The sequence below is a fragment of the Bythopirellula sp. genome, from assembly GCF_041737835.1.
Taxonomy (GTDB): Bacteria; Planctomycetota; Planctomycetia; order Pirellulales; family Lacipirellulaceae; genus Bythopirellula.
The window spans coordinates 1-57,671 of sequence record NZ_JBGSQY010000054.1 but is presented as its reverse complement, the minus strand read 5'-3'; the positions used below and the strand labels follow the sequence as shown (position 1 = coordinate 57,671).

At 54.2% G+C, this 57,671-nt stretch carries 39 protein-coding genes and 3 tRNA genes (1 of these 42 running past the window's edge); 17 read left to right on the top strand and 25 right to left on the bottom strand.

The genetic code is table 11. The features are described 5' to 3' along the window. Positions 1-1,204 carry the 5' portion of a glycoside hydrolase family 2 TIM barrel-domain containing protein gene (locus tag AC6T8Q_RS17165; RefSeq protein WP_500680276.1) on the bottom strand. It extends 1,181 nt beyond the left edge of the window, so the window shows 1,204 of its 2,385 coding nt (coding positions 1-1,204); the start codon lies at positions 1,202-1,204; its stop codon lies beyond the left edge, outside the window. Positions 1,205-1,355: 151 nt separating this feature from the next. Here AC6T8Q_RS17165 and AC6T8Q_RS17160 point away from each other — a divergent pair, with 151 nt between their 5' ends. From AC6T8Q_RS17160 to AC6T8Q_RS17145, 4 genes are all read left to right on the top strand, one after another. Continuing rightward, entirely contained in the window at positions 1,356-5,798 is a 4,443-nt protein-coding gene (locus AC6T8Q_RS17160; RefSeq protein ID WP_500680252.1) for a glycosyl hydrolase, read from the top strand. Next, positions 5,795-9,112, top strand: a complete 3,318-nt coding sequence (gene lacZ, locus AC6T8Q_RS17155; protein WP_500680251.1) for a beta-galactosidase, LacZ type — start codon at positions 5,795-5,797, stop codon at positions 9,110-9,112. Before AC6T8Q_RS17160 ends, lacZ begins: the two co-directional genes overlap by 4 nt. Positions 9,113-9,176: 64 nt before the next feature. After that, entirely contained in the window at positions 9,177-11,807 is a 2,631-nt protein-coding gene (locus tag AC6T8Q_RS17150) for a hypothetical protein (protein ID WP_500680250.1), read from the top strand. A gap of 16 nt (positions 11,808-11,823) precedes the next feature. Next, complete coding sequence (locus AC6T8Q_RS17145) at positions 11,824-12,714, top strand: sugar phosphate isomerase/epimerase family protein (protein WP_500680249.1); 891 nt, start codon at positions 11,824-11,826, stop codon at positions 12,712-12,714. Positions 12,715-12,747: 33 nt separating this feature from the next. On the opposite strand, the gene AC6T8Q_RS17140 is transcribed toward AC6T8Q_RS17145, so the two are convergent. Beyond that, positions 12,748-14,256, bottom strand: coding sequence for an MGH1-like glycoside hydrolase domain-containing protein (locus tag AC6T8Q_RS17140; protein ID WP_500680248.1), 1,509 nt, complete (start codon positions 14,254-14,256; stop codon positions 12,748-12,750). Positions 14,257-14,402: 146 nt separating this feature from the next. Then, complete coding sequence (locus tag AC6T8Q_RS17135; protein WP_500680247.1) at positions 14,403-16,019, bottom strand: DUF5060 domain-containing protein; 1,617 nt, start codon at positions 16,017-16,019, stop codon at positions 14,403-14,405. A 105-nt stretch (positions 16,020-16,124) separates the two neighbouring features. On the opposite strand from AC6T8Q_RS17135, the gene AC6T8Q_RS17130 reads away from it, so the two are divergent. After that, positions 16,125-18,239: a glycoside hydrolase family 127 protein gene (locus tag AC6T8Q_RS17130; protein WP_500680246.1), complete on the top strand. Its 2,115-nt coding sequence runs from the start codon at positions 16,125-16,127 to the stop codon at positions 18,237-18,239. Between the two features lie 137 nt (positions 18,240-18,376). Here the strand turns inward: AC6T8Q_RS17130 and AC6T8Q_RS17125 are convergent, their stop codons facing one another. The 7 genes from AC6T8Q_RS17125 to AC6T8Q_RS17095 all read right to left on the bottom strand — a co-directional run bounded on the left by AC6T8Q_RS17125 (position 18,377) and on the right by AC6T8Q_RS17095 (position 28,501). Continuing rightward, a complete protein-coding gene (locus tag AC6T8Q_RS17125; protein WP_500680245.1) occupies positions 18,377-21,457 on the bottom strand; it encodes a DUF6298 domain-containing protein in 3,081 nt (1,026 codons plus the stop codon). 5 nt (positions 21,458-21,462) lie between these two features. Continuing rightward, positions 21,463-22,776 (bottom strand): bile acid:sodium symporter family protein, encoded by a 1,314-nt coding sequence (locus AC6T8Q_RS17120; protein WP_500680244.1) that lies wholly within the window; start codon positions 22,774-22,776, stop codon positions 21,463-21,465. A 9-nt stretch (positions 22,777-22,785) separates the two neighbouring features. Next, positions 22,786-23,454 carry an aspartate/glutamate racemase family protein gene (locus AC6T8Q_RS17115; protein WP_500680243.1) on the bottom strand — a complete coding sequence of 223 codons (669 nt, stop codon included), beginning with the start codon at positions 23,452-23,454 and terminating at the stop codon, positions 22,786-22,788. 28 nt (positions 23,455-23,482) lie between these two features. After that, complete coding sequence (locus tag AC6T8Q_RS17110) at positions 23,483-24,853, bottom strand: four-carbon acid sugar kinase family protein (RefSeq protein ID WP_500680242.1); 1,371 nt, start codon at positions 24,851-24,853, stop codon at positions 23,483-23,485. A 13-nt stretch (positions 24,854-24,866) separates the two neighbouring features. Then, positions 24,867-26,111, bottom strand: coding sequence for a ribulose-bisphosphate carboxylase large subunit family protein (locus tag AC6T8Q_RS17105; RefSeq protein WP_500680241.1), 1,245 nt, complete (start codon positions 26,109-26,111; stop codon positions 24,867-24,869). A 63-nt stretch (positions 26,112-26,174) separates the two neighbouring features. Further along, a complete protein-coding gene (locus AC6T8Q_RS17100) occupies positions 26,175-27,794 on the bottom strand; it encodes a pectate lyase family protein (protein ID WP_500680240.1) in 1,620 nt (539 codons plus the stop codon). Between the two features lie 113 nt (positions 27,795-27,907). Then, positions 27,908-28,501 (bottom strand): DUF3826 domain-containing protein, encoded by a 594-nt coding sequence (locus AC6T8Q_RS17095; protein WP_500680239.1) that lies wholly within the window; start codon positions 28,499-28,501, stop codon positions 27,908-27,910. Positions 28,502-28,912: 411 nt separating this feature from the next. On the opposite strand from AC6T8Q_RS17095, the gene AC6T8Q_RS17090 reads away from it, so the two are divergent. From AC6T8Q_RS17090 to AC6T8Q_RS17045, 10 genes are all read left to right on the top strand, one after another. Continuing rightward, a complete protein-coding gene (locus AC6T8Q_RS17090) occupies positions 28,913-30,565 on the top strand; it encodes a fucose isomerase (RefSeq protein ID WP_500680238.1) in 1,653 nt (550 codons plus the stop codon). A gap of 20 nt (positions 30,566-30,585) precedes the next feature. Beyond that, positions 30,586-31,353, top strand: a complete 768-nt coding sequence (locus tag AC6T8Q_RS17085) for a class II aldolase/adducin family protein (protein WP_500680237.1) — start codon at positions 30,586-30,588, stop codon at positions 31,351-31,353. A 17-nt stretch (positions 31,354-31,370) separates the two neighbouring features. Further along, positions 31,371-32,246, top strand: a complete 876-nt coding sequence (locus AC6T8Q_RS17080) for an NAD(P)-dependent oxidoreductase (protein WP_500680236.1) — start codon at positions 31,371-31,373, stop codon at positions 32,244-32,246. After that, positions 32,221-33,204, top strand: a complete 984-nt coding sequence (locus AC6T8Q_RS17075) for a DUF6807 domain-containing protein (RefSeq protein ID WP_500680235.1) — start codon at positions 32,221-32,223, stop codon at positions 33,202-33,204. The genes AC6T8Q_RS17080 and AC6T8Q_RS17075 overlap by 26 nt, the downstream gene beginning before the upstream one ends. 16 nt (positions 33,205-33,220) lie before the next feature. Next, entirely contained in the window at positions 33,221-34,480 is a 1,260-nt protein-coding gene (locus AC6T8Q_RS17070; RefSeq protein WP_500680234.1) for an MFS transporter, read from the top strand. Between the two features lie 153 nt (positions 34,481-34,633). Further along, positions 34,634-35,530 carry a non-homologous end joining protein Ku gene (ku, locus tag AC6T8Q_RS17065; RefSeq protein ID WP_500680233.1) on the top strand — a complete coding sequence of 299 codons (897 nt, stop codon included), beginning with the start codon at positions 34,634-34,636 and terminating at the stop codon, positions 35,528-35,530. A 2-nt stretch (positions 35,531-35,532) separates the two neighbouring features. Next, the gene (ligD, locus tag AC6T8Q_RS17060; RefSeq protein WP_500680232.1) at positions 35,533-38,091 is read left to right on the top strand and encodes a DNA ligase D; all 2,559 of its coding nucleotides are present in this window, start codon (positions 35,533-35,535) and stop codon (positions 38,089-38,091) included. A gap of 48 nt (positions 38,092-38,139) precedes the next feature. Then, positions 38,140-39,489, top strand: coding sequence for a mechanosensitive ion channel domain-containing protein (locus tag AC6T8Q_RS17055; protein WP_500680231.1), 1,350 nt, complete (start codon positions 38,140-38,142; stop codon positions 39,487-39,489). Between the two features lie 943 nt (positions 39,490-40,432). Further along, the gene (locus tag AC6T8Q_RS17050) at positions 40,433-41,218 is read left to right on the top strand and encodes an SDR family oxidoreductase (RefSeq protein ID WP_500680230.1); all 786 of its coding nucleotides are present in this window, start codon (positions 40,433-40,435) and stop codon (positions 41,216-41,218) included. A 30-nt stretch (positions 41,219-41,248) separates the two neighbouring features. Further along, entirely contained in the window at positions 41,249-41,563 is a 315-nt protein-coding gene (locus AC6T8Q_RS17045; protein WP_500680229.1) for a hypothetical protein, read from the top strand. Positions 41,564-41,566: 3 nt separating this feature from the next. On the opposite strand, the gene AC6T8Q_RS17040 is transcribed toward AC6T8Q_RS17045, so the two are convergent. The 13 genes from AC6T8Q_RS17040 to AC6T8Q_RS16980 all read right to left on the bottom strand — a co-directional run bounded on the left by AC6T8Q_RS17040 (position 41,567) and on the right by AC6T8Q_RS16980 (position 54,617). Then, on the bottom strand, positions 41,567-42,607 hold the full coding sequence (locus AC6T8Q_RS17040) for a Gfo/Idh/MocA family protein (protein WP_500680228.1): 1,041 nt from the start codon (positions 42,605-42,607) through the stop codon (positions 41,567-41,569). Positions 42,608-42,663: 56 nt separating this feature from the next. Next, complete coding sequence (locus AC6T8Q_RS17035) at positions 42,664-43,323, bottom strand: 3-keto-disaccharide hydrolase (RefSeq protein ID WP_500680227.1); 660 nt, start codon at positions 43,321-43,323, stop codon at positions 42,664-42,666. 236 nt (positions 43,324-43,559) lie between these two features. Continuing rightward, positions 43,560-43,633: transfer RNA gene (locus AC6T8Q_RS17030), tRNA-Val, on the bottom strand. Positions 43,634-43,670: 37 nt separating this feature from the next. Beyond that, a complete protein-coding gene (locus AC6T8Q_RS17025; protein ID WP_500680226.1) occupies positions 43,671-44,063 on the bottom strand; it encodes a Sec-independent protein translocase subunit TatA/TatB in 393 nt (130 codons plus the stop codon). 53 nt (positions 44,064-44,116) lie between these two features. Beyond that, complete coding sequence (locus tag AC6T8Q_RS17020) at positions 44,117-44,302, bottom strand: twin-arginine translocase TatA/TatE family subunit (RefSeq protein WP_496922432.1); 186 nt, start codon at positions 44,300-44,302, stop codon at positions 44,117-44,119. A gap of 177 nt (positions 44,303-44,479) precedes the next feature. Continuing rightward, a complete protein-coding gene (locus AC6T8Q_RS17015) occupies positions 44,480-46,327 on the bottom strand; it encodes a hypothetical protein (RefSeq protein WP_500680225.1) in 1,848 nt (615 codons plus the stop codon). Between the two features lie 15 nt (positions 46,328-46,342). Continuing rightward, entirely contained in the window at positions 46,343-46,774 is a 432-nt protein-coding gene (locus AC6T8Q_RS17010; RefSeq protein WP_500680224.1) for an ExbD/TolR family protein, read from the bottom strand. Between the two features lie 17 nt (positions 46,775-46,791). After that, on the bottom strand, positions 46,792-47,481 hold the full coding sequence (locus AC6T8Q_RS17005) for a MotA/TolQ/ExbB proton channel family protein (protein ID WP_500680223.1): 690 nt from the start codon (positions 47,479-47,481) through the stop codon (positions 46,792-46,794). Between the two features lie 144 nt (positions 47,482-47,625). Beyond that, a complete protein-coding gene (locus AC6T8Q_RS17000; RefSeq protein WP_500680222.1) occupies positions 47,626-50,064 on the bottom strand; it encodes a tetratricopeptide repeat protein in 2,439 nt (812 codons plus the stop codon). Between the two features lie 105 nt (positions 50,065-50,169). Further along, the gene (locus AC6T8Q_RS16995) at positions 50,170-50,760 is read right to left on the bottom strand and encodes a hypothetical protein (protein ID WP_500680221.1); all 591 of its coding nucleotides are present in this window, start codon (positions 50,758-50,760) and stop codon (positions 50,170-50,172) included. Positions 50,761-51,044: 284 nt separating this feature from the next. After that, the gene (locus AC6T8Q_RS16990) at positions 51,045-51,857 is read right to left on the bottom strand and encodes a BON domain-containing protein (protein ID WP_500680220.1); all 813 of its coding nucleotides are present in this window, start codon (positions 51,855-51,857) and stop codon (positions 51,045-51,047) included. Positions 51,858-52,134: 277 nt separating this feature from the next. Next, positions 52,135-52,416 carry a hypothetical protein gene (locus tag AC6T8Q_RS16985; protein WP_500680219.1) on the bottom strand — a complete coding sequence of 94 codons (282 nt, stop codon included), beginning with the start codon at positions 52,414-52,416 and terminating at the stop codon, positions 52,135-52,137. Between the two features lie 281 nt (positions 52,417-52,697). Then, entirely contained in the window at positions 52,698-54,617 is a 1,920-nt protein-coding gene (locus AC6T8Q_RS16980) for a thioredoxin-like domain-containing protein (protein ID WP_500680218.1), read from the bottom strand. Between the two features lie 263 nt (positions 54,618-54,880). Here AC6T8Q_RS16980 and AC6T8Q_RS16975 point away from each other — a divergent pair. Together AC6T8Q_RS16975 and AC6T8Q_RS16970 are read left to right on the top strand one after the other, a co-directional pair. Further along, a tRNA-Ile gene (locus AC6T8Q_RS16975) sits at positions 54,881-54,954 on the top strand. Positions 54,955-55,043: 89 nt separating this feature from the next. Then, a tRNA-Ala gene (locus tag AC6T8Q_RS16970) sits at positions 55,044-55,116 on the top strand. Positions 55,117-55,621: 505 nt separating this feature from the next. Here the strand turns inward: AC6T8Q_RS16970 and AC6T8Q_RS16965 are convergent. Both AC6T8Q_RS16965 and AC6T8Q_RS16960 read right to left on the bottom strand, forming a co-directional pair. Then, positions 55,622-56,791 carry a hypothetical protein gene (locus AC6T8Q_RS16965; RefSeq protein WP_500680217.1) on the bottom strand — a complete coding sequence of 390 codons (1,170 nt, stop codon included), beginning with the start codon at positions 56,789-56,791 and terminating at the stop codon, positions 55,622-55,624. Between the two features lie 56 nt (positions 56,792-56,847). Next, positions 56,848-57,671: DUF6602 domain-containing protein (locus AC6T8Q_RS16960; protein ID WP_500680216.1), on the bottom strand; the 824-nt coding region annotated here is incomplete at its 5' end.

Genomic DNA, 57,671 nt, shown 5'->3' with positions numbered 1-57,671 from the left:
TGATGACCGACGGGTGATTGCGGTCGCGATCGATCATCGCCCGCAAGTCGTTTTGCCACTCGTCGGCAAAGACCGTGCTGTAGTCATGCTTCTTCTTCGCCGTCGCCCAACCGTCAAACGCTTCGTCGATCACCAACATGCCCAGCCGGTCACACGCATCAAGAAACGCCATCGAGGGAGGATTGTGAGCCGTGCGGATCGCATTAAATCCCGCGGCTTTGAGCTTCTCGACGCGGCGATCTTCCGCACGGTCAAACGCCGCAGCGCCTAATGGACCGTTATCGTGATGCACACAGGCACCACAGAGTTCCACCGGCTGCCCATTCAGCAGCATTCCGTTTTTGGCATCGATCGCAACCGTACGAATACCAAACTTGGTTCGACTCTCATCGAGAGCTTCACCGTCCTCAGAAATTTGGATGTTAGCGCCATATAGATGAGGCTCATCCGGCGACCACAATTCAGGCTTGGAAATCTGCAACTCTCGTTTAACAAGCAGCCTCTCCTTCGGCTGGAGTATTTCACTGCTCTCGTGTGAACTTTGGGAGTTGCCGTTGAGGCTCACAAGTTGGATATCAACATCAGCATTTCGCGCCGTATCCGAATCATTAATTAAGACCAGAGACACATCGACCATAGCTCCCTTATCACTGATCTCGCGAGTTGAGATGCTCAGAGCGTCCTTGTCGATGTGAACAGGATCAGTCACAGTTAGCCGCACATGCCGGTAAATTCCAGAGCCCGTATACCACCGCGAATTCGGCTGTGCGGAATTATCCACCCTCACGGCAAGCACATTCGGCTCGTCGAATCGAAGTTGTTCGGTCACATCAAATCGAAACAGCGTATAAGCATAGTGATGCTCCCCTAGCATCTCACCATTGAGCCAAACCTCAGCTTTTGGCGCAATACCTTCAAACTCCAGAAAAATTTTCTTACCCCGCCATTCAGGCTTGGTGTCGATCGCACGGCGATACCAACCCACACCCGTGGGAAAATATCCCCCATCTCCTCCACTCAGTGCAGCGGGGTCGGTCGTTCCCTCGATGCTCCAATCATGAGGCAGGTTCACAACCCGCCATTTTTGGTCTGCAAAATCCCGCGCGTTGGCTTGCGGTATTTCTCCCAAAGCAAATCGCCAATCAGAGTCCAACAAAAAAGTTTCTTTCGCGCACGCTATCGAGCTTGCTGAGAAAACTAACATCAAAACGCAGAAATAATTCCAATTATTATGAAACATGAAAATCGATTCTCGATCTTTAAACGGGGCGTGCATTGCGTCCTCTGTGCATCTATGGAAAATAAATAGAGACACAGCACTTTGCTTCTCGCCTTATCTCCCTCGTCGCTCTCGTATGATAGCAATTGGTTATCGAACTCGCATCTCGCCGCGCGCATGGATGCTCGCCTGCATACTGGGCCTTGTGATTTGCCACGCACAACCATTCTACGCAGACGAACTCCAATCGGCTTTTGAGCATCCTCCTGCCGACGCGGCACCGTGGACCTTTTGGTATTGGAATAAAGGGGCCATTTCGTCCGAGGGGATTACCGCCGACTTGGAAGCGATGCACAACGCAGGCATCGGCGGTGCATATTTAATGACGATCAAGGGAGGCGATTCCAAACTTTGGGATCCACCCGTCGAGCAACTCACGCCGGCTTGGTGGGAGCTGGTCAAGCATGCGTTTCAAGAAGCCCAGCGCTTAAATCTTAAATTCGCCATGCACGTTTGCGACGGCTTCGCCACGGCGGGTGGGCCTTGGATCACACCCGAACAATCGATGCAGAAGGTCGTCTGGTCAGAGACGTACATAACCGGCGGCAAGCCTTTCCGAGGCACGCTGCCGCAACCAGATACAAACGAAGGTTATTACCGCGATCTGGCCGTCTTTGCGATACCCGTTAACTCCGTGCCATCTCAAGAAACGCCACAAGTCACGACCAGCGTTCCCCATCTCGAAGCCCATTTTCTCACATCGTCAGACAGCAGTGAGCGAGTTCGATTGGAGGAACCCGGCTGGATTCAATACGAATACAAGGAACCTTTCACCTGCCGCACGATCACCATCACTCCCGACGGCAACAGCTTTCAAGCGAATCGTTTGCTTGTGAGCGCGAGTGATGACGGCAAAAACTTTCATGAAGTCGCTCGGCTCGAACCTCCCCGTCATGGTTGGCAGAACGGCTCTGGGGCGGTTTCTCATTCTATTCCCGAAACGACCGCCCGCTTCTTTCGCTTTAGCTACGATCCTGCAGGCACCGAGCCAGGCGCCGAAGACCTCGATTCCGCCAAGTGGAAGCCGACACTCAAAGTTCGTTCCATTGTTTTGGCAAATCAACCACGTCTTCATCAAGTCGAAGGCAAAAACGGTTCCGTCTGGCGAGTGAGTCAACGAACGAACGACAACCAGATTGGCAACACGGATTGCATACCACACAAGAAGATCATAAACATCACCGAGCATCTACAGCAGGATGGATCTCTCAATTGGAATGCACCCGCGGGCGAGTGGCTGATCTTGCGGATGGGTCACACTGCCACTGGGACTCGCAATGAAACGGGCGGTGGTGGCCGTGGTTTGGAATGCGATAAGTTTGACCCGGCAGTGGTCAAACTGCAATTCGACAAGTGGTTCGGCGAAGTGATTCGTCAGATCGGACCCGAGCTGACTGAAAACGTGCTCAGTGGTTTTCACGTCGATAGCTGGGAATGCGGCAGCCAAAATTGGTCACCCGTCTTCGCCGCGGAATTTGAACGTCGTCGCGGCTACGATCTCATGCCCTATCTGCCAGTGCTGGCTGGGATTCCCATCACCAGCGCCGACGTTTCTGAGCGAGTGCTCTACGACGTGCGGCAGACAATCTCAGATTTGATCGTCGATAATTTCTTTGGCACATTGCGTGACTTGGCCCACGAACACAATTGCCAGTTCAGCGCCGAATGCGTCGCTCCCACGATGGTCACCGAAGGCATGCGGCATTTCGGCGCCGTGGATCTTCCCATGGGCGAGTTCTGGCTGCGCAGCCCTACTCACGACAAGCCCAACGACATGCGTGACGCCATCTCGGCCGCGCACGTTTATGGCAAACCCATCGTTCAAGCCGAAGCGTTCACGGAGTTGCGAATGGCTTGGGATGAGCATCCTGGCCTGATAAAATTCCTCGGCGACCGCCAGCTTGCCTTGGGTGCCAATCGCTTCGTTTATCACATTTTCAATCACAATCCCTGGATCGATCGCCAGCCTGGAATGTCGCTCGATCAGATCGGGCTGTTTATCCAACGTGATCAAACCTGGTGGCCTGCCGTTAATGCCTTCATCAACTACCAAAAACGCTGTCAGGCGATGCTGCAAGCAGGCGAACCGGTGGTCGACATTGCCGTCTTAACCGGTGAAGAAATCCCGTCGCGTGCTTTGCTGCCCGAAACACTGGTCACGACCTTACCCGGCATCGTTGGCGAAGAGGCCGTCGCGCGTGAAACCGAGCGGCTCGCCAATGTCGGCACGCCACTGCACGAATTACCCGCAGGCGTCAACCATTCGGCTAACATGACCGATCCCGCCGATTGGATTGATCCACTGCGTGGCTACAGCTACGACTCGGTGAATCCCGATGCGCTGCTTCGCTTGGCAAAAGTCGAAGATGGTCGCCTCAAATTTGCTAACGGTCATGGCTATCAACTTTTGGTCATGCCGATGCCCCGGCCACTCTCGCCGCATCCTGAATTGATTTCGCTACCATTGGCTGAAAAAATTGGTTTGCTCGTTCAAGCGGGAGCCAAAGTGGTCGCCTTTGTGCATGGTCGTCAATCGCCAAGTTTGGAAGACTATCCCACGGCCGACGAAAAACTGCTTGCTCTGTTAAATAAACCTCCCGCCGATGGAGCTTTGACCGTCGAGCGTCCCGGCGCCGTCCGTCAAATCGGTCAGGGTCAACTGATTTACGGCCCCATCACCGCTGATTCGTTTGCTCGTTACGGTATCGAGCCCGACTTCATCGCTTACACAACCGCTGGCAAACGGCTTCACAATCTCGCGTGGAATCATCGCCGTTCGCAAACCGCCGATTGGTATTTCGTGTCGAACCAAGGGGAGGCCGCTCAGGAAGTCATTCTTTCTTTGCGTGAGCAAGGCAAGCAGCCCGAAATTTGGGATCCCGTCACGGGCAAAATTCAGCAGGCCAAAAAATGGACGATCGTCAAAGGTCGCACCGTTCTGCCCGTGCGACTCGAACCCAGCGGTTCACTGTTTGTCGTGTTTCGCGAAGCCACCGACGTCACAGGCCAAGCCGACGGAACCAATTGGTCGGAATTCCAAGAACAACAAGAACTAGCAACACCTTGGCAGGTATCGTTCGACGAATCACTCGGCGGTCCCAATGAAACGATTGAATTCGCGGAGTTAGTCGATTGGTCTCAACATAGTGACACCAGAATTCGCCACTACTCCGGCACGGCCACCTACACAAACAAATTTCAGTGGGAAAAGTCCACAGTAAAAGTATGGCTCGATCTCGGCCAAGTTGCCAACATCGCCGAAGTGCGAGTCAACGACATCGCCTGCGGCACAGCCTGGACTCCCCCTTATCGCGTCGACATCACGCAAGCATTACGCGAGGGAGACAACGAACTTTCGATCGCTGTCACCAACACTTGGGCCAACCGCTTGATTGGCGATGCACAGCTTCCTGCTGACGAGAGCATCACCTGGACAACCGCTCCACCACTCTCCAGCAGCGCGGCATTGCTTCCCGCGGGTTTACTAGGTCCCGTGACTTTGCTTACGGAAGTCCAATCCGATGCAACAGAGGTCTCGCCGGAAGACATGGAGGCCGTCTTTAACGAAGTCAAAACGCCTTACAAATACAGCGTGCTGCTCAAACCCGAGCCAGGACAATTTCTCGATTGCCCGAATGTCTTTCGCCATGGCGATGCTTGGTACATGGTTTACGTCGCCATCACCGACAAAGTTGGTTACGAAACTTGTCTTGCTCGCAGTGATGATCTCTTGAAATGGGAACCACTGGGGAAAATTTTGCCGTTTGTTAATGAAGGCTGGGACAAATGGCAAGCCGACGGCAGCATCGCGCTCGTTGATCCTGAGTGGGGAGGTACTTCAGAACTGCAATCCTTTGACGGCAAGTATTGGATGTCCTACTTCGGTGGGGCCAAGCAAGGTTACGAAACCGATCCGCTGTCCATTGGCATGGCCTGGACCACCGAATCGCAACTCGCCAAACCTTGGCATCGACTCGCAGAGAACCCCGTCCTCACGCCCGATCATCCCGATGCCCGTGATTTTGAAAAGGCGACGCTCTATAAGAGTCATATCTTGTGGGACAAAACGGAATTCCTCGGTGCACCCTTCATCATGTATTACAACGCCAAGCAAACCGGGCCGTGGATCGAACGCATCGGCATGGCCACCTCGCACGATATGGTGCATTGGCAACATTACGGCAAGCAGCCCATCATCGACAACTTCAAAGGAATCTCGGGCGATCCGCAAATTGTTCGTATGGACGATCTATGGGTGATGTTCTATTTCGGCGCGGGTTGGAAAAAAGGGGCGTTCGACACCTTTGCGTGTTCACGCGATTTAGTCCACTGGACCAAATGGTCGGGCGAAGATTTGATCAAACCCTCAGAGCCTTGGGACAAAACCTTCGCTCACAAACCTTGGCTTCTGAAACACAACGGCGTGGTCTACCACTTTTACTGTGCGGTGGCGGGGGACAATCGCACGATTGCCTTGGCCACCTCACGCGACTTGCGCCCAAAGCCGGAGCAGCCGTGATTCGCACGTTTACACTCCTGAGCTTGATTGCCTGCCTGGCGGTTTCCGTGCTGGCCGATCCGCCCGATTGGGAGAACGAGCAGGTCATGGCTCGTAATCGTCTCCCTGCTCGAGCCTCGTTCACGCCGTTCGCCGACGTCGAACAAGCTCGCTTAGGTCAGCAAAATCAATCGCCCTGGTTTCAAACGCTCAACGGCGATTGGAAATTTCATTGGGTACCACGACCAGAAGATCGACCGCAGGATTTTTCCAACGAGAACTTTGACGATTCGGCGTGGAAAACAATTCCGGTCCCCTCGAATTGGGAAATGCAAGGCTACGGCACGCCGATCTATGTCTCGGCGGGCTATCCCTTCAAGATGGATCCGCCGCGCGTGACCTCCGAACCGCCGCAAGATTACACCGCCTTCAAAGAGCGCAACCCCGTCGGTTCGTATCGCCGCACGTTCAAGATTCCTGACGCATGGCGGAAGCGCCGCACGATTCTGCATTTCGCCGGCGTCGACAGCGCGTTCAACGTCTGGGTCAACGGCCAGTTCGTCGGTTACAGCGAAGACAGCCGTACGCCGTCGGAGTTCGATATCACCGACAAACTCGTTGCCGGCAAGAATCTCATCGCGGTGGAAGTCTTCCGCTGGAGCGACGGCAGCTATCTTGAAGATCAGGATATGTGGCGGCTCAGTGGCATCTTTCGCGATGTGTTTTTGCTTTCACGCCCCGAGGTTTCGATTGCGGACTTTGCCGTACAAACGGAACTTGATAACGATTACAAGCATGCGAAATTGCTGATCGAACCAGAACTTGCAATATCAGGCAATCAATCGCTCGATGGCTGGACGCTAGAAGCTCAACTTTTTGACGGCGACAAACCTGTCTTTGCCAAGCCGCTCGAGGCAAATGCCGCGAAGATTGCCAATCCCAATTACAAAGCCAATCTCTTGGTGGAACGCACCCCTCAACGCGGCCAACCGAAATTCGGCTGGCTCACTGCGAAGATCGAATCGCCTAAACTTTGGACCGCCGAGACTCCCCATCTCTATCGCCTCGTGCTGACCCTGCGTGATACCGACGGCAACGTCATCGAAACCACTGGCAGCAACGTCGGCTTTCGTGACGTAAAAATTCGCGACGGCCAACTCCTCGTCAACGGCCAACCCGTGCGACTTCGCGGTGTGAATCGCCACGAACATGATCCCACTGAGGGCCACGCGATTTCTGAAAGCCGGATGATCGAAGACATCCGGTTGATGAAGCAAGCCAACATCAACTCCGTCCGCACGGCCCATTATCCCAACAATCCACGCTGGTACGAGCTGTGCGATGAGTATGGCCTCTACGTGATGGACGAAGCCAACATCGAAACGCACGGCCTCCGCGGCCAACTGGCCAGCGAACCAACTTGGCACGTCGCGTTTCTTGAACGCGCCGTCCGCATGGCCGAGCGAGATAAAAATCATCCGAGCGTGATACTCTGGTCGCTCGGCAACGAGTCGGGTTACGGCCCCAACTTCGCAGCGATCTCGGCTTGGCTACGTGCCTTCGATCCCACCCGGCCGATTCATTATGAGGGGGCACAAGATACTCCCACCGATCCCAACACGGTCGACGTTATCAGCCGTTTTTATCCTCGCGTTCAAGGAGAATATCTGAACCCTTCTGACGCAAAGGGAGATGCTGAATCGGAGCGCGCGGAAAATGCTCGCTGGGAACGGTTACTCGATTTGGCGAAAGACGATCCGAGTGGCCGTCCCATCCTGACGAGCGAATATGCCCACGCGATGGGTAACTCCCTCGGCAATCTGCGTGAGTACTGGGAGGAAATCTATTCTGATCCGCGCCTGCTGGGAGGCTTCGTTTGGGAGTGGTGCGATCAAGGACTGTACAAAACGAATGAGGACGGCCAGAAATTTATCGCCTACGGTGGCGACTTTGGCGATTTTCCCCACCACCGTGTGTTCTGCATCAAAGGGATCGTCACCGCCGAGCGTGAGACGACTCCTAAGTATTGGGAAGTCAAAAAAGTCTATCAGCCCATCTTGATGGAAGCCGACGCAACGCTTGCGGAGAGCAAAACTATTCGCATTACCAATCGCCATTCGCATCTCAACCTCAAGGAATTCAACATTCGCTGGCAACTCATCTGTGATGGCGACATTGCCGAGCAGGGGGCCCTACCACCGATTGACGTTCCCGCAGGGAAACACGGCACTCTTTCACTCGAACAAATCCCCATCGATCCAAATACCGAGGGCGTTTGCTCTCTCAGAATCAGCTTCCAGACACGCAATGGTGCTCCTTGGGTCAAAGCGGGCCATGAAATCGCCTGGGAACAGTTTCCGGTTGCTACAAAGTCATCTCCTAAGCTCGTAAACCAAGCCACGTTGCCGTCGCTCACAGTAAAGGATTCCGACGACTTGGTGGAAATCACCGGCAAGCATTTCGCCGCCCAATTCAGTAGCTCCTTGGGAACCCTCACATCTCTCAAGTACAACGGCACGGAGTTATTGGCAGTCGAGCAAGAATCGGCTGGTCCCGTGGCCCAATTCTTCCGTGCCCCTGCGGATAATGACCGTGGCTTCGGCAATTGGCTAGCTCGTAACTGGCAAGAAGCTGGTCTTTCTGATCCAGAGCGCACCGTTGAATCTTTCGCGGTGAAGCAGCTGAATGAGAATCTTGTTCAAATCCAAGCCACCATCAAAAGCACGGTGAACCAAGGTTCGATCACCCAAAAATCGACATGGCTCATCCGCGGCGATGGTTCGCTCGACCTTAAAACAGAATTTCTACCGGCAGGTGATCTCCCGCCGCTTCCACGGATCGGCATCGTACTAAAACTTGCCGGCAGCTTCGATCGGCTTAACTGGTACGGCCACGGTCCCCATGAAAACTATGCCGACCGCTTGGAAAGTTCGCCGCTGGGCATCTATCACAGCACCGTCGACGATCAGGCATTCCCGTATCCACGCCCCCAAGAAACCAGCAACAAAGAAGGCGTCCGTTGGCTCGCATTAAGCAATGCAACAGGGAGTGGATTGCTCGTCGTGGCGGAAGAAGAACCTTTCGCCGCATCAGCCTTGCGTTTCACCGCTCAAGACTTAGCAGCCGCCACGCATAACCACGAACTCAAACCCCGAGACGAAGTCGTCGTATCACTCGACGCGCGCCACTGCGGCCTCGGCAACGGCAGCTGCGGCCCGGGTGTGCTCACCAAATATGCGGTCCCAGTTCAGCCCTATTCACTGCATGTCGGTTTGCGTCCCCTCGAACCTGATTCGTCTCTCAATATCCAAACAAAAATCAAATACCAAAAGTAATTCTAATCACTCGTCTTACTCTTATCAGCGCTGATTAGCGATAATCAGCGTTCCTAATCTCATCATGAAATCAATAAACAAACACAGCGTTTCGTTGCTCGGCTTCTTATTGCTATTATTTTGCAACTCAGCCTTAGGCGCCGAACCAATCACAATTAAGGTTGCCACCGACGCCGCTCCCCGTGTTCAGTTCGGTGTCGAACGGATCGTCAGCGCGCTAGAAAAAATCGGCCTCGCAGCAACAACGACAAACGATGCGGTCGCGCAAATCCTGATCGGCGATTCACAGGACGCTGCTGAACTCGGCAACGAAGGCTTTCATCTGCAATCCAACAACCAGGGCCAAATCACAATCCACGGCGGCGGGGATTCAGGGGTGCTCTACGGTTGTCTGGAGCTTGCCCGACGAATTGAGGCTGAAAAATTGCTTCACAAAAACTTGGACTTTCAAGACGCGCCTGTCTTCAAGTTGCGTGGACCTTGTTTCGGAATGCAAAAGACGAGCATCCTCCCCGGCCGCAAAGTTTACGAATACCCATACACGCCCGAATTGTTTCCCTTCTTTTACGACAAGGCCTACTGGCAGCAGTATCTCGATTTTCTCGTCGAGAACCGCATGAACACGCTTTATATTTGGAACGGCCATCCATTCGCTTCGCTCGTGCAGCTTCCCGACTATCCCTATGCACTCGAAGTCTCCCCCGAAGTGTTCGAGAAGAACGTCGAAATGTTCCGCTACATCGCCAAGGAGTGCGATAAGCGCGGGATTTGGCTGGTGCAGATGTTTTACAACATCATCGTGTCGCAACCCTTTGCCGAGCATCATGGCCTCCCCACGCAAATGGATCATATTGATCCGATCGCAGCCGACTACACGCGCAAATCCATCGCCGAGTTCGTGCGGCAATATCCCAATGTTGGCTTGATGGTTTGTCTCGGTGAAGCATGTGTCACGCTCGACAATCAAGTGAAGTGGTGTACCGAGGTGATTCTGCCGGGCGTGAAAGATGGCATGCAAGCGGCAGGGCTCGTTGAAGAACCGCCGGTTGTGATTCGCGCCCACGCGACCGATGCCACGGTCGTGATGCCCAAAGCGCTCGAGGTGTACGGCAATCTCTACACCGAGGCCAAGTTCAACGGCGAATCGCTGACCACTTGGGAGCCACGCGGCCTGTGGCAAGAAATTCATCAAAAACTGAGTCAACTTGGGTCGACTCACGTTTCGAATATTCACATCCTCGCCAACTTGGAACCGTTTCGTTACGGAGCACAACGCTTCATCAAAAAATCGGTGCAAGCCTCCCGCGATCGGCTGTGGGCACAAGGCCTGCACGTTTATCCGCTGGCCTATTGGAATTGGCCCGATGCTCCCGACAAGGTCACGCCGCCGCTTCAGCAGATCGAACGCGATTGGATTTGGTTCGAGGCCTGGGCACGCTACGCTTGGAATCCCGACATTGAAGACGACGCTGATCAGGAATATTGGATCGATCGACTGGCTGAAAAATATGGAACACGAGAAGCAGCCGAGCAGATCCTTACTGCTTACAACGAGTCGGGCGAGTGCGCGCCCTTGCTCTTGCGTCGATTCGGCATCACTGAGGGAAATCGCCAGACTTTGGCTTTGGGCATGACGCTCGATCAACTGATTAATCCCGAAAAATATCGGCCGTATCCAGAGCTATGGCTTTCTCAGGCGCCACACGGCGAGCGTCTGGATGAATACGTACAAAAGGAACTCGCCGGCGAACCGCATACCGGCGAAACTCCTGTGTCAGTCTTATCCGATGCACTTGCATGTTCTGAGAATGCCGTGAACGCAATCGAACAGGCGGCACCCGGCGTCTCGACGAATCAAGCTGAATTCAACCGGCTCAAGAATGATGTCTCCTGCATCCGCGCGATGGTGCAAAACTACGCCGCCAAGGTGAATGCGGCCATACTCGTCATGAAGTTTCAACAAACCCATGACACGAGCTTGCTCAACGAGGCCGAACAACAACTGGCGGAAAGTCTCGAGCATTTCCGCAAGTTAACTTTACTCACCAATGGCTCCTATGAATTTGCCAATTCGATGCAAACTGACACCCGCAGAATCCCAGTGACCGGGGCCATCGGCACCGAGCCTGTCAGCTTTCATTGGTCACAAATGCTGCCCGTTTACGAACAAGAACTTGCCGACTTTCAAGCTTCCGTCGCGGCAGTCAACGGCGGTGACACGACGGCCCTGTTCCGTCGCGAGAAGAAACCTCTCCGCAAGGCGGCCGTCAAAGTTCTCACTCCGCAAGCAGAAGCCTACACCGTCCAAACCGGCACGCGGGCGTACAACGATCAGCAATGGCGGATTCAAGCCCTGGTTCCTGAACTCGATCAACTCACAGGAATTCGCTTTCCTCACACCACGGCGGCACAAGGAGCGTACGATCCCGTGGAATTTGAAGTCGAAGAGCCGGTGCTCGTGCTGATCGGCTACATCCGCGACGAAGACAAGCAGTGGCTCCAACCACCGCGGCTCGAAATGGATGCCCTGGGTGGCGAGCGCGGTGGCACCGAAGTTTACATTCAGGATGCGGCCATCGTAGACACGTTACCTCCCATCGACGTGTACGCTCTCCGTTTCGACAAAGGAAAACACAAACTCACGATGCGCGGCCAAGGCAGTTTTACTGTTCTAGGCATCGCCGTCGAAGAATAGCTTTGAGGAACAATAGATGAACCGACGCAACTTTCTGGCAGCTTCCGCCGTGGCGACAGGCACTGTTATACTTGGCGATCAATTCCTCGCAGCCACAGAAGCGACAAATGATCGCTATAAAATCGGCGTCTGCGACTGGATGATCCTCAAGCGTCAGAGACCTGGGGCTCTTACGTTGGCCAAAGAAATTGGCGTCGACGGGGTGGAACTCGACATGGGTTCGCTGGGGCAACGCGATACGTTTGAAAACGCCCTCGCCGATCCCAAAATCCGCGAGCAATTTCAAAAGCAAGCCGAGGAGCTCGGCATCGAAATCTGCTCAATCGCCATGTCGGGGTTTTACGCACAATCGTTCGCCGAGCGGCCCACCTACAAACAGATGCTGGGCGATTGCATCGCGACGATGACCCAATTCGGCGTCAAAGTCGCTTTTCTCCCGTTGGGAGTGCAGGGCGATCTCAACTTACATCCCGAACTACGGCCCGCCATCGTCGAACGACTGCGTGAAGTCGGCCAAATGGCAAATGATGCCGGTGTGGTCATCGGCATCGAAACGGCCCTCGATGCCCAAGGCGAAGTCGAGTTACTCGAAGAGATCGGTTCCCCCGCGATTCGCAGCTATTTCAATTTTGCCAACGCCCTGCAAAATGAGCGCGATCTTGTCAAAGAGCTACAAACGCTGGGCAAAGACCGAATTTGCCAAATTCACTGCACGGATGAGGATGGCGTTTGGCTGGAAAACAACAAACGGCTCGACATGCCAAAGGTCAAAAAGACACTCGACGACATGGGTTGGAGCGGTTGGCTCGTGATGGAACGTTCCCGCGACGCGAAAAATGCTCGCGACGTGCGCGGCAACTACGGCGCGAACGCCCGCTACCTCAAAAAAATCTTTCAAGCGTCCTAAGTTAGCCGGCATCGTCCCGATGCCGTTCAACCCCTATTCCGGCAGATCCACCACCACTCGCGACAACCCCGGCGTGTGGGCCATTTCCTCACCATCCACCAACACAACCAACCCTGTGCCGCGGTTGTAGCGTTTGCCCGTGCGATCCCAAATGACCGTGACATTGTGCCCACGATACGGCACGCCATCCAAACAGAACCAATCCCAGGAATCATCTGGCAGCAAAGGATCGACAACCAACGTGTTGCCTTCCTGCGGTACGATCCCTACCAAGCCGTTAATCACCAAATCACAGAACGTCGAGTGATTGTAAAACCGGCTCCGCTTTTCTTTTTCACCCGTGATCAGCCACTCGCCGGTGGTTTCGTCCAAATACTCACCAATGAAGGCCACGCCATCCTTTTGATGCGAACGAGCATAGGTCAGCAGTTGCTCGAAATAATCACGTTTGGTGACAAACTCTTGGTCTTGGCTCCTTAGCAAATTGGCGAGCCCAGTGAGAGTTTGGCTCGTCGCGAAGGGCCACACCGCCCCATCCCATTCGCATGTCCCCGTGCCGTGAGTGCGGAATGCTGGGTGTCTTCGCTCTGCCGTCGTGATGCCCCACGGAGCCCAAAAACCTTCGCGATCATTGAGCTGCAGCCAAGCTTCGGCATGATCGTCGTCAGCCAAACTGAACATCCAAGGAATAAAACCGATTTGTTCCCTGACTTTCAATGACTCACCTTCAGCGGACTTGGCGACATAAAACTTCAGATCTTCATCCCAAAGTTTCTCATTCAGCTTCTGCTGTAAATCACGAGCCGCGTGAGAAAACTCATTCGCAACATCATCACGCCCAGCCATCATCGCAATCGAGCTGATCGCCCCGGCATTGGCCGCCATGTAGCTGTTGATCGTCGGCCGCACATTCTGCACGTGCCGTCCGCCGCTGATCGATTCCTCCATGCCGTCTTTGACGTCGTGTTGCCAGAACATGCCGTCTGGGCGACCGCGTTCCGTGACCCAGGTACGATAATCAGCCACCAAATCATCCAGCAGTTCAACCAAAAATTGTTTGTCGCCCGTCACTAAGTAACGCTCGTAAAGTGCCGACGCCGCCCAACTGCTGAACTTATGAAGGTGCGGCATCGGGCCGTCATTAGAGCCCCCGCGAAACCAAAACAGTGTGTAGTCATCGAGCAACTTTTGATCGCCGAGCCAACGCCCCTCGGCGAGGTGATGGCCATAAGCACACGCAATCGTGTTGTGTTTCCCCGCGTGACTGACGGGCGTGATGAACTCGGTGAGTACCAAGCCTTCATCCGTCTGCTTAATGTGCTTACGAAAACTCCACCAACGGAAATAGTAAGTCTCTTCAAACTGTCCGGCGGGGCAATCAAAGAAGGGAATTTGCTCGACCATCCAGCCCCAAGCATTCGCATTGGGAATAGAATTCACGACCGCTTCTTCATCCGCGGCATTGAACTTTTCGAGGTAGTGTCGATAGTTCTCCGGCTTCAGTACAGCCGGCTCGGCGTGAACGTAGTAGATGAGCGTCATCGGCGAAAAAACTGAGCCGCCTAAAATCCACAAGCCGCTGACAAGTAAACGCAGAGGGCGCAATGAGACAGAGGACCGCAGAGATCGAATGACCATCTCCATTTTATATCCTTTGCGTATCTGAGCGACCTTGGCGTACTCTACATTTAATCCGATTCATGCACTCGTTTGATGCGAATCGCCATATAGGGCTTGCCGGGTAGCTCGATCTTGCGTCCGTCGGCATCGCTGTAAAAATAGTCATCGAGCTTCTTGAGCGTGAACGTTTCTTCAACGGGCGTCACCGTCATATCCCAAGCATCCAGCACTTCCGCCGTAAACTTCATCTCCTCGACCGGCGGCATCCCTTTCAATTGCGGTGGGTTCGGCAATTTGAATTCCCACTCTGTTGGCTTCTCCTTGCCAAAGTAAACCAAGTAATACTCAGAACTCTTTCCCGCATACTCAGAGTTCTGCCATTTATCAATCGGATTGATTCCCTCGGCGGGGCTATCTTCCAGCACTTCGCGCAAGAACGCCAACCGCTCGGGGCTCTTCCCTTTCAGCACGCCCCCCTTGGACCACCACAAAATATCGTCGGGGCTCAAATATGTTTCGCCATGCCCCACATAAGTACCGCCAATCGTGCCCGCCCAAAACCGATGGACCATTTCTTCCGCCGAAAGATTGCCCCAACGCTTGGGGATATCTCCTTCATATTTCACTTCATCAAATACAATCGGCTTACGGTAGGCATCGCGATACAATTCCGCCCGTGCGGGATCTTCGACCGCCGCGCCGTTCTGAATACTCGCATGGGTGAGCCATGGCCTCGTTTGATTGAAAAGTTCCTTGCCATTGTGAATCGACAGCAAATGATCATAAGGATCCGCCGCGTCGACGACCTCACCGATGCGCTCCCAATCTTCTTCACGCTTCTCGGTCATGAAATCGTATTCATTGGCCAGCGACCACCACACATTGCGGTACGCACCCAATCGGCTCACGACATATTTCAAATAGCGATCATCCTCGACGGGCGACATACGGTCGAAGCCCCAGTGACCTTCATCGTAAGGGTGCAACAAAATGATGTCGGCTTCGATCCCCAGCTTCTGTAACTCCAGCACGCACTCGTCGAGATGCTGAAAAAACTTGGGATTAAATTTCTCCGTGTTCCAAGTCCGCGGCGGCTTCCCTTCAAACGGATACAATGCGGGCTCATCCATGTTCCAGTTGTAGCGTTTCGGAAACACACAGAATCGCAACTTGTTAAACGGTGAATTGGACAATGTCTCCAACGTCTGCTTTTCCAGTTCTGCCGGCTGATGATTCCAAGCGTAACAGGTTGTCCCCAGTTGCTTGTAAGGCGTGCCGTCGGCATAAGCAAAGTGGAACGTGTTGGCCACACGCACGGGACCATGATTGTCCCCCGTCGGCTTTGTGACCGTGAACTTGCCGGTCTTGCCGTCGAGCTCGGGCCGATTGCTTTTGGTCACGAATTGCCACTCGCCTTGTTTTTCTGGCATGAATCGCAAGCGATAAATTCCATCGCCGTCATAAAAGCCATCGACCTCAACGGAGGTTTCATTCTGAAAGAACTTGGCCGACAGCAACACGTCGACGATAGGATTGCCTTCTTGCGTGCCGTTCAACGAGACCTCGCAAGTTCCCCACTGCTCGACTTCCGGCGTGACTTCGACCGCAGAGGACTCAGCTGCCAGCGCCCGATCTGCAGCCAAACCAATGAGGCACAATCCCAGGACGACAAGGTATCGATACATAGTTTTGTCCAATCAAAAGGGGCTCGTGGCTCTGATTTTGTAGCAAGCCTGACCCGCACTCAGTGGGTTTGCAACCAACGGTGGCAAATGACCATACGAAACGCAATGACGTTGGTTTTCAAGACTTCCGAAGAGTACAATCAACTATCGCAGACACCTCCGTTGCAATCAAGGAATGGAATTTCGCAAATGCTCGTCGCCAAGCATTACTTTTCTCCTACGACCGCCGCTTTACTCGTCGCGCTTGTCCCGACGCTGCTTTTTGGCCAAGCGATCACCGACACATCCAACAGCAAGTTTGCCGTCGTCGAGCCTGTTCCGCTTAATGAAGTCCGCTGGACGGATGGCTTTTGGGCCGACCGGGTCGATACCTGCCACAACAAATCAATCCCCACGATGTGGGCCCTCATGCGCGATGGCACATACAAACCGTTCCTCGAGCATTTTCTGATTGCTGGCGGCAAGGCCGAAGGTGACTACCACGGAGCCCAATGGAACGACGGGGATTTTTACAAGTGGCTCGAAGCGGCTATTGCCACGTATGCCGTCACGCAAGACCAGACTCTTGGCGAAGCGATCGAAACCTCGATCGCCGCGATCGCCGCCGCACAACGGGAGGATGGCTACATCCACACGCCGGTATTGATTCGCGAGCGCAATGGCGATACGTCCGCCAAACCGTTCGAGAACCGCCTCAACTTCGAGATGTACAACATGGGCCATCTCATGACAACGGCTTGCCTGCACTATCGCCTGACACAAAAAACGGACTTACTTGATGCAGCCGAAAAGGCAGCTCGGTTCATGATCAAAACTTTCGAAAATCCGTCCCCGGAACTTGCACGCAATGCTGTCTGCCCATCGCATTATATGGGCGCGATTGAACTCTACCGCACCACGGGCAAGCCCGAGTATCTCAAGCTTGCCCAAACATTCCTTGATATGCGGAACCTCGTGACCGAAGGGGGCGACGACAACCAAGATCTTGTTCCTTTTGTTGAACAAAAAGAAGCAGTCGGCCATGCCGTGCGGGCCAATTACTTATATGCCGGTGCAGCCGATCTCTATGCCGAGACGGGTGACAAATCTTTGCTCGAACCTCTGCAAGCCATTTGGGAAAACTTGGTTCAGAAAAAGCTTTATATCACCGGCGCTTGCGGAGCACTCTATGATGGTGCCTCACCCGATGGAAGTGCCAACCAAGCCCACATCACGCGCACGCACCAATCTTTTGGCCGCAATTATCAACTCCCCACCACGACCGCTCATAATGAAACCTGTGCCAACATCGCTGGTGCGATGTGGAATTGGCGAATGTTTCTGCTCACCGGCGAAGCCAAGTATGTCGACCTCGTGGAGTTGGCTCTTTACAACAGCATCCTCAGCGGCGTTAGCCTCGACGGTACGGAATACTTTTATGTGAATCCGTTGCGCGTCGTCGATCCCTTGCCGGTTGAGCTACGCTATCCTCGCACGCGGCAAAAATTCTTCACGTCGTTCTGCTGCCCACCTAACGTGGTTCGCACGATCGCTGAACTCAGCGGCTATGCCTACAGCAAATCCAACGACTCGGTGTATGTGAATCTTTATGGCAGCAACACGCTCAACACAACCCTCGGCGATGCTCCACTCAAGATCACGCAGACAACCAACTATCCCTGGGATGGCAGAGTCACGCTCACCATTGACGAATGCCCCAGCAAGGAATTTTCTCTGAAGCTTCGCATCCCTGGCTGGAGTGAAGGTGCGACTATCGAGATCAACGGCAAGCCCGTTACAGAAACAATCTTATCGAGCGAATACTTCGAGATTCGCCGCCCGTGGAAAACGGGTGATGTCGTAACGCTTGATCTCCCTATGCCTGCACAATTAATCGAAGCGCACCCACTGGTTGAAGAAACTCAGCATCAAGTCGCCATTAAACGGGGGCCTATCGTTTATTGCCTGGAATCGGCTGACTTGCCCAAGGATGTTCAACTTGAAGACGTTGTGATCCCTGCTGATGCCAAGCTCACGACAAAGTTCGACTCCGATCTGCTCGGGGGAGTTGAAGTTGTTGAAACCGAAGCACTTGTCGAACCAACCACCGACTGGGGTTCAGAACTTTATAGGCCCAAGCTACCTGCTGAAGCCAAGACGATTCCGCTGCGGCTCATTCCCTACTACGCCTGGGCCAACCGCGGGGCAGGTGAGATGACCGTCTGGCTGCCGGTGAAATAGGGCATCAAATATGTCATCCCGAGGGAGGCTTGCCGACCGAGAGATCTGGTTGGCATTTGCGAAGACGTTTAATTGTGTAGGCGATGTTGGCTAGATTCTTCGGCTCGTAGAAGTCGCCTCAGAATGGCTTCAGATGGTCACTCCCGCGTCAGCCACAACACACGTCCTTTGGCTGGCAGTGAAATTTTGCCACCTTGAATCGAATCGCTGGCAACTACTTCGCCGCTTTTTGGATTCAACCATTTCGCTTCATAGCTTCCTTGCGCGAGATTTAGCGATAGCGGTTTCGATTCACCAGCGGCATAAATCAAATAGTTGCCGTCTCCCGCCAAACACCACACATCATCACCTTCTACCACCCCGTCGGTCGGTAACATCGAAACAATCTGTTCGGCCAACTCGTCCGGCAGCTTCACTTCGGCGAGCGAGCCGCCCCCCATCAACACGGCCCAACCATCTCGGCCGCTTCGACAATTCTGATCTGCATAGTACGTGACAGCCTTTTCTGGATGGGCCAGTCGCATCTCACGGACCGCTTTCACAATCGACGCGAACGAACTCTCTTTCGGCTGCAACTGACGCATGTGCTGCCGCGGAGCCAAATTGGCTCCCCCCGGCGGCGCATACAATTTGAAATTCTTGTCGTATGTCCAATACCGAATATCGATTACATCGACATGGGGACTTCGCTCGGGATCGGCGAGGATCGCGTCTTGTACGTCCTTCGTGGCACTTAACGCGACTATGACATCGCGATTGTGTTCGTTCTGCCATTCAATGATAGTGTCGAGCCAAAACTGCACAAACTCCAGCGGGCCGGTGTACTCCGCACTCGTGAGTTGAATCACGTTCGGCGAATTCGCCAAGGCATCCAAACACTGACGGATGTATTGGCGATACAATTCCCGCCGCGGCTCGTACGAGAGATCATAAAAATTGTGCGCCATGAACAACCGCTTGTCGCCAATAAAAGGCGTCGGTTCCGGCAGGCCCATGTCGTTCACGTTATTCGCTGGCCGCCAAGGACAATCGACCCAATGGGCACCTGCTTCGAGAATATTGTGTTGAAAAAAATGCTGATGAAATAATGCAAACCCGTGCTCTTCGCCCAGTTTTGAAAAATCCTTCAGCCGCTGCCAATACCAAGGATTCGGTTTCGTGAGATCGTATTTGCTCAAACCGTCCCACGCTGTCTCTTCACCCGTGCGGGCAAACGGCTGTTCATAAAACGGTGGGATCACCGCACCATCCTCTTGCCGTCCCATGAGATGATCGTCCCGCCGCCGTTCATACCACAAACCGTAGTGATGTTCGTACGCGGCGATATCCTCATCGACCATTTGATCGGCGACCGCAGCAAGATCGTCCGTGAGTCCAGTTCCCGTTCGACCCGGCGCAAAACGGCTGATGTTCGGTCCCATGGCGGGGGCATCATCGGGCCGCATCGTTCCTCGCCACCACGTCGGGTTCATATAACCGCCCGTCTTGACCTTGCCATCGATCACAAGCCAACCATTTTTGATCGACAAGGGATGTGACTCCGCCTGTTTGCTTGTCTGCGGTGCTTTGATCTCTACAGCGTCTACACTTTCCGCTTGCCGCTGGTGTGCTGCATGAGCGAGATTCTCGCGGATGACATCCACAAGTTGCCGCGCGGGTTCATTTGATTCAGTCACAAACTTGGCGGCTTCTTCATAAGTGGGGTTCGTCGCCCCTACGGGCTCGCCCAAGATGGGATCAACTCGCTTGGCCGCTTCCGGTCCAACGCGCTCTGCCAGTTGTGCTTGATAGAGACTCATCGGGTCCACAAAATCGCTGCGCGCTTCGAATGTGCCATCCCCCGAAAACGCCGCCCAATTGCCAAGCGACCAGTTGTTCGCGCCCGGCGGTCGGAAGCAATGGACCGTCGAGGCCCGGCATTGCCACAACACACAATTCGCCGCCGACCAACCGCAACCTGCAGGATTGGTCCAGCGGTTCACTAAGTGCAAGCCGCCACCCTCAACACGAACGTTGTCGTACAACACGCCGGACGCCCAACTTTCGAGCGGTCCACTATCGCTGTGCGCGCGGTCGGCAATGCAATTCACAAACGCATTCGGCCCCGGCGCACAATGCCCGACCGCAAAATCGCGCCGTCCTTCCTCCGACCAACACCGCAAGAAGAGGCCAAGCTGACCTTGAGTAAAGAAGGTATGTCTGCGATAGCCGCCGAGTTCAGAAATCGGTTCCGTCGAAATGCAATCCTCGACGGTGATCCATTTCGTCCCCGGCAGCAAATGCACGGCCCCACCGGCAAACTGGCGGAACGTCACACGCCGCACCCAAGCATTCTGCACGTTGTCAAACGTAATCCCCAACCAGGCATGATCTTCATCTTTGGGGTTCTCGGGTTTCACTTCCGATACCAAATTCAAATCTTCGATGCCAACATTCTCAATCCGCTTAGGCCATGTGTATTTCTGCAGCGTTCCACCACCCCAACGGCGTTCCAAGGCAGTCGTCACCGGAGCATCAAGCGTCACTGTCTTGCCATCGATTGCCGCAATCGTTCGATCCCAGCGAATATCCCGTGACCCCGGCCGCCAACCAACGCCAAAAGCATCTCCACCGACGCTCTTGATCCACTCGACCGTGCTTGGCCGCGTGACGATGACTGAATCACCAACTTTTAAACCTTCGATCGTGGCAAGTTGAACTTGGTTCGCCCCAACAGGAACAATCTCATCGGTAATCTCGATCGCATCCCCCAGCAGTTTTCGCTTTCCCGAACCAATAACGCGAATTAGATCACTTCGATCCGTTCCGGTTGCAACTAGAGTCGTGCCATTTTCGGTGGCCCCTGAACCTTGCAACACGACGCCAGAAGCACGAATCACCAGTTGCCCGGCAATTTGAAATTCCCCTGACGCCAACCTGACGGCACCGCGGAATCCATCCTCATCAAGTGGCAGCCCCGCAACGTGTTCAATCGCCACTTGGATCGCTGCACCATCATCGCCGTCCGTGGGCTTCACGAGTACTTTGACGCTCACTACGGGAAGATCGCGGTCTCCTCCCACATATCCGCAACTTGAAAAATCCGGAATGCGATTTCCCAATTCATCTTTTGCATAAGACAAATGCCCATCGCGATCCACACTCACGGCAGATTTCTGCGCAAGCGCCTCGCTCGTTGAACCTAGCAGCAACAGAAAAATCAGAAGGAATCGTCGCATTAAATTTAGGACGACGGCTCTTCGGCCGAATCGGGAGGGACGGGTGCATAGCGGCGGATAAGGTTGGCGATGATGGAACCCGAGACATTCATCCAAGGACTAAAAACCGCGGACGCGAGTCCCACCGTGCCTAGCTTATTCATCATACCAGCCAACCCCGAGGCCATGCCACCATTTTGCATGGCCACCTCAAAGCCAACCGTAAGGGCCTGCTTGCGTTCCAACCCCGCTAACAAGCTCAGCCAATAACCCAAAATCCAGCCGACGAGGTTATGAATCACCGCGGCGGCAAAGAGCGCAAGACCCACGTGCAACAGATTATCGCGCCCCGCGGCGGTCGTGACGGCCGTGAAGTAAACGATTCCGAACATCGACAGCAGATGAATATTGTCCTCGATCCAATGCCAGCGCGTCGCTGCCCAATGAAATGCCACGCCGACGATCAACCCGCCGGCCACCATGGCCAAGGTTTGCAACAGTGGTACAGGGATTGTTTCTGCCATAAGTGCCCAACCGCCAGCCACCAAGAATGTCAGAAAGCCTAAGCTCAAAATCGCCGCAGTGAAAATCAAACGACGAACCATCGCCGAGGATTGCTTGAGAATATCGTGCAGCAACGCCGCGCCAATGGGCAGCAGCACGATGCGAATGATCTCGCTCATCATCGTAACAAAGTCCATCTCAACGTCTTCGCCCGCCAGCATGTAGATCCAAAACGGCGTGAGCAGAGGCGCGAGCAAGGTTCCCACGGCGGTGAGTGTCACCGACAGCGCCAAGTCGGCACCAGCCAGATAGCACATCACATTCGAGGCCAAGCCGCTCGAACAAGAGCCAATCAAAACGACTCCTGCTGCAATCTCGGGAGGAAACGCAAAAACCTTTGTTAGCGCATAGCCCGTGAGTGGCATGATCATGAACTGCAAGAACGTGCCGATAAATACCGGGTAAGGTATCTTCGCCACGCCGGCGAAGTCGCGCACGCTCATCTTGGTCCCCATGCCGAACATCACCAACTGCACAATGACCAGCAGTATCCACTTGTTACGCAGATCGACCTGCGGGATTTCCACGCCCTCAAAATAGAACGGTCCCAAGTAGAGGAACGTCTCTGGATAACACATCGCCGCGGTCACGGCGGTAATTATCCACGCCGTAAATTGATACCCAGCAAACGCCCGCACGCCCCCCAAGCCAAATGCCGTCAGCATGGTCGTGCTAACCAGTGCCGACCGCCAAAGCGCGTTGCTCCCCCAAAAAAACTCAACAATAAAGAGGGCGAAGGCAACAATGGCAACGCCAAACAGAAAAGTTCGATTCATGCCCAAATGCTACAGCAGGTCTTTGAGGAAATCTACCGCGATCGGTGGACTTGCCAGGATCGGCACCGAGATTTCGCTCTTAGCCATCTGCTCAATCACACGAGCCATCGAAGCTTGGGCTAACACAATCACGTCGACGTGGCCTTTCAAGTCTTCTAAAGCTTTCAACACTGCGGCGTCATGTTCCGCAACGTTGCCACTCATAAGTGCCTCAAAGGCACCCGTGCAAAGATGCGCGGTGATCTCGACTTCCTTGCCCACGTCGTTAGCGCGGCGACGAATGAGTTCCGCGGTTGGCACCAGCGTTGTCGGCAAAGTGGCAATCACTCCGACTCGATTGCCCAGCCGCACGGCTTGGTCAGCCATCGGTTGATCGACTCGCAGAATCGGCACTGAACCATTGCGCTTCGCGGAATCAACCGCGGGACCAATCGACGAGCACGTGACCATGATGTAATCGGCATTCGCACGTTCAGCAGCAGCAATGTGATCCCGCACTCGCTGGCTGGTGCCTTCGCTGAGCGCCCCATCGGCAATGACGTCGCGAATCAGCGAATCGTCAGCGATATGAAGTAAATCAACAGCCAAGTCCATGTCGGCACAGAGCTTGGCGAACACAGGCTCGAGCGTGGACGAGGTATGAATCAGGGCTAAAGTTTTGCGTTTCGTCGGTACCACGGAAATGTGCTACTTGCGAATTGTTGATTTATAACAGCGAGCCAAAATAATCCTCTTTGCCAACCTGCCCCCCCTTAAAGCAAATCTGCAATCCATCCACGGGTCGCCCCGGGGCGGTTGCTTTGCAGAGGGGAGCACCGGGCATCGTGGGACAAATCATTTCCAGCGCCGTCACTCCCATTTCGCGAGTTGCATAGCTGGAGGTATCCCCCCCAGCCAGGCATACACGTTTCAACGAAGTTTGTTCCGCAACCGAAGAGATGATCTGCCCCAAGGCCGCGCCTAAACGACGCGTGCACCAAGCCTGGTTTTCCAAAGAGCGTGCGTTCCGTACGGCAAGTTGCTCGCTGGTGCTTGTCTGCCAAGCGCCCAAATCGAGCTTACCAGTGTGAACGATCACACTCTTGCCTTCATTAATTAGGTTAACCACCTTTGCGGTGACTTGCAGGAGATAAGACTTGCAATCTTCATCCGTAAGAACGCAAGTTTCGAGGGCCATTTCTGCAAATTCCCGGGATAAAGCCCAGTCAATTTGCCCATTCGTCACGGGCGAACAGCTTCCCGACGCAACCAGAATCGGCCCCCCGGCAGCGGCTTCTGGCCAGCTCCGACGGCCTGCTAGCTGACCGGTCGCCTGCCAGTGCATTCCCAGGGCCATCTCCATCCCTGATGACCCCACCGAGAAAAGGGTCTTGCCATCAGAAGCCAAAGCGTCGATCAGGCCTCCCAGTCGCGTCATCTGCTCCGGAGACAATGCATCGCACAGCACGACTTCCGCTCCGTCAGCGACGAGTTTCTGCAAATAACCGCGCTGTTCATCGAAACTTAACGAGAACTTCAAAATGTCAAACAGTGCGATCTGTTTCTTAGTTTGCTGAGCGAGATGTCGGCAAAGATCGCTTTCTAGCATGGGTGTCACAGGATGCCGGCTCGCACTCGGGTGCCGATCCAATCGATACACCACACCACCCTGGGCCACGCTCTCTTGCGCAAAGAGATTGCCGAACACACAGTAGCGCCCCAACCGAGGATTCGCCACAAGGACAGGCACCACGGCCGCACCGCTAAATTCACACCCAACATCAATTGCTTTGCCGATGCTGCCAATTTCCGGCGAAGAATCGAATGTCGAACACACTTTGTAGTGCAGATGTCGCGCGCTTAAAGCATGTAAACTCGCGAACGCGGGGCGTAATTCGGCTTCCATCTCCGTCGGCGGCAAAGACCGTGCGATGCCCGCCAATCCCACGGCCTGCACGCCCGGATATTTTGCGAGCATCTCCTTGGTCGGCGGCTCGGTGAAGAGCACCGTTTTCGCACCAGCCGTCGCCAGCACTTCGAGCGCATCGGTGGAGCCGGTGAAATCGTCGCCGTAATAGGTCAGCAAAAGATCGTTCATGAAAAATCCTTCGTCACTTCAAACCGAATTTTTCATGCGATTGTTTCAAAAGCGGATACTCGGCGATGGCTTCTTCCCAAGACAACCCATCGGCCACTGCCACCCAAGCTTGTTTTAATGCCCGTACCCCGTCGCCAGCTCCCCCCGGATGGGCCATGATTCCCCCCCCGGCTAAATAGAGCAGGTCCAACGTCTGCGTCCGACGGTATGTTTCCGGCGCTTGGCCACCCCACTGGCCTGACGAAACCACGGGTAAGATCGTCTCGCCCACCCCCATGGGCTTGAGACATGCTTGAATGGAACGCACCACCGAATCGTCAGATTCCCAAAACTTGTTCTGAATGCCGTTCACATGCAATTGATCGACCCCGGCCAACCGCCAAAGTTTTTGATAAGCAGCGAATTCAATCCCCAACGCCGGCGAGCGGTTCAGCATCCCCCACCCGTTGCGATGGCCATGCACGGCGAGATCACCCTGATCGCAAATCTTCTTCACCCCCGCGATGCCGAGGCTGTTAAGACTCATCATCACCGCCGTCCCGCCGCTACGCTGAACCTTGTTGTAATGCTCGTGCATCAGGTCGAGTTCGTCGGTGATATTGAACGCCACCATAACCTTTTTGCCGGTATGGTCGGCGTGGCGATTCACGACGTCCATCACCGCAGCGACTCGCTCGTCAAACGGCGAATGCGGCGGATTGGCCATCAGTTCATCGTCCTTGATGAAATCGATGCCCGCTTCCACCAACGTTTTCACGAGAATTGCCGTTTCGCCCGGCGAAAGACCCACACTCGGCTTGATGATCGTGCCAATCATGGGCCGATGCTCAACGCCCATCAGTCGTCGTGTGCCAGCCACGCCAAAACGTGGTCCGACATAATTCTTGGTGAACGACTCAGGAAACTCCAAATCGAGCAGTTTGAGACCCGTAAAATGCCGTAGCTCGTACAGGTTGCCTTGTACGGTCGAAATGAGCGTCGGCAAGTTGGGGCCCACATTCTCTACCGACCAGGAAACAGAAACTTGCGCTCGCTGAAATTTGCCGGTCGGCGATTTGGCCCCCGGCAAGCTAGGAGTAGCGACTTCATCAAGCAGTTCGACATTCTCCACTCGCGCGGCAAAACGCTGCTTGAGTTCCTCGGTTTCGCCGGGCACAGCCACGAAAGTTCCCGACGATTGCTCGCCAGCGAGCGCCGCGGCAGCATCGTCTACGGCGATGGGAGTTTCTATCCAATAGGTCGCAATAATTCTGTCCATAAAAACTATCGTACTCAACAAACAGAATTCTTCCGAGCTTAATCTGCAGTCTAAAAGTCGAGCTTAGTTATTCCAAAACAAATCGCGATATGTCCGCGGCGCATCCCACTTGCCGTAGAAAGTTTGGGGATCGAGGCCGTACAGGAAATCTTCAATGTGCGTATAGCCATCGCCGTTCAGGTCGCCCGCAGCATCGTTCGCATCTTCGGGATTCAAACCATGCTTCTTTTCCCACTCATCCGGCATGCCGTCGCTGTCGGCATCGGCGTAAGGTTCCCCTTCGTATTTGGGATATCCGCCCACCTGTTCGATATCGGTAATGATTCCCTGGCCATCTTCATAGGTAACCGTGCCGCTGCGAACCATTTTCACCACACGATCATCGACCGCGTCCCGCATCGGCAAAGTCGACCCCGCATTCTGCATCACATACTTGTAGGCATCGTCGGCCGATTGCAGCTTGATGTAAGCATGGGGGTAGGGCGCATTGGCGCGAATCTTGGGAAGAAACTGCGCCGCATCGATCCCCGCCGGGGGTTCCACTTGAACCCCGCCATTCCAATTATCTTGCGTCACCTTCTTGTTCCCTTCGACGACGTTCCCAGCCACATAAGCCTTGCCATATTCCCCTTCAAAAAACTTGCTCCGGCGAGATTCCGGCTTAAGAAGGCGATAACTGACCGAATCGTTCACGTCGGTAATGGGCCCAGGCTTATAGTAGTTGTTGATGATGTTGAAAAAGCTCCGATGATCGCCCCCATCCACCGTGCGATGTCGCCAGTTGTAGAGCACATTATTGGCAAACGTGAAATCAAAAATCATCCCTACGCTTGGGTTCCGCCCCGAATTGCATGCCCACAGATTGTGATGGAACGTGCTGTTGTAACCTCCTAACGTACTGCCAAAGGCGTGATTGTAGGTATCTAGCGCTTCGCTGAAGATCGAATTCTGAATCGTAATATTCACCGTCGGCATCTTGATTTCTTTGCTGCCGTCGGGGGGCTGATACATGTGCCGATACATCGACAAGTTCTCATCAAGTCCCCAGCTCGCTGAAACGTGGTCGAGGATCAGATTCCCAACGGGATTGCCCCCCAGCGAATCGTTCCGATCGCCGACCCAAGTCGCACCGCGGCGAAAACGCATGTGACGAATTACGATGTCGTGAGTTTCAAGTTCCACCGTATCGCCGGCAATGCAAACACCGTTACCGGGGGCACTGCTACCATCGATCGTGATATACGGCGCGCGAACAACGATCCGCTCCTCAAGTTTGATGATCCCCGCCACGTTGAACACCACAATCCGCGGCCCGCCTGCTTCTAGGGCTTCGCGGAAACTCCCAGGACCATGGTCATTCAAATTGGTCACCACAAAAACCTTGCCGCCTCGTCCCCCAAAGCTATACATCCCGCCCCCTTGGGCCCCGGGGAAAGCAGGAATCTCCGCCTGGGGCAGCTTATCCGGATGGTCGGCCCAAGGAATAAAAGGTTTGCTATGCTTTTCGCCGTCTTCAATCGTGGGCAAAGCCTTTTGCCAGGCCTCATCCGACCGTTGCCGCATCGCGTCGTACCGTTTTTGCGATTCCGCAGCGACTTCTGGCGTGATCGTGGGATACTGCGCGTGGACTATCTGCGCACAAGTCAGCACAAAGAATCCCGCGAATAAAATTCTGAAAGCCACTGTTACCTCCTCGCTCGGGTGCCACTGCTGGCTTGTCCAGCAGTGCCAGAGTTGCACTGCCACACCAGCCAATCGTTGCTCTCAACACACAAACTCAAAAATCCTCGAGCCGACTACATCTTGTAACCAGCCTTGGACAAATAATTGTTGATCCGACCCTTGTACTTGCGAAACACACCATGCTTTTCGTCAGCCGAGCCCTGATCCATGGCAACCTCACGGGCTTCAAGCAAATAGGCACGAATGGCTCGCTTCTGCTCGTCATCCAAATCGGGCAGCTGCCCCAAATAGCCGTTGTAAGTGTGATGCAACACACCGTAAGTCAGCCCATCTTTCACCTTCTCGACTTGATCGCAGGGGAGTTCCGCGTTCAATTGCGCGAGAAATCGATTGTGGGCTTCAAACATCGCCAGCTTCGCTTGCTGCTCGAAACCGGCAACGGTGGCTGAATCTTTCACTGTGGAAACTTGGCTGTCGCGCGCGGCGTGAATATCGCGCAAAGTGCGATACTGATCGGCAATCAGCGATCGCACTCGTTCCGCTTGGTCGGGGTCACTGAAGGTCATCCCCTCGGTGATTTTTCCAGCCCGCTCGGTGATGACTCGGCTGTAAGCCTCTTCCTCGGATTCACCGTAGACGCAATTCAACGAACTGATAGTCAGCGCGACCACGAAAGCCGTGCCTCGAAACAAATTTGCTAACGACATGGGAATGCCTGATACGGAGACTGCGATAAAGAAGAGATCACATCAAACGACGAGCGAATACCTATATATAAATAGACTAAACAAGCCCACGACTTGCAAACTAGCGGTCGTTTTTGCATTATTTGGTCATTATATCGCAACCCTGGCGTCCGCGCTCTTGGCGCTCATGCAGAGAGTTTTTCACAGATTTCGTCATTCAACAATTTCGCGCGTCGCCTCGTCTTCTGCGGCACGACATTGCAATTCAGGACCTCTTCGATTGCATTGTGCTGTTAATCGCGTTGATTCATCGCTTGTGCCTATTAACACTCGTTACAGATCAGAACATAATTGCGAGTCTATTCATGCTTGCACGAACTCGGTTGTGCAAGTTCGTGTGACAACAGCTTATTCAGCACGGCGGCTTTATTCATGACAACATACCTACAACCCAAACCTACCAAGCGCCCTCAACTCGCGGCCAAACAAGTCTATCTGATGGCTAACGGCGACTTGCGTCTCTCGGCCAATCAAAACTGCTGGGCAGCTCAGCACGAAATGGAACAAGCGATCGGCAAAGCCGTTGCCGCCGCGGGTTGGACCGTTGTTCGCGCTCATCCTTATAAAGAAGACCAACGCCACGGCTTCATCAGTTCGCAAAAAGAGGGGCTCGAAGTTTTTCGCAACCTCGATCCCAAGGCTCCGCTCATCGTCGCCGAGGCCGTTTGGCAATACTCGCATCATTTGCTGCACGGACTCATCACTCACAAGGGCCCCATCCTGACGCTCGCCAACTGGTCGGGCACTTGGCCCGGTTTGGTGGGAATGCTGAATCTCAACGGCTCGCTCACCAAAGCGGGAGTCAACTATTCAACGCTCTGGGCCGATGATTTCGCCGATCCCAAATTCGCCGAAAAACTCAAAACGTGGCTCGAAACCGGCAAAGTCACTCACGCCGTCGACCACGTTCAACCGTTCAAGAAAATCTCCGTCGGCGATGCTGAACGCGAGCTCGGCCAGGCCCTCGCCGAGGAATTGCAACGCGACAAAGCCATCATGGGCGTGTTCGACGAAGGCTGCATGGGCATGTTCAACGCGATCATTCCCGATCACCTGCTCAATCCCACCGGCGTTTACAAAGAACGTCTTAGTCAATCGGCTTTGTACTACGAAACGACGCAGGTTTCCGATGCAGAAGCCGACAAAGCTCGTTCATGGTTGGAAGAGCAGGGTATCAAATTTGAAACCGGACCCAACCACGCCGAACATCTCACCGACGAGCAAATCCGCAAGCAACTCAAAATGTACATCGCCGCGGTGCGCATCGCCGACGATTTCGGCTGCGATTGCATTGGCATTCAGTATCAACAGGGCCTGAAAGATTTGCTCCCCGCCAGCGATCTGGTCGAAGGAACGCTCAACAATACCAGCCGTCCCCCCGTCACGAGCCGCGATGGTTCGCGAGTGCTTTACGAGAACGAACCGATCCCCCACTTCAACGAAGTCGATGAATGCGCGGGGCTCGATGGCCTGATGACCTACCGCATTCACAAGGCGATGGGCCAGCCCGTGGAAAACACGCTGCATGACTTGCGTTGGGGTGATTGGGACAAATCAGGCACGACCGACGAATACGTGTGGGTCTTCGAGATCAGCGGTAGTGTTCCCCCCGAGCACTTGATCGGTGGTTGGGCGGGGGTCACGAGCGTTCGCCAGCCGGCGATGTACTTTCCCAACGGCGGCGGCACGATCAAAGGTATTTCCAAGCCGGGCGAAATTGTTTGGTCGCGGATCTTCGTCGAAGAGGGCAAGCTGAAAATGGACTGCGGCCGCGCGAAGGTGATCGAACTTCCGCTCTCCGAAACAGAGCGTCGCTGGAACGAAACCACACCGCAATGGCCGATCATGCACGCGGTCACCTACGGCGTATCACGCGATCAAATGATGGCCCGTCACAAGAGTAACCACATTCAAGTTGCCTACGCCCACTCCGCTGCCGAAGCCAACGCCGCGTTGCTGGCCAAGGCCGCGATGGCCGAAGCACTGGGATTGGAAGTCAGCATCTGTGGCACCATGCCGTCTTAAGCCTTACACGAAAGTTGTCTATGCCCACTCGCGGGGAAATTGTCGCCGATCTCGTGAACCTATCACGGTGGCTCGGTGCGCCGGAACAAGATTGCGCAATCCTCGGCGAGGGCAACACCTCGGCGCGGCTTTCGGACGAGACGTTTCTCATCAAGTCCAGCGGCACGCAACTCGGCACGCTCGATGAGCAAAGCTTTGTCGAAGTCGATTTCAAGCGCACCTTGGCGATGCTCGACGAGACAAACGCCACCGACGAGGCCGTTCGCCAGCAGTTGATCGGCACCAAAGTCGATGCCACGGACGCCCGTCTACCTTCCGTGGAAACGTCGTTTCACGCCGTGTTTTTGTCGCTTCCCGGGGTCAACTTTGTCGGCCACACACATCCAACCGCAATCAATGCGTTTACGTGTTCGCAGGGGTTTGAAGAAGCCTTGCGACATCGGCTTTTTCCCGATGAAGTCGTCGTTTGCGGTCCCGAGCCGTTGTTGATTCCGTATGTTGATCCCGGCGTGGTCCTCGCGCGGGTGATCCGTGACGAACTAGAAAAATACCTCGATCGCATCGGTCATCCTCCGAAAACCGTCTACATGCAAAACCACGGTTTCACGGCCCTCGGTGCGACCGCCAAACAAGTGCAGGCAATCACCGCGATGGCCGTCAAAACGGCCCGCATCCTTTGCGGAACCTATGCCTTCGGGGGCCCTCGCGCGATGGGCATCGACAACGTCGAGCGAATTCACAATCGCACGGACGAACATTACCGCCAGCGAATTATCGAAAACCGTTAAACAGCAAGCCGCTCTTCATGGCCAACTCTTCAACATCTCGTCTGCCGGTTGGCGTCATCGGCCTCGGCCTGTTGGGGACAGCCCTTGCCGAACGCCTGTTAGGTGCTGGTTACCCCACACACGTTTGGAACCGCACGCGCGAAAAAGCCGATGAACTCATCCAAGCCGGGGCGATCTGGTCCGACAATCCCCTCACCGCTTGCGAGACGATTGTCATCAGTCTCTACACAACCGACGTTGTGCTTGAAGTTCTCGAACAGATGAAGTCCGGTTTTAAGCCGGGCCAAATTCTGATCGACACCACGACGGGCGACCCGACTCAAACCTCAACCTTGGGCAAACAGCTTGCCGAGCAAGGCGTGCAATATCTTGAATCACCCATCGCCGCCTCAAGCGAACAAACCCGTCGCGGTGAAGCCCTGGCGATGATCGCTGGCGACGAACACGCCTTCGAGCAATGCCGCGAGGTGATCGATTGCCTCGCCCCCAAAAGTTTTTATCTGGGACCTTGGGGGGCCGCCACTAAGATGAAGTTGGTGAACAACTTGGTGCTCGGGCTCAACCGCGTGGCCTTGGCCGAGGGTCTGGTCTTCGCCAAAGCCATTGGCATGGATCCCCGCACGGCGCTCGGCGTGTTGCAAGCCGGCAATGCCTATTCCGTGGTGATGGATGTGAAGGGCCAGAAAATGCTCGACAAAGAGTTTTCGCCACAAGGCAAACTCTCGCAGCATCTCAAAGATGTACGACTGATTTTGGAAGAAGCCCACCGCGCTGGCATTGAACTCCCCTTATCGCAAGTGCATCGCCAACTTCTGCTCGCCGCCGAAGCAGCCGGCTTCGGCGAGCAAGACAACTCAGCGATCATTCATGCCGTTGAACATTCGCGAGGATAACATGGTGAGACTGCTTTTTACGCTCTTAATATTACTCGTACTGACTACGGCGACGTTGGCAGGCGAAGTGGCCTTTGATTCGTCACAACCGGGCAAGCTCATCATCACTCTCGGCGGAAAGCCACTTGCCGAATACGTTTATCAAGATTCCCAGATTCCACGACCCTACTTCGCAGCCATACATGCCCCCAACGGCGAACAAGTCACCCGCCCCCAGCCGCCTGATCCAAAACTCGACATTGCCGACCATCCGCTGTTCCACCCGGGAATCTGGCTGGCGTTTGGAATCTTGAACGATTCAGACTACTGGCGTAACGCCGGAAAGGTGGAGTTCATCGAATTCACCGAGAAACCACACGCGACTTCGGACGGCGGCGAGTTTACGGCGCGGTTCCGCTATCTCGATCAGAAAGATCCCAAACAAGTCGTCTGCGATGAATTGTTTAAATGCCGTATCCTCGAACGACCGGAAGGAACGCTCGTAGTTTGGGATTCCATTTTCTCGTCCGACAAAGAATTCACCTTTGGCGATCAGGAAGAAATGGGACTCGGCATCCGCCTTGCCACGCTGCTACGGTCCGAACAACAACCACGCGGCACAATCCCCGCGGGCACCGGCACAATCCGCGATGCCGCTGGCCGAAAAAACGGCGCCGAAGTTTGGGGCAACTCCTCCGAATGGTGCGACTTCAGTGGCACGAGCAACGGCAAGCCTGTCGGCGTCACTTTGATGTGCCATCCCGACAACTTCCGCCCCAGTTGGTTTCATGCCCGCGATTACGGACTGCTTGTCGCCAATCCCTTTGGCCAAAAAGCCTTTCACAAAGGTGACGAAAGCAACATCAAAGTGAAGCCGGGCGAGTCGCTCCAACTACGCTATGGAATACTCCTTCATTCCGGCAAAGAGCCTGATCTCGCTGCCGCGTATCAAGACTACGTCAAACTCTCACCACAATAGTTTGTAATTCTCAAGCATGTCATTGCCGCAACCCACGACTGAATTAACCCGCGGAGGCCGCTGGGCCGTTTTGGCCGCCGCATTTGCGGGGCTTGTGTTCGACGGCATCGAGTTGGGCCTCATGCCCGTGGCATCTCTTTCAGTCACCAAGAGTTTGCTCGGCGATCAATTCACCGACAAGCTCGGTGGGCAATGGTTTGCTTGGTACACGGCATCGTTGATGCTCGGCGCCGCGATTGGGGGAAGTTTCCTCGGCAACTTGGGTGATCGCATTGGCCGCGCGCGGGCGATGGGCGTGAGCATCATGTTTTATTCCGCCTTCGCCGGCTTGGGAATGTTCGTGCGAACGTGTGAAGAAATGCTCGTGCTCCGCTTTCTCGTCGGTCTTGGTGTGGGTGGAATGTGGCCCAACGGCGTCGCGCTCGTCGCCGAGTGTTGGTCCGACAAATCACGCCCCACCGTTTCGGGCATACTCGGCGCCGGTATTAATGCCGGCATCGTGTTGCTTTCGCTGATCGGAATGTTCTACAAAATCACTCCCGATTCCTGGCGCTGGTTGTTCGGCTTAGCCGCGGTGCCATTGGTGTTGGGAATCCTAGTGTTAGTTTTTCTTCCCGAATCCCCCAAATGGCTCGCCTCGCGCGGGTCAGATAAACAGTCGAAGCAACCGCTGCGAAATCTCTTTCAAGGGGATTTGCTCAAGCCAACAATCTTTGGCATTTTGCTCGCCTCGGTGCCGCTTGTCGGTGCCTGGGCTGGCAGCAAGTGGATGATTCCCTGGGCCGATCACGTCGGCGGTGCGTCGGTCCCAGGTTATAAGTCAACTACTCAACTCTGTTGGGCCATCGGCGCGACGATCGGCAGCTTCGTTGGCGCTCCCCTAGCGGCAGCCATTGGTCGCCGACTGTCGTATATCCTGATCAGCATCGGCGCAACAATTCTGACGTGGGCCATGTTTCAATGGACGGCCCCGCTTGAACCTTCGTTTCTGCCCATCGTTTTTGCCCAAGGACTGGTGGCCACATTATTCTTCGGCTGGCTGCCGCTGTATCTGCCCGAACTCTTTCCCGTTCAAATTCGCGCTACCGGTGCGGGCGTTTCCATGAACATCGGCCGCTTTGCCACAGCCGGGGGCGTTCTCGCCGCGGGGGCTTTGTTTTCAACTTTTGACAACGACTACTCTGCCATCGGCGCAGCCTGTTCGTTGATCTACGCCCTGGGAATTCTCGTCATCCTTTGCGCGCCCAAGGCGAGCCTCACGCGCTACGAAGTCTAAATCGCCCGCGTTTCTGCCGCGATCCCTTGTGGCACTCCAATTGCATTTCCTTACGACAGGGACTGCGTTAAGGCAGATTTACCGAAGGAGCGATGGTGCCATGGCTTTCATGGTGGTGGTTGCGAAACCACACCCGTTTTGGGGAGTAACTCGATGGCTCGTCCGATTTGGAAGGGGCATGTGTCCTTCGGTTTGGTGAATGTTCCCGTCGTTCTGTTTTCCGCCGAGCAGCGGGCCGACATCAGCTTTCGACTCATCGACAGCCGCAATACGGCCCGCATTCGTTACGAGCGCGTCAACGAAGAAACCGGCGAAGAAGTCCCTTGGGACAAGATCGTCAAAGGCTTCGAATACGAATCCGGCAACTACGTGCTCCTGAGCGACGAAGAACTCGAAACCGCGTCCGTCGAAATGACGCGCACGATCGAGATCGAACAGTTTGTTGATCTCAGCCAAATCGACATTCGCTATTTTGACCGACCATACGTCTTGGTCCCCGACAAGAAGGGCGAGAAAGGCTACGTCCTATTGCGCGAAGCCATTGCCGCATCCGGCAAGGCGGGAATTGCCAGCGTGGTGATCCGCTCACGGCAATACTTGGCCGCATTAGTTGCCAGCGGCGATGCGTTGCTCGTGGAACTCTTGCGATTCCATCAAGAGCTACGCGATCTCGGCGATTTCGAATTGCCGGGGCATGACCTGCGCACTTTGAAAGTCAGCAAGAAAGAAATTGATCTCGCCGCGCAACTCATCGACGGCATGACCACCGAGTGGGATGCCGCCGAGCATCACGATGAATATCGCGACGTGTTGATGAAGCTCATCGAAAAGAAAATTAAATCGGGCAAGACCGAAGCCATCGACGTGGAAGATGCTGAAGAAGACGAGGAAGAAGAACCTCAAACGATCAACTTTATGGACGTGCTCAAGAAAAGCGTGGCGGGGGCAGGAAAAGCCAAAAAGAAGGCACCCACCAAACGCAAGACGGCCACGCGCAAGAAAAAAGCTCCTCCGCGTAAAACAGCCGCCAAGAAACGGCGGACCGGTTAACCATGAGCCTCACCGAATACAAACGCAAACGCAACTTCCGAAAAACTTCCGAACCGGAGGCCAATGGCCAAGCTGCGCACGGTCATAGCTTTGTGATTCAAAAACACACGGCGAGCCATCTCCACTACGACTTTCGCTTGGAACTCGACGGCACGCTCAAAAGCTGGGCCGTGCCGAAAGGTCCCAGCCTGAATCCGACGGTGAAATCGCTCGCCGTGCATGTTGAAGATCACCCGCTCTCTTATGCCAACTTCGAGGGCACAATCCCGCAGGGACAATACGGTGGGGGAACCGTTATGGTCTGGGATCGCGGCACGTGGGACCCGGAGGGCGACTCGGTCAAAGATTACAAGCGCGGCAAGCTCTCTTTCGTTTTGCACGGCAAAAAGCTATCAGGTCGCTGGTCGCTTGTTCGCATGAGTGGCAAGGCAGGGGAAGACGGCAAAAATTGGCTGCTCATCAAGAGCGACGACTCCTCCGCGAACAAGAAGAAAAACATTCTCACCACCGAGCCCAACAGCGTACTCTCGGGCCGTGATATGGACGAAATCGCCGCGGCCAAGGATCACGTTTGGCAAAGCAACGGAAAATCTCAAAAAACGAAAGCGAAAGCCAAATCCAAGCCTGCAACCCGCGTAGCGCGAAACGGCAAGCCTTCTACCGTCAATCCCTCAATGTTGACCGACGCCAAGAAAAAATTGCAACCGGCCGAATTCAAGCCGCAGCTGGCCACCCTCGGCACGAGCGTTCCGACGGGGGACAACTGGCTGCACGAAATGAAATTCGACGGCTACCGCATCCTGGCCTTTTTCGAGCAAGGCCAGATCCGCCTCGTCACGCGCAACGGCAACGACTGGACGCGCAAATTCCCCACGCTCGGCAAAGCGCTGGCTCAACTACCGATTCAAACTGTCATTCTCGATGGCGAAGTTGTTTCGCTCGATAGCGATGGCCGACCTGATTTCCAGCAATTGCAAAACTTGCTCAAACGGGGCGACGACAAAGAAATCGTCTACTACATCTTCGACGCGCCCTATTATGGCGGATATTCGCTGCAGAAAACTCCACTCATCGAACGCAAGGAACTGCTCGCCCAACTTTTCAAGAATCTCGGTGACAATTCGATCATTCGCTACAGCGATCATATCGCAGGGCAGGGGAGTTCCGTCCTCGATAATGCGTGCCAGCTCGGCATGGAAGGAATCGTCTCGAAGCAGACTCAAAGCGGCTACAGCGAAGCCCGCTCCTCGGCATGGATCAAATCGAAATGCACCAAGCGGCAGGAATTCGTGATCGGTGGCTACACCAAGCCAACCGGTTCGCGGGTCGGCTTTGGTTCGCTGCTCTTGGGTTATTACGAAAACGGCAAGCTAATCTACGCGGGCCGCGTCGGCACGGGCTTCAACGCCACTTCGCTCCGGCAGATTCACAAAGAGCTCAAAAAAATCAAAACCGAAAATTCTCCCTTTGAGCATCAGTTGGAAGCTGCCCAGGCTCGCGGAGCGACATGGGTTGAACCCGTCTTGGTGGCCGAAGTCGAATTCACCGAGTGGACCGACGATGGACTGCTCCGGCATCCCTCGTTTCAAGGCTTGCGCGAAGACAAACCGGCCAAGCAAATCGTTCGCGAAAAGGCTCAACCCCTGAAGAAAAAACAAGCGGCTACCAAACGATCGCGTCCCAGATCCCAGCCGACAGAAGATGATGCCAGGGTCGCGGGGGTCGTCATCACGCATCCCGGCCGCGTGGTCTATCCCGAACAAGGTCTCACGGAGCTCGACCTCGCCCAGTACTACGAATCCGTGGGCGATAGGATTTTGCCGTATGTCGCGGATAGACCGCTCACGCTGGTTCGCTGCCCGCAAGGACGCAAGGGTCAATGCTTCTATCAAAAGCATCTCAACGATTCTTTGCCCGACGCGCTGCGGGGCGTGGTGGCCAACGAAGATGAAGAAGAATATGTCGTGCTCGACGACGTCGCTGGCTTGGTGTCGCTCGTGCAGATGGGCGTACTCGAAATTCACCCTTGGGGATCGCGTGCCGAGAGCTTGGAGAAACCGGATCAAATCGTGTTCGATCTCGATCCCGGGCCGGGCATCGTCTGGAAGCAAGTCATCGAGGCAGCCCGCGCGATTCGCAAGCGGATCAGTTCCGTGAAACTTGAATCCTTTGTCCGCACATCGGGAGGCAAAGGGCTGCATGTGGTTATCCCACTCAAACCCGGCTCGACCTGGGAAAAGGTGAAGCAGTTCGCCAAAACCATGGCGCTGGACATGCAAAAAGACGATCCGGCGCTCTACATCGCGACGGCGAGCAAAGCAAAACGCAATAAGAAAATCTTCATCGATTACCTGCGCAACTCGCGCGGCGCGACTTCCGTGGCCTGCTATTCCACGCGGGCTCGCGCCGGCGCGCCGGTCGCTATGCCGCTTCGTTGGGAAGAACTCGGCAAACTCAAATCGCCGGATCAATACACGGTCGAAAACAGCCTGCGACGGCTTTCCACTTTGAAAACCGATCCTTGGGATGGATTCTTTCAGCTTAAGCAAACATTGAGGTGAGCAATGAGATTTGGTGATCGATTTTGGTTAACCGGGTGCGTTTTAGGAATGCTGATCATCCTCGGGACGTGTGCACAGACCACGTTTGCTCAAGGAGAAGAAGCACCCGCCAAGCAGGACTCAACGGCAGATGAGCCCCCGCCCAGTGACCAACCGACGCCCAAAGTCGACGTCAAACCGGTTTCGCTCGACGAAGAGATCGCCGCGCGGCTGGAGCGTATTCTCAAAGCAACGACTTGGTTTGAAAATCCGCAGGTGACCGTGAGCGAAGGGGTCGTGTTTCTCGAAGGGACGACCACCACCAACGATCGCAAAGAATGGGCTGCGAAACTGGCAAGCAATACCGAAGACGTTGTGGCCGTGGCCAATCGGATTCGCGTTTCGGAATCTTCGATTTGGGATTTCTCGCCCGCCTGGAACGAAATCGACACAATGCGCCGTAACACGGTGCAAAGATTGCCCACTTTCGTGTTGTCGGTACTCCTTCTCGTTTTGACCTATTTCTTTGCTAAGGGATTTTCGATGCTGGCCCGGCGGATCTTTTCCCGTCGGACTGACAATCCTCTGCTACGCGAAGTATTGACCAAGTTCGTGACGATCCCCGTGGTGCTGTTTGGCCTATTTCTCGCCTTGCGGGTGATGGGTCTGACGCAGCTTGCGATGACCGTCCTTGGTGGTACTGGTCTGATCGGTTTGATTATCGGTATCGCGTTTCGCGATATCGCCGAAAACTTTCTCGCGAGTCTGCTCATCAGCATGCAACGTCCCTTTCGCGCGGGCGATAATATTGTCGTGGAAGGACGCACCGGCATCGTCCAAGCCGTCACCACCCGCGGCACAACGATCATGACGCCTGACGGAAATCACGTGCGGATTCCCAATTCGATCATTTACAAGAGCATCATCGAAAACCTGACGGCCAACCCCAAGCAACGCGTCGGTTTCACTTTGAGCATCGACACGAAAAGTTCGTTCGCTGATTCCCAGGCGGCGATTCTCAAAGTTCTGAAAAGCCATGAAGCCGTTCTCAACGAGCCCGAGCCACTCGTATTGGTCCAATCGATGAGTCGGCAAACCGCGATATTGCGAGTCTATTTCTGGCTCGACGTGCAGAAGCACAGCAAGGACAAGGTGCGGTCGGCCATCATTCGGCTCTCGAAGATGGCCTTGCAGGAGCTCGCCGAAAAAGAAGCCGCCGAACAGAAGGCGGCCCAGTTCAACCATAAGAACACGGATCAACAAGCAGCCACAAAGCGGGATCACGCTGCAAGCACACCGGCCGAAGGAACCTTGGAAAGCGACACCGCCGAGATCCAAAAACAGGCCCGCGATTCACGGTCGGTGGAGGATGGGACGGACTTGTTGAAGAAGGAGAAGGAGCCGGTGGAAGCGAGTTGAATCGGCGTATTGGGGAGTTTCGCGCGGATGACCGCTGCTTATAAGATGAGTCTAAAGCACCATAATGCTGGCAGGCCGTCTATTTTTGCTTTTACAATTGATGCCGCCGCCACGAGACGGTTAGAATGCCCCCTGCCCAGACCGCTGGGATTGCTGATGGGCAATGGACGGTTCTGGAGCTAATAGAGCGAGTGGCGTGAAATGGGCATAAAGCCTGACATATTCCCTGTTTTTGTGGCTGTCTGGTTTGCATTAGGAATTGGTAGCACCTGCTATTTCCTGATTAACAAGAATGCCGCACAAAAGCGAAAGGTGTTCCCTCGCTTTATGGCTTGCGCCTATCTATTGTTTGTTGGCTTTATGGCACTAATAGCCCCTATGTCAGTACTGTTTTTTGCGCCCGCTGCCATCGCGTTTTATTTCATTAACCTTCAGACTGTAAAGTTCTGCGATGCATGCGGTAGGACGCTATTTAACCAGAACCCATTTACGCCGCCAGCCTATTGCTCTAAATGCGGCACTAAGTTGGAAAACTGATCAGCCCCAAAATATCGACAGTACCTGACAATACGCACGGCCAAAAATCGCCCCTTCAAATCTCTTCTGGAATGACGAAAATGGTGCTCGCCCCATGTAGGCGTGTTCTTTGAAAACCAGTTTTCGATTGTTGAACGTCGTTTGAGCTATTTTGACCAAAAGTCCGTGGCTTTTGTCACTCGGCCAGCTGCGTTACTGCTGGTGGTGTTTGCACTTAGAGCGATGGACATGTTCCAAAAGGGAGGAGTTTCGTCACCAAAGTTGGGACCCCAGCGATCGCGCGAAAAGTCAGGTTTGCTTTCTCAGGGTGCTGCAAACCACGCAAAGCTGGCCAACCTGGCAAAGCTGAATGAGCGCTTGATCGCTACGTGGTCGGAGTGGCATGGCATATGCATTTTGGCCCGTCATGAACGAGCTAAAAGATCATGTTGCTTTGGTGACGGGGGCGACCTCTGGCATCGGCAAAGCCAGCGCGATTCGCTTGGCATCAGCCGGGGCACGCGTCGGGGTTTTGGGCCGTAATGATGATAAACTCAAACAGGTGGTATCCGAGATTCGCGATGGCGGCGGTGAAGCCATCGCACTGGATGTCGATATTTCCCAAGCTGAAGCGGTGCAAGGGGCCATTCAAGAACTGATCGACAAATGGCAACGGCTCGACATCGTGTTCGCCAACGCCGGCATCAACGGCGTGTGGGCACCACTCGGCGAGTTGGAGCCCGACGAATGGCAAGAAACGATCGACGTCAACCTGTCGGGCACGTTTTACACGATCAAGTATGCCCTGGACGCACTCCGCAAACGGGGCGGCTCGGTGATCATCACATCGTCGGTCAATGGGACGCGAATGTTCAGCAACTCGGGAGCGACAGCCTATGCTTGCTCCAAGGCAGGGCAGGTGGCGATGGCCAAGATGCTGGCCCTGGAGCTCGCCCAGTACCAGATTCGCGTGAACGTAATCTGCCCGGGTATGATCGAAACGCCGATTCATGAAAAGACCGAGCGGCGCGAACTCGACAAAGCTATTGAGCCCGTGGAATTTCCGGAAGGGAATATCCCGCTCACCGACGGCGAGCCAGGCACGGCCGAGCAAGTGGCGGAGCTGGTGCTGTTCTTGGCTTCGAAGCGGTCGAGCCATATTACGGGCACGCCGATTTGGATCGATGGCGGACAGTCATTGTTGCAGGGTTGAGTGATCGTATCAGTAATGGAGGAACGAATCATGGCTCGCGGCGATAAGGACAAGTACACGGAAAAGCAAAAACGTCAGGCCGAGCACATTGCCGAGGGTTACGAGGAGCGTGGCGTCAAAAAAAAAGAAGCCAAACGTCGCGCGTGGGCCACGGTCAACGACATGACCGGCGGCGGCAAGAAGAGCGGTTCCGGCCGGGGGAAGAAAGTCGACAAGTCGGCTGCAAAGAAAGGTGGCAAGAAGGGGGGAGAGGCATCGGCCGCGCGATCGAAGGCCGCCAAAACCAAATCCGCCAAGAAAGCCGCCGCAACTCGGAAGAAGAAGGCGAAGAAGAAATCGAAGTGACCATTACATCCGCACGATACTGCGACGGCTGAGGCTTTCAGATTGTTTGTTGCACAAGACGATGGCATCGCGAGCGAGTGAAGAATCCAGTATTTGCGATTTCACTCCCGCCCGCACGCATTTTAATACTTCCTGCAACTCGGCTTCGAAGGCATTCATCGGATCGCCATCTGGCAACGTGGGATGTTGCGTTTTTCCCCCGACGAGCATGGTTGGCTGGGGGCAATAAACGCCATCACCACCAAGAATTGCAAACTCGAACAAGAGGGTGGCTCGTTCGCAGTGAATCTCGAAGCCGTGATTGAAAGGCCGTGCTTGCTGGTCGATCGTGCCGCTCGTCGCAAAAACAATTGGTCCATTTGGCCCGTAGTCAAACTGGCTATGCCAAAACTGAGGCAAACCTTCTCGCACTCGACCTCGGCAAATGATGGAGTGCGGGTTGCCAAATAGCAGGCGAATGAAGTGGGCATCGTGAATGTGCAAATCCAACATCGGTCCGCCAACGAGATCGGCGTTCCAATAATTGGCAAGCCAAGTGGGTTCCGAGATGACTCGTCGGAAACTGCCGCCCAACAAGGATCCATACTTTCCACTTTGAATTGCTTTCAATGCCCAAGCGTACTCTGGAAAGTAGGGTAAGACATGCCCGATGAACAGAAGTTTCTTAGCTTTCTTCGCCGCGGCGATCATGCGATCACAATCACGGACCGTCAGGGCCATGGGCTTTTCACAGAACACATGCTTTCCAGCCTGCAAAGCCTTAATAACGATGTCGGCATGCAAAGCCGGTGGCAATGTCACGTCGATCATGTCCAGAGACGGATCGGCAAGCATTTCATCGATGTTGCTGTAAGTATTAACTCCGGCAAGATCCATCATCTGGCCGGGCGGGCCAAAGTTGCCTTGAATATCTCGCCAGTCGCCCTTCAGCCGCTTAACTTTACTCTCGCAAATCGCGGCGACCTTCACACCGCGCAGCTTCTGGTACGAAAGGTAGTGAACCATCCCCATGAAGCCGATGCCCGCAATCCCAACACGAATCATAGTTGCCTCTAATTTTTGCTCGACTTCCGCGCGCTGAACAACCAACCATCAGGAGTTTACTTGGCCTCTGTTGATTGGCTCAAATCCTTAATCATGATATTTTGAAAGAACACTTTATCGCCATGCGCAAGGAAACCAACTCGGCCAGATGAGCGGGCCAAACCCGGATGCTCCTTTTGATCGATTGTTTTGCCGTTGGGAGCGACGTCATCGAGATTCACATCCAATATCTTCTCTCCGTTTAGCGTCACGACGACTTTGCGTCCCTGACAGCGAACTTGTTGTTTGTTCCATTCTCCCACCGGTTTCTGAAAACCACGTTTGGCGGGAGCGACTCCGTAAAGCGAACCATGGTATTGATAGTCCAACAGATCGCCATATTTCTTGGATTCGTTGTCGATGATTTGCAGTTCCATCCCCACATAAGCCGCATCACCTTCCAACGGCGCCCGAATCGCTAAGCCATTATTCGCATCTTTTGTCAGGAGAAATTCAAATTCCAAATCAAAGTCACTATATTCCTTCTTTGTAAGCAAATTGCCAATCGCCCCTTCACGACAAGCAAGCAAGCCGTCTTCGACGGTGTATCCCTCAATAGCCCCTTCCCAACCTTCGAGTGATTGGCCGTCAAACAGGGGAACAAACTCGGGCTCAGCAGCGCAAGAAATAGCAGCTGAAAGCAGACAATTGCATACGAGAATCAGTAAAACAATCATGGGAATTCCGCGCCAATAGTAGCTATAACCAAACTGCTTCGGAAGTTCAGATTCAAGATTGCCAAGTTCGCCGCCCCATTACTCGTATATCAGGCTGCTACTGCATCAAATCCATGGTCACGTGCCACGTCACTGGTGAAAATTACTAGGATTTAATAGCTATCATCTTAAAGAAGCCGAACTGCCGAACGTCGCCAGCCAACAGAATCTCTTGATTCGGCAAGAATTACAACGAGTGGGCGACACAAGACTCGAACTTGTGACCTCTACGGTGTGAACGTAGCGCTCTAACCAACTGAGCTAGCCGCCCGGGGATTTGGCATTTTAATGGCCGAAAGGGCCATTGCCTAGATGCTCTCACGCTCCGATGTCACGGGACTCTCGGGCTGAGGTGCAACTGAAGTCTGAGTAGAAATATCGGCTTCATGCACCTCTTCGGAAGAGTGGTGCGATTCATCAGCCAGATGGCCGTCGATCGTGCCAGCATTATGGCTGTAAACAGGATCGTGGTAAGGAATTCGTGGTGGCTCGTCTTGGAAAACCGTGTTGAATTCGTTTTGAATTCCGTTGATGCCCTTCTTAAACTCAGCGAGGCTCTTGCCCCACGAACGGGCAACCTTGGGCAACTCACCGCCATAGAGCATGAGTGCCACGAACATAACGAGCAGCATTTCGGTCGGGCTAATGCCAAAGTAGCCTACAAAAAAATCGTAGCCAACTAAAAGATCGGGGCCCGTCACTGTCACAAACTCCAGAAAAGGTCTCGCCTAGGGATTCGATCAAGCAGTTGCGATCAATCGCGGCGATCTTCGATTCGGTGATTGGGATCGGAGGCACCTTCGCCGTTCATCCCTTTCTTAAACTCGGTGATCCCTTCGCCCAAGGAGCGCATGACCGAGGGGAGCCGATTGCCAAACAGCAACAAGACCACTAACCCCAAAATAAGCATTCCACTGGTCGTCGGAAAAAATGCGAACATTGTATACATGCCACCATAAAAGAGGGACCAGCCAGAGGTTACAAACTCCCGGCCCAGATGACTCTAATTTTACAGGGGGGCAAGGGTAAGTCAAACCGCCAAGCTCAGCCCCCTCAAGTTTACCCCGTAAAATCGCCACTTTGCGCATGATTGGCTGTCGGAAATGAAATGTCAAATTTACCGCTGGAGCGACTGCCAACCCTCGCGATCCGCAAGTTCGCTCGGCCCTTGCGCCGGGTTGTAGCGGTAATACACTTCCAAACAAAGGGCGGAGAGCGACGTTGTGTAGACTTTGCCGCCGTAGCCACCCCAGACAGAGTCGGCATCCCAGCTGCCGTCGCTTTCTTGGGTGGCAATCAACGCCGTCGTGAGCGCGTGATTCCAGGCCTCCCAGCTTGAGCTGTCTTCCGGCGAGTGGTGGTGATTCTGTTGCAAAGCTAAAGTCGCGTAATACCAATAATACAAATTGCGGTTGGACGGACTTGGCAGTTCCTGCTCAAGCGACTCGACCGCCTCGCGGATCGCCGACGGATTGAGCGAACCACCACGATCCGCCTGCAAGAGCTGATGGCAGAACCAGGCTTCCGCCGTCATCGTCCGCGACGGGGGGCCGTCGGGACGATAAGCCGCGAGGCCACCGTGATTGCCGCGTTTCACACGGCGCAAAAAACGCTCGGCGCGAGCCCAAGTCATATCGGGAACTTCGATCCCCGCGAGTTGCGCGCTTTTCAGTGCCATCAATTGCCAACCATGTTGGCTGGTGTCGCCCATGTCGCCACGGCGATAACGCCAACCGCCATCAGTCGGATGCTGCATCGCCAGAGAATAGGATACGGCCGCTCGGCAAAGAGGGTCGAGCCGCTTGTCGCGTGTCATGGCGTAGGTTTCACACACGGCAAGAGTCGCCATCGAATGACAGTAAGTCCTGGCAAACAATTCCGCTTCGCCGAAAAGCGATCCGTCGGAACGCTGGCGTTGCCGCAAATACTCGAGAGCCCTGGCGACTTCGTTCCGATAATCCCCCTGCGTGTGTGAATGCCCCGCCCCTAGAAATGCCAAGATCGCGAGTCCGGTCACGCCGGTATCCGCGTTCGCACCGGCGCCTTGTCGATTGTGTCCCATCACCGCACGTTCAACACCGGCACCGAATTTGGAAGCATCCCAACCGCCGTTGGCCGATTGATTGGCCGCGAGCCAAGCCAGCGCGGCATTGACTGCCGCCTGAGTTTGTGAACTGCCACCACGTTCGCTCGCCAATTCCGTCAGATCATCGGCAAAACGATCCGCATAGAGATTAGGAATTGCGGCGTCAATGCTTGGCAATGTCTCAGCATTCGAAGCAATTTTTGGCGCCGAAGTTTCTCGGGTGGTTTCAGCACTTTCCGCCAACTTGTCTGTCGGAGTAGGTGCCTCGGTTTCTTTTTCAGCTTTCTTGGGCAGAGGTTTGTCTTCGCTGGCGAGCTTGTCTGCCCCCTTGGTTTTGGATTTTTCCTTGGGCTTTGGTTCTTCAACAACGGGAGCCGGCATCAATGACGGTGCTTCAAGTGGGGCAGGGGGCAAAGGTTCCGCCACCGCCAAGCTCTCGGTGAGCTCTTCCATGACGAAGGCATCCGGCGTCGGCTGCTCATCGGTCTTAGGTTTCGCTTCCACAAGCGGCTCTGCAGCGGGAGCGACCAGCAAAGGAGCGGCTAACTCGTCCAGAATGGGTTGAATTTCTTTCGCTTCACTGTTGGACTCAATGGCTGTGATTGGTTCAGCAGGAAGGACCGCCACGCGGATGGGTCCGCCGCTGCCAGGTCCAGGTGGTCCCGTAACGATTCGCACGGTCATGGAGAACACCACAATCAACACATGCACCCATAACGAAAGCACCGCACACATTCGCCAAGTGCGCTCTCTCGACCAACGGGCTCGCAGTAAAACGACAAGTGCGATCGTGAGCACTGTCAGCACCGACCACATGGCGATCCAAGTCGGAGTCGTAAGCCCCCAAAAGGCCAGCACAATAAGCAGCTGATTTTGCATGGCCGTGAGGACTCGCTAACGGGTTACATTCGCGTTGCCCTGCGCGAGTTTGACGGTGATGCCCAGTTCCGAGATATTGGCATCCTTACACGCTGAAAGCGCCGCGGCGACGTGTTGGAACGCACAGGCGGCATCACCACGGATCACGACGCTCAATTGTGCAAACTCGCGCTGCGCGGCAGCGAGTTTGCTGGTCAGTTCGGTAAGTGTCATCGCTTCGCCGTCGAGTTGCACCTGGCCATCTTTTTCAACACTGACGGTGCGTTGCTTGGGCGCTGAGGTCAGCGGCGTCGCGGCAGCAACTTCGGGAAGTTGTAGTTCGATGTCAGCTTCGACTTCGGCGAACTTGCTCGCGGCCATGAAGAAGATGATCAACAAGAACACCACGTCGATCATCGGCGTAAGATTCAACGCCGGAAGTTCATCGGTTTGCGTTTTGAGTGGCATGATTTCTCACGGCAATGCTATGCCACCTTTTTGGGCTTAGGTGTTGGTTTCGGTCGATTGCGGCGTTCTTCAATCCCTTCAGCGGAAATCAGGTGAACAACATTCTGACCCAGGCGGTCGATTTCCATGACCAAGCTGTCGACACGCCCCGTGAGCCACAAATAAAGAATCAAAGCGGGAATCGCTACGGTGAGTCCGGCCGCGGTCGACATCAGGGCATGCCCAATCCCTCCCGCCAATAATTCCGCACGCCCCATCGCGGCACTTTTGGAAATCACTTCAAACGATTCCATCATGCCGAGCACCGTGCCCAACAATCCGAACAAAGGACAAACGGTTGATACGCCGTTGATCACGCGCAAATAACGCCGCATTTCGCTGGCAACGCGTTCTCCTTCATCAAGCACGGCCTGCTCGATTTCCACGGCCGGCTTGCCCCACTTCCATACGGCCGCTTCAAACACGCGAGCGATCAGACTGCCATTTTGTTCGCAGCGTTCGAGGGCCTCGGTTTTGTCGATGGCCCCCTCGCTGATTTGCAGTATAAAACGTTCGATAAAAACACGGGGGACGACACGACCCCGGCGCAGGCTCAACACCCGTTCAAAGACAACAACACACAACACGAACGAGCACAAAAGAATGGGGAACACCAACGGCCCACTGGCGGAAACCATGTCCCATAGCGTACGAGAATTCTCGGCCATCTGAGCGGCTCCACTGGCGGATTCTTGAGCCCAACCAGGCACAGCTCCAGTCAACACAATAGCCAAGACTGCAACAAACTTGCAGCCAAGCTGGTTCAATATGTTGATTGGAAAGTGCATCCCTGCCGTCCGATATTCTTTTAACTATCTGCGCAACGTCGAAGGCTGTTGTGCCAACTGTTCCTCTGACCATTTCAACCGCGCGGCCAATTGCTTTTCGGAAGCTGACTTCGGCCAACGATCCAGAGCCCGCGAGTAATGCTCGCGAGCCTCGTCCCAATGCTCCATCAACTCGGCACACTTGCCGGCTTGCAGGGCCGCCCGTGCTTGCCACTCAGGCAGATTGTGCCGCTCTATCACTTTCTCATACGCCACTGCGGCGTGTTCGTAATCTCTTTGATGAAAGTAAGTTTCGCCAATCATCCACTGGGCCATCGCGGCCGTTTCCGTGCCGGTCGCCCATTCATTCTCCAAAACGTCGCCATACGCACTTCGCGCCGACGACATTTCGCCACGCCCTGCCAATGCTCGGCCACGCAGGTAATCACATTCGTAAGCGAGCTCAAATTCGGGATGTTTTGCGTCGAGTTCATCCACCAACTTCAGCACGGCCTGCCAATCCTCGCGTCGTGCGGCGAGTTGTGCCCGCCGCAAGGAGACCATCGGCACCCAGGCCTCAACGATTCCCACGGATGACGATGTTAACTTGTCAAAGCGTTCGCTGGCCTCGGCGTGATTTCCCGACCGAAGCGCTGCTTCCGCTCGCCAAAATTCCAGCCGCGCTTTCGCTGCGCTATTTCCTGTTTGTTCATTCTCGCCCAACAAATCTTTGATCGATTCCCAGTTGTTGCTCTCGGCCCATAACTGACACTGCAAACAGAGCGTTTGTTCCCATAACCGAGTTTGCTCCTCGGTCAGAGATTGCTCCGTGGTATCGCAATGGGTCAACAACCAATCGACCTGATACTGGGCTTCACCATTATCCTTTTCATCGGCAGCAGCCAGTGCTAGCCAATAGGCGGCAGGTGCGGCCTGGGGGCTTTGGGGAAAGTTTGCCACCAATTCGCCGTAATGTTTTTTAGCTTCGGCTTGCTTGCCGCGTTCCGCCTCAATCGCGGCGAGGTGGGATAACGCTTCTGCCCTTCGTTCAAATTGTGAAGTCCCCTCGAGCAATTGTTCGTAAAACTGCTTTGCTTCGGCAAATTGCTTGAGTCGTTCATGCAAACGAGCAGTTCGCCACAAACCTTCGGCTCGGAGTGTCCCATTATTCTTGTATGTCAAGAACTCACGATAAGCTGCCAGGGCCGCATTGAATTGGCCGTCACGCTCCAGTGCGACCGCTTCTTCAAACAGCGTAAATCCGGTCGTATTTTTACCTGCGCTAAAATCGGTTTGCTGCACGATCGAAATCAGCGCTAGGTATTCGCTCTGAGGGAACTTGGTTTTTAAGAGTTCGCAGGCTTCCTCGATATCGATCTTGGATTTGGCAACTTGCGCCGTCCGAACCAAACCCCAGGCGGCATCGTCGGACCATTCGCTTTGTGGTTCAGAACGAACCACTTGCTCGAAGATTTCCTGGGCTCGCTTCGTGTTCTCGGCTTTGAGAAAACTTTCGCCCAAATAAAATAACGCGGAAGGGCGGTGCGGACTGAGTTCGACTGAAGCTTGTTCCAATTCCCGACAAGCAACGCCCCAATCCTCCGCGCTGTAAGCGGCCATGCCCAACAAATAATGACATTCCGTCTGACAGTCGTTCGCCTTGGCGAGTAAGGAGATTTCGGCAGAAATCTCATCCGGGCGGCCTAAGTTCCACAGCGCCCAGCCGGCTCCCAAATGGGCCCGCTGCTGTTGCGCTGGTGTGGCCTCTAATTCGTAGATCCGGCGAAACGCGCTGAGCGCCTGATCGTACTGACGCACTTCGTACTTGGACCGACCTAACAATAAAATTGCTTCTGCGGCAGTCGCGTGGTTTTCATGTTGGCAAAGCCGCCCCAAGCAGACAGGCACTTCACTCCCACGGCCCGTGGCAAGCAACACTCGCGCGAGTCCCAAACGAGCTTGATCGACTTCCGGACCGGTTGAGAAATTTTCGATAACGAAGTTGTAAGATGTGACCGCTTGGTCGTGGAGATCTGCCTCTGCGGCTATTTGGCCGAGGTAGTTGTAGGCCGATGGCGCGAACTTGTGCCGCGGATAGCCATCGGCAAACTCTCGAAAGCCTCTGGCGGCACCGACCACATCACCTGCTAAGTAGCGTGCTTCACTACTGCGGAATTGGGCGTTTGCCTTCAGGGCTTGATCACCTGCAATGGCCAGCACTTGATCGTAGTGCTCTTGAGCTTGGAGGTAATCGCTCAATTGCATGGCACATTCGCCGGCAAAGAAATGCGCCGCCGCGATTTCATCAGAGCCTGTGCTCTTGGCAATAGAACCGGCAAACAGTTCTAAAGCCGGTTGCCAGGCTGCTTTTTTGTAGAGATCTTGAGCCTGTTGAAAACTTGCTGTGTCTGCAACGGCATTCAACGCAAAAAGACTGCAAATAGCAGCCAAAAACAACAGCTTATAAATGGAACGGGGAATCATAAGACAGCTCTGATGGGCCCCAAATAAAGAGGGCTTGCCAGCACTCCAATCCCTGGAGTTCTGGCAAGCCCCACCCGTGTTAGCTCATTTGATCAGGCGACTGTCTTAGAACAGGGGAGCCTCGATCGCATTCTCGACGTTCCCCACCATGTGAAGGTGGTTATGGTCGACATAAATCACTTCGCGAGCATCTTCGTCTCGCAGGGTGTGTGGCACGGGCCAGCCGATGCGACGCACGTCTTCGTAGTAGATCGTACACTTGTAGTGAGCATGATGCTGTTGAGCCGGACCGATCATCGGATACACCCGAGGAGGATCGATGTAGTCGGCGATTTTTTCCTTGACGATTCGTACGTTGTTGCGATTGTGCTCGTGCAACAGGGGAATGCCGCCTTGGACGGGCTGAGCGATTTCGAGAGCTCGCATCACTTCGTCGTCGCTTGGTGGATCGAGCGCCACAATGTCGGCACCTGACGTGATCGGGCCCAAAATGGGAACCCGCTTATATCGTTCCTGTTGCCAGTATTCGTCTTCCTTCTTCTTTTGGAAGTAGGGACTAATCGGCGTCGGGATCGCAAATGGACCTAAACTGGGTCCGATTGTCGTCAACCCCCAGAAACATCCGGTGGTCGACAGAGAGCTGATCGCCACAATGGAAGCCAAAGTTAGCGTTGTGAACTTATGCGAGCGTGACATCGAATCTACCTTTATCCGTCCAGTGATTCGTCAGAAAAGCTTTGCAACAAGGCACATAGCCGAGTTACTGCTACTGTTATCGAGTGAATCTGGGTGGAACTTGCGGCCTTTTCCGGTTGTACCGAAAAAATCAAGAATTCCGACGCCCGCTTGCTAGCAGGATTTGCGCGTGAGTTGTGTGGCATCAGCTCAAACTTCAAAAGAGCGAAATACCAAAACAAAAAACCCTCGCCGAACAATCTGCTCGGCGAGGGTTGGGAACCGTTGTTTAACTTTCAGCCAGCTTATTTGCAGTGCTTGCTGTCCTTGAAGTCGAGGAACCACCAGCCGTCATCCCATTCCAAAGTCACTTTCCGCCAGCCAAGCGGAACCTGGGGATAAGGATAGAACGGACCGATGTAAGGCCAGGCCGAAGCCGAATATTGCTGCGGATAGGACAAAGCAGCATAGTTCGGCGAGGCAGCGTAGCTAGGCCACGCGTATCCTGGCACTTGAGGATTGTCATAAGCGACGCCAGCACCCGAAGCTGCAGGTGTGTGGCTCATTCCCGCAGGGGCGCCGTAGCCACCCTCGGGGCAATACTGAGCTTGTTGGCTGTAAGCAGCAGCCTGCACATTGCCTTGTGGAGGCATGCCTTGAGGAGGCATACCTTGTGGTGGCATGCTTCGTGGGTGACCTTGGCCCATGTAGGCATAAGGCACAGGCATGTTGCTGCGACGATTCGCAGCGGCAGGTCTGGGCTGTTGAGCCGCAGGCTTGCTCACGGTTTGTGGCTGCTCTTCGAAGGTAGCCGGCTCGAAGTTTTCACCTTCGGGAGCGGCAATTTCCAACTTGCAGATCACATGGTCGACACCTGGCGTGGTGCTAGCAATCTGCTCGGCAATTTGCATTTGCTTTTCGCTGGTGACGGTACCCATCAACCAGGCCACGCCGTCTTCATACTTCACACCGACGCGGTAGCCTTTGAGCTTACCGCTGTCTTTCAGATTCTTGGCGATTTGCTGAGCTGCTTGCTCGTTGGTCGCCGCGAGCGCCGTAGGCACTGCGGTCCCCAGCGCTGCGCTCAGCATCGCCAGACCTAAGATAAAACTCCGCATGGTCCCCCTCCTAAAGATTTGCTGCACTCGTCGCTCACACTCGGGTCGAGCGAGCGGCCGATTCGCTGCTGTTCTGCAGCACCTCCGTGATGCTGCTAAAACCTTCTGTCGACGCTGGCGGTTGGAGACAGCCGCGCAGTTGAGACGAGTTGGTCGGTCACAAGAGAGTTTCGGCAGTCGGGAGTTCGGAAAGGGAGTTTTTTTCCGATTTTGACGACAAAAACATGCGGCCCTGATAAGCCGGGCAGTTCAAGCGAACTCTCCGGCTGCTGGCATACTAGCGTTCGTTGGTCGTCGCTTGCGATGTGCGCGGGCCGAAGTCAGCCACTGCGGCCACAATCATCACGCCCAACGTCCCGGCGGAAAGGGGCCAAGTCGTCAGGCACAGAAACTGACCCACGACGGTGATGATGGCCACCAAAGGCAAGCAGGCGAAGAAGCTGTTGTAGGCCAAGCGTTGGCGATAACCTGATGCTTCTTTGCGAACCATCCAGGCGGCGGTCAGGCCAATAATATGAACTCCAACCCAGACTGTTTCGAGAGCGATAGATCCGTCCATTGTTCTTCGCCGACGATTCCGTGTGCGGCGTCCCTGATGCGATTCCTTGCTGAGGGTGCTGTTAGCTTTGTTAGTTCACGCGATTCAATCTTTGGTGAATCGGAACTCCGCTAGCAACGACTTAATAAAGTCAGCAATTTGTTATGCGATTCGTGTGCCAAACGTGGCGCGACGAATACTCTCTTCAATACGCACCTATGAAAACAAAAGATCGGCACGCCGTTGTTGTTAACACAACACGATTGCAAAAAATACAACGGCGTCTCAAAACGAGTTTAAGTCTAGCGCTTGCTATCGCCGCCAGGTAGGCCGGCCACTTGCAACTTCTTGAGTTCGCTTTCGATCTCGGCCGCTTGAATGTTGCTCGAGATTACTTTGCCGTCGGGACCTACCAACAAGATCAACGGCACGGTCACCACCCCCATTTCGCTCGCCAAGCGTCCGTCGAAGCCACCTTCTTCGTAAACTTGCTTCCAAGGCAAACGATTGGTGGCCAAATATTTTTCGAGCGGGTCGCGACTGTAATCCAAGTTGATGCTGATCACTTGCAAGCCATTGCCACCGCCGTACTTCGAAACCAAGTCTTTGAGAATGGCGTGATCGGCCTTACAAACGTCTGAAGTCGTGGTCCAGTACTGCACAACAACCGGCTTGTCACGCAGGTTCTTGAGATCGACCTCCGCGCCACTCAGATCCTTGGCTTTCAAAGCAATTTCGCGTCCTTCGCTCGTAAGGCGATTGATCGCTCCCTTGGCATGTGACGCTGAAATATGATTCGGGTAGTCACTCAAGATCTTGCCGTACCATTTCTTGGCGGCATCGATCTGACCGGCGTTCTCGGTGCTCATCGCCATTTGACGTAACGCTTCGGGAGCATGCTCCGATTTCGGATGTGCCGCCACAAATGCTTCCAGTGCTTTCAACCATTCTTCCTGCGCTTTGGCAAAATCGACTTTAGGATCCTTGAGTGTCACTCCGTAATATTCCGCCGACATGCGGTGGAACTCGAAATAGGCCCCCAAGTCTTCCGATTCTTTGGCCGCGGCGAGTTTGGCCTCCAAGTCTTTCAAATAAGCGATACCGTCGGGAAAACTGCCTTCCTGAGCGGCGGCACTAACACTGTCGGCAAGATTCTTGAGCCATTGCTCGCGATCACTACTGTCGGAACACGAATTCGCTAGTTCTAGCATTAAGTCCGCGCGTTGCTTGTTGAGAGCCGGTTTGTCAGCCGGTGCGGCTTCGCTCAGCTTCTGATCCAGCTCTTGGATCTCTGTCATCCATTTTTCCATCTTCTCGGTCGGGGCCGCGTCGGCTTCCACGGTCGCCCGTTCGCCAATACCGCGTCCACCTGGATCAAAAAAGAATCCAGCCACGCTGTTTTCTGTGCCCAGGGCAGGGCCGTCGATTAATTTCCAAGCTCCTTTGACGCTAATGAGGGTGCCAAGTTGCAATTGCTTATGCTCCTCACCGGTGTCGACCATCGCCCACACGCTTTCATAAGCTTGCAGATCTTTGCCGACGCCTTGCGAACCCGCGGGAACCATGCCCGGCTTGGTGCCGCCGAAGTCGCTGAACTTAAAATTCTTGGCATCCGCCGACAGCGTTTTGAATTTCTCGGGGGCGGCGGCGAGTCGTTTGGTCACCTGCTCGGAGCGAACATTATCGAGTCCCAAGCTTTTGATGTCCTCGACGGTGAGCAACAGCTTCTCAAATCGGGCTTGATCATTCATGGCAAGCGCGGTCACAACTTCCTCGGCGACTTCTTCGGGCGAAATCAATCGCCATGCGTCGATCGTGTTGTCCTCGTTCTCATCCAGTGCCCAGCGAATGCCGGCGCTGTGGAACCAACGATACTGGTCGGCCTTGCCGTTGTTGTTGGAATCTATGTCGCGATACACTTCGAGGCCGTCGCGGTAGTAGCTCCAAACGTCGACGACATTATCTCCGTTGGAATCCGCGAATTGCCGGAGAATTTGATTGTTCGGACCGCGCACGACCCAGGCGGTCATGCCGTTGACTTTTTCCGGTTTGATCGAAGATTTCGCGATCTCATCGGCCTTCGGCGTGTCATATTCAATGCCCTTCTGCACGGGCGTGAGCTTCAAAGCATCGGCCACCGTGGGGGCCGCAGCGGCGGAATCCGCCAACGCGAACAAAGTGGCACAAGTAACAACCAGCACGCTGAACAAACGATATGACATCACAAAAATCCTTGTTGCGGGGATTCCTTATTTTGGGAATCGAGCACGCAGCCGCACAACGCACGGCCCGCAAGTCTCGGCCTCCGAAAAGTGGCGGTGTTATAGCGTTTGTACCGGTTAGCGGGCCAGAGCGATGTTGATTTCCCAAAGGCCCAGAATCGCCTGAATCCCCCTTTGACAGACAGCGATAGCAACCTAAAATGTGTGATTCGACCCCAGTTCGGGAGGCAAGTGATAGCACTTCACCCCGGCTGAGGCCGTGCGGGCGCATAGCTCAGTTGGTTAGAGCGCAGCCCTGATAAGGCTGAGGTCCCAAGTTCGAGTCTTGGTGCGCCCACTCCCGGAAATATTGGTTTGAGATGTAAGATTGCGGATCTTAGTTGACCCCCATCTTCGATCATACATCTCACATCATAAATTCCCTCCGGGGCCGTAGCTCAATTGGGAGAGCACTGGCTTTGCAAGCCAGGGGTTAGGGGTTCGACCCCCCTCGGCTCCACTTTTTTTCTTTCTGCCAGAATTTCTTCTGGTAAGGCGTGAGTGAATTCTTTGCTCTCGACTCGCATGACGAATCATCTTTTGATTCGAGGCACGTCAATCGCCATTTCTTGTGCCACACGAGTGGAATTTTCATTTCAAGACTTCCAACTTGGTCAACTTGTCCAACTTTTCCACCCCTATTCGCGTTTCCGTGAATTGATTTTTTTCAAACAGTGCTGGTCAGATCTGTGGTTGACAACGCCTCACTACTCGACAGTATGCGTTCCTGGCCAGTGTGAAGTTATTATACCAAAGGTGACGGCCAAAACGGGTGCCACTGCTATAGATAAGCTTACGGCCGGCTAGAAACACAATCCGTTCCGCGCGGAACTGATAGAACGATACAACATCTTGCACGACATCATGCTGGAATGAGAACCTATATTCGATCCGCGGCTGATTTCCGGGTTAGTTTGAGCGGTAGGATTTGCCCAACTACAAAGACGACTATGCGACCTTGGCGGCTAACTGTCGGCAGTTGCTGGTAATGCTGGCGGTGTGACACTCTTAGAAAGCTGATGGACAACTAACATGCAAATCGAAGCGCGATACGAATTGAAGTGGCTCTCGCTTAGAACTCCATGCGCTAGTGCATTCCTTGAAAGCACATGCTCCCTGTCGCCTGGAGGCTTCTTCCCATCGAAAGAAGCGAAAAAGACCTCGTGCAAGTAATGCGAAAACTTCGCTGTTAATAATATGTCGTAGGATTTGTTTTCGTCTTCCGCCATCTTGGAGAGCGTCTCTTGTGAAACCTTGCTTAAAGGGTCGTGGAGGGAGAGGTGTCCCCTCAGTATTCCTTCTATGCGGGGCACGCATGTTGAAATAGATGAGAAAAAATCGCCAGACTTGTATCGTTCGACCGCACTGGACAAAGCTTGCATGTGCGGTGCAAACAACTCAATTTTCGCCCACGAGTTAAGCCAATCGCCAACTTTCCCAGTTATATCTTCGTGCAGCTTATCGCCAAGTTCTTCAAGAGGCCAGCCGGCCTTTAGGTGGGATAGTAGTTCGGTGAAAAGCGACTGACGGAGTCCGTAGAACGGGAATACGCCAGCATCAAACAGCAATTTCCAATCGTCTTCTGTGATAGCAAAGCGATTTTGAAAAACTACTCGATTGTGAAGCTCTGCAAACTGCTTGGATCTGTCGATAGACTGCTGCTCGCCAAAGTGCTTGGTGCATATGGGTCTGAAATCAAAATACAATCCCTTTCTCCAACCAAGAGAAAATAGAAATATTACAGCCTTGTCAGCAGGAATCACGATTTCCTTGAATTTGATTTCTTCGAAGCTAGAAATGTCATCTGGCCCAATTCGTTCGCCAGCATCCAAAACTCTCGCGGATATGCAGGTACTACCCAGCCCTAATTCTTCATTGAGATATGCAATAGCCGAGTTGTCATCAGAAACCAACACGAGAATCGATTGCACTGCGGAAGCCGCAGTGAACACTCCGTGTTGAGCCTGAATGAGGTTAAGCACCGGCTGAACAATTTGCTCAAGGAAATCAATAAATAGCTGGCCGTCCTCGGTCGAAACAAAGGCATCGGCCAAAATCTGTGCCTTCTCGCCTTCGCGGGCTGCGCTTACAGAGATTCCAGCTGGCTTTCCGTTAAATTTAATCTCGTAAGGCATTTTTACGCCTGGACCTCGCAAGGTAACATTTTGTAGGAAAATTATTTTGCTTGCACTCAACCGGCAGCATCTGCATCAGAATCAGTCGCGTCAAAATACCTTTCTAAAATTGGAATAAAAAGAGAACCGCATGCCTCAAAATGCATAAGGTGATTTAACAAAGTTAGCAGGAAGTACGAGAGTGAAAGCTCCGGCATTTCACTAAGCCCCAGGTCCTCGTCTTGGTTCTCGTCGAGCACCGAATATTGATCAATGCAAGCCACGCATTTTATCGCACCCCGGTGTTGCGAAAGCGATTCAAGAATAGTGGCTACCGAATCACTCTCATAGCCAACCAAAAATCCGAGTATGGGTGGTGAGCATCCGGGTAAGCCAGAAGTTGCAGGACACTGATACTCTCTCCAAGAATCCTGCTCTTGCGTCAGAATCTGATTTATTACAGTTTTCCTGTAGTGCCGTGTAAGCTCAGAAAGTTCCTGCATTTTCTTTGCAGCAGCCTCGACAGCGGATTTGTTGATGTGGGATCTAATCTCGATTACAGCGTACACCGATTCGACAGGGAGTATGTGTCTAGAACTGTCTGCGTATGAAAGTACCAACCTTGCAAGTGGATTAAATACCACAATATCAAACTCGGAACTGCACTTGTTGTTACTGTCTGCTACATGCCCTTTGGTTAGTGCAACAGATTGTGGCAAACGACGCAGCAACGCTTCTCGAAACACCTCTTCACGCTTATCACTGCGATAGCCCAGGACTTTCGGACAGCGGCGGGCCAGTTTTTCTACGCCGCTAATGCCGGGGCGTTTTCGGCTTCGAATTGTTCTGGGGTTTTGTAGTCGAGCGACTGGTGGAGCCGCTGACGATTGTAAAAGATTTC

Coding starts and splice junctions, on each gene's coding strand:
- AC6T8Q_RS17145 (WP_500680249.1), top strand. CDS start 11,824: ATGAACCGACGCAACTTTCTGGCAGCTTCCGCCGTGGCGACAGGCACT.
- AC6T8Q_RS16980 (WP_500680218.1), bottom strand. CDS start 54,617: ATGTCATATCGTTTGTTCAGCGTGCTGGTTGTTACTTGTGCCACTTTG.
- AC6T8Q_RS17125 (WP_500680245.1), bottom strand. CDS start 21,457: ATGCGACGATTCCTTCTGATTTTTCTGTTGCTGCTAGGTTCAACGAGC.
- AC6T8Q_RS17135 (WP_500680247.1), bottom strand. CDS start 16,019: ATGTATCGATACCTTGTCGTCCTGGGATTGTGCCTCATTGGTTTGGCT.
- AC6T8Q_RS17070 (WP_500680234.1), top strand. CDS start 33,221: ATGTCATTGCCGCAACCCACGACTGAATTAACCCGCGGAGGCCGCTGG.
- AC6T8Q_RS16985 (WP_500680219.1), bottom strand. CDS start 52,416: ATGGACGGATCTATCGCTCTCGAAACAGTCTGGGTTGGAGTTCATATT.
- AC6T8Q_RS17005 (WP_500680223.1), bottom strand. CDS start 47,481: ATGGCCGAGAATTCTCGTACGCTATGGGACATGGTTTCCGCCAGTGGG.
- AC6T8Q_RS17050 (WP_500680230.1), top strand. CDS start 40,433: ATGAACGAGCTAAAAGATCATGTTGCTTTGGTGACGGGGGCGACCTCT.
- AC6T8Q_RS17120 (WP_500680244.1), bottom strand. CDS start 22,776: ATGAATCGAACTTTTCTGTTTGGCGTTGCCATTGTTGCCTTCGCCCTC.
- AC6T8Q_RS17080 (WP_500680236.1), top strand. CDS start 31,371: ATGGCCAACTCTTCAACATCTCGTCTGCCGGTTGGCGTCATCGGCCTC.
- AC6T8Q_RS17085 (WP_500680237.1), top strand. CDS start 30,586: ATGCCCACTCGCGGGGAAATTGTCGCCGATCTCGTGAACCTATCACGG.
- AC6T8Q_RS17110 (WP_500680242.1), bottom strand. CDS start 24,853: ATGAACGATCTTTTGCTGACCTATTACGGCGACGATTTCACCGGCTCC.
- AC6T8Q_RS17130 (WP_500680246.1), top strand. CDS start 16,125: ATGACGTTGGTTTTCAAGACTTCCGAAGAGTACAATCAACTATCGCAG.
- AC6T8Q_RS16990 (WP_500680220.1), bottom strand. CDS start 51,857: ATGCGGAGTTTTATCTTAGGTCTGGCGATGCTGAGCGCAGCGCTGGGG.
- AC6T8Q_RS16995 (WP_500680221.1), bottom strand. CDS start 50,760: ATGTCACGCTCGCATAAGTTCACAACGCTAACTTTGGCTTCCATTGTG.
- AC6T8Q_RS17010 (WP_500680224.1), bottom strand. CDS start 46,774: ATGCCACTCAAAACGCAAACCGATGAACTTCCGGCGTTGAATCTTACG.
- AC6T8Q_RS17000 (WP_500680222.1), bottom strand. CDS start 50,064: ATGATTCCCCGTTCCATTTATAAGCTGTTGTTTTTGGCTGCTATTTGC.
- AC6T8Q_RS17160 (WP_500680252.1), top strand. CDS start 1,356: ATGATAGCAATTGGTTATCGAACTCGCATCTCGCCGCGCGCATGGATG.
- AC6T8Q_RS17105 (WP_500680241.1), bottom strand. CDS start 26,111: ATGGACAGAATTATTGCGACCTATTGGATAGAAACTCCCATCGCCGTA.
- ku (WP_500680233.1), top strand. CDS start 34,634: ATGGCTCGTCCGATTTGGAAGGGGCATGTGTCCTTCGGTTTGGTGAAT.
- AC6T8Q_RS16965 (WP_500680217.1), bottom strand. CDS start 56,791: ATGCCTTACGAGATTAAATTTAACGGAAAGCCAGCTGGAATCTCTGTA.
- AC6T8Q_RS17020 (WP_496922432.1), bottom strand. CDS start 44,302: ATGTTCGCATTTTTTCCGACGACCAGTGGAATGCTTATTTTGGGGTTA.
- AC6T8Q_RS17140 (WP_500680248.1), bottom strand. CDS start 14,256: ATGACGCTCATCTACTACGTTCACGCCGAGCCGGCTGTACTGAAGCCG.
- AC6T8Q_RS17150 (WP_500680250.1), top strand. CDS start 9,177: ATGAAATCAATAAACAAACACAGCGTTTCGTTGCTCGGCTTCTTATTG.
- AC6T8Q_RS17015 (WP_500680225.1), bottom strand. CDS start 46,327: ATGCAAAATCAGCTGCTTATTGTGCTGGCCTTTTGGGGGCTTACGACT.
- AC6T8Q_RS17040 (WP_500680228.1), bottom strand. CDS start 42,607: ATGATTCGTGTTGGGATTGCGGGCATCGGCTTCATGGGGATGGTTCAC.
- ligD (WP_500680232.1), top strand. CDS start 35,533: ATGAGCCTCACCGAATACAAACGCAAACGCAACTTCCGAAAAACTTCC.
- AC6T8Q_RS17075 (WP_500680235.1), top strand. CDS start 32,221: ATGCCGTTGAACATTCGCGAGGATAACATGGTGAGACTGCTTTTTACG.
- AC6T8Q_RS17045 (WP_500680229.1), top strand. CDS start 41,249: ATGGCTCGCGGCGATAAGGACAAGTACACGGAAAAGCAAAAACGTCAG.
- AC6T8Q_RS17035 (WP_500680227.1), bottom strand. CDS start 43,323: ATGATTGTTTTACTGATTCTCGTATGCAATTGTCTGCTTTCAGCTGCT.
- AC6T8Q_RS17055 (WP_500680231.1), top strand. CDS start 38,140: ATGCTGATCATCCTCGGGACGTGTGCACAGACCACGTTTGCTCAAGGA.
- AC6T8Q_RS17095 (WP_500680239.1), bottom strand. CDS start 28,501: ATGTCGTTAGCAAATTTGTTTCGAGGCACGGCTTTCGTGGTCGCGCTG.
- AC6T8Q_RS17090 (WP_500680238.1), top strand. CDS start 28,913: ATGACAACATACCTACAACCCAAACCTACCAAGCGCCCTCAACTCGCG.